Below are 50,778 nucleotides of genomic sequence, written 5' to 3'. Positions count from 1 at the left end.
AACCAGGTCGACAGCGACTTCATGCCGTTCCGCTCGATGTTGGCGCCGTCCCACACTGCAAATGCAATCGGCACCGACATGCCGGCCTTGAACTGGACGTCGTTTGCATCGCCGGTCTCCAACGTCCGCTTCACGACGACCCGCCATGTGGGTCCCGTATATCCTCCACCCTTGACGGACCCGGACGGCTCCCAGACTCCATTCCCGATGACATCCTGATGAGCTTGTGTCGTGAGGGTACTGAAGCCGTTGGCGCTCAAATCTTCGACCGAACTCACGCGAAGTGTCGGGTCGGACATAATGTTGCCCGACCAGATGCCGGAGTTGAACGGTCCGAGGCTTCGGCCGATACGATCCGGATAGGTGACGCCTCCCGCAGGTTCTTCAAAGTAATAGTCCCAGAAAATGCCGGGATATTGATCGTCGACATCCCAGATTCCGGCACTGTCCTTGCCGATGTCCTTCTGCCATTCGGCGTTCCATCGCCAGATGTTGGTCGTCCCGCCGGACTGTCCCATGCATTGGAACGGTGGAGCCCCGGCCGTGTTCACCGGAAACATCACCGCAACCTGGTCACGGAAGTCTTGCGGGCCGATCGCCGTGTCATTCTTGGTCTGATCGATCCATTCCAACCGCAGCCCTATGTCCTTGCCGTTGGTCATCGCCTTGACGAACACCGACTTCACCGAGATATTGGGGTGCATCGGAGTCGTGATGAGCTGACCGCTCAACGGAACGACCACGCCCGGAACGCTTTCCCAAATCGGGTTGGCGCCGTCCATCGGAATTGGACCCTTGACCGTCTTCGCCGGTATCGTCACCGGTTGACTGACGGCCAATGGTACTCGCCCCAACGTCAGCATCAGGCCGACAGTGAGGGCGGAGAGAAGAATGGCAAACACCAATTTCTTGTTGGTCGTCTGCGCTACCCTCATAGTGCTACTCCCTCCTCTGAAATAGTGTAAGACTGTGTCCGCTCAGGAACCGTTGCCCAATTCACTCACGCCGTTCCGGAAGGTCCCCCTTCCTCATTCTCTTTATCTTTGTCTTTCTCTTTCACATCCATAAACGACTGCGCCCCGACCTCGTTCAGCAACATGGACAATTCATTGCCTTGATCCTGTGCACCACATTCATACGTCTGCCCTTCGGGAGAGCTGAACGTCGCCGGACGATAGTCGGTTTCCGTATAGGGCTGAGGGCTCACCCCCAAGAAGGCCGTTTCAAACTCCATCCACTCGGCCGTCATATCGGCCACCAATTTGAAGAGACCGGAGTCCGCTTTCTTGGTCAACATCCGGCAGAACAGCGGTACCCATCGACCGATGTGATTTCTGACGAACTTCTTCTGGGCATCGACCACGATCTGCGTCTTCTCCGGTCCATCGTGGCACAGCGAATAGGATTCCTTGTAGGCGAGAAAGTGCATAAACTCGAATTCGACGCTGAGATGATCAAGTCGCTCATGAATGTCTTTCGACAATTCGACTCCGAAGGCTTTGTAAAACCCGGAGATATCGCCCATGACGTGGGATTGCGCGAACACGTGGTCGTTTCCGAACAGCGTTTCATAGGGAGGACAATCCAGCGTGATCACGTTGCTGAACACGCGGCGATGCTCGGACTGAAGATCGCTGAGCTGCCAATTGACGCACTCGGAAGAGATCAAATTCTCCATCAAAGCCACGTGCTTTCTGAGCGCAAGGAGTTTTGTCTTGGCCCGATCGTTACCATCGGCTCCAAGGGCGATCTCCAATGCATCAAGCGCGGCTCGGCCGTCCTCCACAAATTCACCGCACCGGAGGTAATCCAGAAATTCCTCATCCTCGGGATACAGGAGGCTCCAAGAAATCAGCAAATAGATCTTGCTGCGATTGAGCGCCCGTTCGACGGCTGGAGAATCCTTGATACTCGAAGGCCCCGACAGTGTGGCGGTTGCAGATGCAGAGACGCTGTGCATCGGCTGTTGACCCGTCATAGAGACCACCTCCCCACCACTTCGTTCACTCCACCACCCGCGCTACCAAGGCCAAGTGGTAGGACCTGGTATGTATATGAAAAGGACGGTGTGAAGTCAAGGGTGAACTGGCTCGATCATGCGATCGGCGCTTTTCCGCCCGGCACGGATTCAAGAGCTGTGTGGTCATTGATCGTTCCCCTCACATTGCCTTGACGGCACCACGCGGATGGCGACATGGTCGTTGACCGTCTTGCAGACCATTTCACACATGCCACAACCGACACAGGCTTCCTTCACCACGGACAGACGCATTGACCCAAAGTCCATCACCAAAGCATCCGTCGGACACTTGGACACGCAGGCATGACAGCCTTGCCCGGCCGTGCAGAGCCGCTGGGAAATCGTCGCGATTCCCATGCGTACTTGGTGGATCCCCTCGACCGGAAGGAGGGCATCCGTTCCACAGGCCGCAACGCACGGAAAGTCCACGCATAACAGACAGGGCGACTGGTCGGCGAAGAGTACGGGTGTGCCGTCCTGGAGATGGAGTGCGATCGCGCCGGGCGGGCAGGCCTCGACGCAGTCGTTGCACTTCGTGCAGCGTTCTAGAAAGAGCGCCTCGGTCACCGCGCCGGGAGGCCGTAGCCAATCTACGCGAATCTTCTGGGAAGGAGGTTCCGCTGGAAGGCCTTCAGCCTGCTTGACCAGTTCGTGGGCGGCTCGGACGGTGGAGATGACGGAATCTTTCAGAAAATCTCGCCGGCCATATGAAGGATTGGTTGGCATGGAACTTAACGAAGGATACGGTCAGGTTGAGGTTGAGATGTGACAGCCCTAATACTTATCCTTAGCCTCAACCTTGTTTACATAACTCCGTCCGCCCGCAGCTTATACACCTCAACACAGCGATCACAAGCTCCGAACTCCACATCCCACCCCGGATGATTCTCCCGGATGAAGTCGAGCACGTAAGGTTCGACTTTCGTTCCCATCTCCTCGACCCACGAATAGGTGGGAAACCGACAGAGCGGACAAGGGAAACCCGGCATGAGCATGACTTTGTTTTGGGTCTCCGGGACCTCGCCGCCCTCCACGTCCACCGCCCGATCCATCACACGAAGCGTGTCGGCGGCCATCTCGATCAGCTCTGAATGGGTGAAGTACGAGGTTTGCCAGAGCCCCTCAAACACAGACTTCAATTGAGGAGGCGGAATCTTTCGGTACCAGGACCGGAATTCCTTGAATCGATCCTCCTTGCTCAGCATCGGCTCCTTGCCCGCCGCGACCAGTCGGCTATCCACGCTCAAACTCCAGAGCACACGATAGCGCTGTAAGATCAACGTCTCTTCGCCGGGGTTCTGACCCAGCTTGGTATCCGGATCGTAGCCGAATTGCTGGTCGATCATGTCGGAGATATGCATCAGTTCGTGGCGGCAATAGCGGGTCAACGCGGGATCATAAAAGCGGCGTGGAATCAGCTTGATCCCCACACCCTTCATCCCCTTCTCTTCAAACTGCCTCGCCAACTCTTTTTCGACGGACCCCCATTTGCGTAGAATATCGACGCCTTCCTGGTCTTCTTTCAACACGCCTTTGACCAGGACGATCCCCACCTTTTCCTTTAACAGCGGGTACTCGTTGAATGAATCGCGGACGATATCGGAAAATCCCCAGATGCCGAAGAGGTATTGATAGAGCTTTTTGAACTCGGCCTCCCGATCCTCGAGCATGAATTTTTCGTAAATCGGGTCGGCATACTCATGGAATTCCTTATAGTAGGTGGGATCGCCCTCTCGTTCCGTCTTTTCGACGAACGAATCGATGACTTCCTGAAGCAACGCCGGTTGGAATCTGATTTCCATGAACAACCTTTACTGGCTTAGGGAAACAACAGTGCCCTCGTCCCATGGCGACATGGCCGTGGAACCGGCTTGGCGCTTCGACACTGTCCTTGAACAGGCTCAGCGTCAACCCTAAGCGGCCTTCTCACGGACAGGGCATTCGAAGGGTTGACTTGGCCGCGAGGCATCTCTTACGATCCGAACGACCGCCAGAATTATACTGGCTGATCTGTTGACCAATCAAGGACCAGACCACCTAAGGACACGCGTGCCCATGCCGGAACCTACGATGACTTCGCCGCTCCCCAGTATCTCCTCAGAGACGGTGACTGCCTCGACACCTCCTCTCGACTTCTTGGACTATTGGGGAGCCGACTGCCGGGAAGTGAAAACCTTTCGCGGCCACTCGCATGGAGTCTGGGCCGTCGCCTTTTCACCCGACGGGTCGACGCTCGCCAGCGGCGGCGCCGAACGCCTCGTCCGTATGTGGGACATCGAAACCGGTCGATTACTCCGTTCCCTGCGCGGCCACACTCACGATATTCGCGCCGTTGTCTTCACGCCTGACGGGCAGACCCTCGCCACGGGGAGCGAAGACCGTACAATCCGACTGTGGAACGGCAAAACCGGCGAGCCGATGAAGTTGCTGTTTACACGGTACGACCATAATGTCTGCAGCCTCTCACTCTCGCCGGACGGCCTCATGCTTGCCCGGGGCAGCCATAACAAGGACATCAAGATTTGGGAAGTCACCACCGGCACGGAGCTGATGACGTTGCTTGGGAAAGATGAGTACGACCACCATTGGTCGGTCTGCGTCGCCTTCTCGCCGGATGGCATTCATCTGGCCAGTGGAACCGACATCGGGAAGATCAAAGTGTGGGAAGTCCTTCCAAGCGGCGAGGAAAAGGTGCTGCACGACGGCCATTGGCAGCGAAACCAGGAAGATTCCACCGAGACCCGCGGCTACTACATCGAGGATGACGGCGGGTTCCAAAAGCCGATGGACTACTGGATCGGCGCCATGACCTTTACTCCCGATGCAAAACTGTTGATCACCGGAAGCCGCGATACGACCATCAAGCTCTTTGAGATGCCGACCGTCGTTGAGAAAAAATCCCTCACCGGCCACAAGGGTTGGGTCCGCAGCCTCGCCGTCTCCCCGGACGGAAAAGTCTTGGTCAGCGCGAGCGACGACCAGACCATCAAGTTTTGGGACCTGTCCACCGGGCGAAACTTTAGGACTCTGAAAGGCCATGCCGGAGGAGTCCGCGGCCTAGCCTTTTCTCCCGACGGCAAACGCCTCGCCAGCGCCTCTTGGGATCGGACCGTCAAGCTGTGGGAGGGGGGAGAAAAGAAGGGAGAATGACACTTCATTATTTTCCGGCACTATCACTGTCTTTAGACCGCCAGCTATCCACTTGCGTGGTCTGATTATGGGTTCACACCTTCACGCACTTTTTGGCAGCCCGGTTCATGCTGTTTTACTGCATCCTCCAAAGTTCTTTGCAGATCTCGGGCATAGGTCTCAATCTCATTGATCATATTCGTGGTTAGCTGAGCAGCGCCTTCTACCAGGTTTCTAAACTCGTCCGGCACCTCTATCCGTACACAATCTATCTGCCATTGAATGGCATCGGCATATGTACCTGCGGCTCTTTGGGCTGTATAGACTAGCTTCTCAGCATCTCCAGGTTGACCTGGCCACAGGCATCAGGAAACGTTTGGTTAATCAAGGTGGCGAGAGCAGTAATTATTTTCTTTAGGCGAGGGAAGCTGTCCGAGAGCCATCTCAGCACCTCATCTATTATATACCATCGAGCCGTCTTACAGGACCCAACACAACCCTTTCCTCAACGTCACGTCTCAGAGGCTCATGCTTCTCCGGCTCATCGCAGAGCGCTTGGCTGAACAACCGGGACTCCCATGCCGACGGTCGCTCGATAACCAAGCGCTTCGAACGCCACACGAAGCGGTTTCTGGATAAGACATAGAGCAGTATACCTTTGGCCTTTGCTCTAAGATATTCCAGATTCGTTACCGATTTTCCCTCTCGGGCAATAGAGCCATATCGCCCGCCAATGCACTCCTCACCTCAGCCAAGTCAAAGCACGTCGAGCTCATAAAGATGGAAGGTCCGATTCCTCGTGACATTAGCTGAAACATTCAACATCGAACCATGCGAAAGAGGACTCATCTCAGTTCGGCGCGATTTCATACACCAACATCACCGTTGCCTCAATCTTCAGCTCCCCCGGGGAGATCAGCACGTCGCCTGCGCTCGCCTCCATCGCCATGCGTGCCATAGGCGCGGCAGGCCTGACCATATGACCCCCCTCATTGACTGACAACACCCGCACCAGTTTCACGTGCAGCGCCTCGCTCAGCACCGCTGCTTTCTCACGCGCCTTAGCGGCAGCCTGTTTAAGCGCATGCAGACGCACCGACTGTTCATCGCGCAATCCCCAGTGCAGCCCTTGAAAGTTGTTCGCGCCGGCCTTCAAGACTTCTTCGATCACCATGCCCACTCTGTCGAGGACTCGGATTTCCACCGTCACCATATTGCTGACGATGTAGCCGATAATCTCCGGAGAAGCAGGCGGCGTGTCCATGGGCCGGTTGGGTGAGGGCCGATATTGCGGGGAGACCGTAAAGGACGAGGTTTGGATCCGTTCCTTCTCGATCTGTAAATTCCGGAGCCGATCCATCACCTTGCCCATCGTGTCGCTGTTCCGCTTCTGCGCCTCGGCGAGTGACTTTCCGGCGGTCTCCAAGCCGAACGTGACGAAGGCCGTATCCGGCGCATGTGGCGCCGTCGCGCTTTCGCTGACCGTAAGGACCGGCGTCTCAGGTTTTCCCTCGTCATGCGCCCGCGTCACGGCGGGGAATCCCAACAGCAGCGCCAACAACCAGACGATCCCCATGTGCGTCCTCCTTTGTCGACGGTTCAACTCATCTTGTCATGATCGACGTACATCACAACGTCGCGCGGCAGCTTACCGCCGACGCATCCCTGTCGCAAGAATTGTCTGCTCGCCAACCACTTGACGGGACTGTGAACATACGTCATGTTCTAGCCTCAGAAGGAGTTGTGCCGTGGCAACATCATCAGCCATGCTTCCATTGGGAACCGACGCACCTCCATTTTCATTGCGTGATGTGGTAAGTGGTCAGATCTATTCGCTTGACTCATTTTCCGACAAGACCGCTTTGTTAGTCATGTTCATCTGTCGGCATTGTCCCTATGTGGTTCATATCCAAGAAGAGCTGGCCAGGATCGGGCGCGATTATCAGGACACCGGTTTGGGCATTCTCGCGATAAGCAGCAACGATCCGGTCAACTACCCGGATGATGCGCCGCCAAGACTCAAAGAGATGGCCTTACGCGTGGGCTTCACCTTTCCCTTCTGCCACGATGAGACGCAGGAAGTCGCCAAGGCTTATCTCGCCGCCTGTACTCCCGACTTTTATCTCTTCGATCGGGACCGACGGTTGGTGTATCGAGGACAACTGGATGACAGCCGGCCCGGCAATAGCAAGCCGATAACCGGCCATGATCTCCGCTCCGCGATTCAAGCCGTACTTGCCGGTATGCCGGTCGACGGCAAGCAAAAGCCCAGCATTGGGTGCAGTATCAAGTGGAAGCCGGGCAATGCTCCGTCTTACGCCTGATTGGCTGTCAAAAAACATCCCTGGGCTCTCGCAACGTTGAAACCGAAGTCCCAGGCGAAGCCAATTCCGCATTGGACACTTCCGGCAAAGGTCACGCGAATATGGCCGCTTCCTGATCATAAGTAAGCCAACATTTCCCTGAAATGACTCAACTAGAGAGTTTGGCATGAAAATTCTGGCATTAATATACTTGACTCACTCTCGTAGTTGATGCTACTATGCAGTCACTACGGAGGACGCCATGAGCCAGAAGCTCCCGACCACTCTTCAAGAAGCCATTCAATACTTTGCCGATGAGCAGCGCTGCTTAGACTTCGCTATCGCCATGCGGTGGCCGCACGGTCCGACCTGTCCAGCCTGTCACTCTCAAGAGTATCGCTTCATCAAGACCCGCTCGCTGTGGGTCTGTAAGCGATGCCAGAAGCATTATAGCGTCAAGGTGGGAACTATCTTTGAAGATAGCCATATCAAGCTGGATAAGTGGCTCTGTGCTATGTGGATGATGGTGAATGCGAAGAACGGCATTTCCTCCTATGAAGTCCATCGGGCATTGAAGGTCACTCAAAAAACTGCTTGGTTCATGATGCATCGGATTCGCTTGGCTCTACAGAAGGGTTCGATTGATCGGAAGTTGATGGGAGATGTCGAAGTCGATGAGACTTACATCGGCGGACAAGCTCGCAATATGCACCATGACAAACAGATCAAGATGAAACGGGCGGAAGGGTTCTTCCGAAAGGCTGTCGTCATTGGCATGTTAGAGCGGAAAGGCGAAGTCCGTACCGCTGTCCTGAATCGTGCGTCAACCAAGCTGGTTGAGAAGGCTATTAAAGAAAATGTTGTGCCTGGTAGCAGCCTGTACAGCGACCAGTTTGGGGCCTATGTCAAAGTCGGCAAAGAATACGCCCATCAAGTGATTAATCATGCGGAAACTTACGTGAAAGGCAACGTCCACACCAACAGCATTGAGAACTATTGGAGCTTGCTGAAACGGGGAATAAAAGGAACCTATGTGAGCGTGGAGCCGTTTCACCTGTTCCGGTATCTGGATGAGCAATCCTTCCGGTTCAACACTCGCAAGGACAACGATCAGGGCCGGTTCATGCAAGCACTGTCTCAGATTGCAGGCAAGCGCGTCACTTATGAGCACCTTACTGGTCTTCCAGCCTGATCCTCAGAGCATAAAGCGACAAGGACGAGGCAAACGGAGAACCAGGAGGAATATATGAAATTGGTACTTATCGAATGGGTTGACTCTCATTCAGGGCGTGGTTGGCAGGATATAGAGGCCTTTGAACAGGCCGCTGTTCCCCTGTATTGTCGTTCTGTAGGATGGCTTGTGTCAGACAAGAAGGACTGTAAGGTCTTAGTTCCGCATATCTCAGGGGAGAAAAACGGGAAGACCCTATTGCAAGGCTGTGGAGACCTTGCGATCCCCACAGCTGCAATTGAAAAGATTACCGTCTTACGACGGTAGCTTTTCTACTTCTTCCCCTTTCCCGGTAGCGGCACTCGCTCAACTACCGTTGTATTAGGCCTCCGCTTGGCTTCACTTACAGGGATAAATTCTCCCGTCTTTGCATCTCGACCTTTCAGGGTGCTTTCTCTGTCTTTTGCACTCATGATAACTACCTCATTCATCATTAAAGGTTAGTAAATCAAGGAAACCGTCTGATATACTGTGGCTAGGTGAGCACTAAGCGGGGGGCGCAACCCCCTGGCAAAAGAGAGAAGTCCCCTCCGCTTAATACTCACCTTGACAAGTGGTGGCGGACGAGGGTAAACTACTGCTAGTTGTATGTATAAAGCCATGCCGTCCCTCCAGACGGTGTGGGGATGCGGCGCCAACCGCATCTAAAAAGGACTAACGAGGCCCTGCTATTCCACCGGCAAGTTGAGTAGCGGGGCTTCGTGTTATTGGTTCATCGAATTTGCCTGCTCCACTCCGCTATTATCCTCTAGACTCGCTGTACTGCCATGAAACTGGTTTAAAGCAAAGACGCCTTTCCCTAGGCTTTTAACTTCTGGATTCGGGTCTTTTGCCATGCGGTATGCGCTGCCGAGAATAGTCTGCCTCGTGGAGTGCGATCCTTTGGCTTTCACCTGGGACACTAATTCATCAGTGCTTAACATTCCCGTTTTAGAATCTCGAAGAACGGTCTTTATTAACTCAGGTATTTTATGCTCCGCATGAGTGCCGCCATTACTAGTCTCCGGCGCCACTCTACGACCGCTCAGAATGGTAAGGGCCTTACGCAGAACATTCAGCTCATCATCAATTCTGCTCATTTCTGCTTCTTTTGTTGCTATCTGCGCTTTAATCTCATCAATAGCAGTGCTCATGGCTTACCCTCCGTAACAATTAGACACTAGCCTTTTCCCGAGTGGCGCGTCAAGTCTACAGCGTCGTGCTAATTGGCATGAGCGGCATTGCCAACATCGCCAATCGTCAGACGTTGACATCCATACTTGTGCACAGTATATTACCTGGCCACTCCATATGGTGGATGTAGTTTGTTGAGTTGACTTATACACGATTGGAGTCTATGGTGAATGAGTGGGCAATGATCAGCCAGCCTTCAAATCAAAGACGGAAACACCATTCGACCGCTTTAAGGCCATTGCCTCAGCGGTCTTCCAGACTCCTAAGTCCTCTCTTCCCAAAGTCTCCAAGAAGTCCAAGCGCAAGAAGTAAATAACCCCATGCTCTAGGGAACTGCCTAGTTATCAACAATTTGGATACCCCAGTGAGTTAAGTATATTAATGCCAAAATTCTGGCATTAATATACTTGACACATCATTAACCAATATGCCATTATGGGCTAGCCATTACGGGGAAGCCCATGAGTAAGTTACCCACCACTCTTCAAGAAGCCATCCGCTACTTTGCTGATTCGCAACGTTGCCAAGACCTACTGTCGGCCATACGCTGGCCGCAAGGTCCAGTTTGCCCGAAGTGCAATTCTCTTCGGCAAGGCTATTTGAAATCGCGCAACGTGTACCAGTGCAAGGATTGCCGCAAACAATACACTGCGAAGCTCGGCACGATCTTCGAGGATAGCCCTTTGCCGTTAGACAAGTGGTTCTGTGCGCTCTGGATGCTGACCAGTGCGAAGAATGGCGTCAGCTCGTATGAAGTCCATCGGGCCTTGAAGGTCACTCAAAAGACTGCCTGGTTCATGCTGCATCGCCTGCGCTTGGCCTTACAGAAGGGGTCGATTGATCGAAAGCTGATGGGCGATGTGGAAGTTGATGAGACGTACATCGGGGGCCAAGCTCGCAATATGCACGTGGATAAGCAGATCAAGATGAAGCGAACTGAAGGCTTCTTCAGAAAAGCTGTGGTGATTGGCATGTTAGAGCGAAAAGGCGAAGTCCGAACTGCTGTCTTGAATCGGGCCTCCACGAAGCTGATTGAAAGGGCTGTCAAAGAGAACGTGGTGCCGGGAAGCAGTCTCTACAGCGATCAAGCGCATGCCTATGTGAAGGTCGGCAAAGAATACGCCCATCAAGTCATAAACCATGCGGAAACCTACGTGAAAGGCAACGTCCACACTAACAGTATTGAGAACTATTGGAGCTTACTGAAGCGCGGAATCAAAGGAACTTATGTCAGCGTGGAACCGTTTCACTTGTTCCGGTATTTGGATGAGCAATCCTTTCGGTTCAACACTCGAAAGGACAACGATCAGGGCCGATTTATGCAAGCGCTTTCCCAAATTTCAGGCAAGCGAGTTCAGTATGAACAACTCATTGGTCGTACGACGTGGAACTAGGCCCTTCGGTTATAGACGGCAAAGAAGAGGGAAGCGGATCAGGTAGAGTAGCCTCGTACATTATCTTATGCGAGAGTGAATGAGTTATGCCGTTCTCTTTTAGCCACTCAAAATACCCAGTTGTGTCGTATTGATGGTCTTTCGAGCGCCTGACAAATCCTTCGCACCATCCACGGTTAAAGACTCTAAACTGAATGCGCTTGCATGCCTGTAAAGTTTGAGTGGATAACCTTATTGGCCTGTTAGAATGCCGATTATCTAATAATTTCATGCCTTCTCTCGCTACCAGATCAGCAGCTTGAATCCCAATGTCGTTTCTATTGGTGAATCCAAGTTCGTCTTCCATCAACTTTCGATATTCGAACTTATTCGCCTTGTCATTGATGATGTACTGATATAAAGAAGAGGCGTTGTGTATGACTTCTAAGTTTGAATCGAATTTGAACTTGATGCGATCTTGGGGGATGCAGGCCCCTGAACGTATCGCTAAATGCAGAACTACACTATGGAAGCACAAGTAATAAGGTTCCTCATCTATCAAGGGTCCAATAAGCTCTCGATAGGCAGGGATGTCTATTGCAACTGTAGAGCCAATAAGGCGACTTGCTGCAATCAATTTAGTTAGGTCTGCGTAAAGCTTTAAGTTTTGTTCACGATCAAATTGTTTGAAATCACCTTTCCCAGTCTCACAATCTGACGCATGAAACACCAAGCCTCCCATGCGCCGTTTCCACTTTTCCTCGAAAGCATCCCAATCCGATTTATCACCAAATAAACCACCAACGGCATATACACGCTGTTTTTTTTCATCTGCACTCTCATCTCCGTATGCTGTGTACACTACACCCTCAAACAAATGTATAGGGCGTGAAGACAGAATTGAATAGGATGTACAGGCAGAGCTAGACATAACCCCCTCCTTGTGTTACACAACACGAAGAAGAAGGGCCGCTCTTCCCTGGCCGGAATCGCGGTTCTTAGATCTATGTCAGAGAAACCCGCGCAGGACTCTACCACTCACACCACAAAGACGCAAACGCCCTTTGACCGTTTCAAGGACGCGTTGTCCATCGTCGCTTCCGTCCCGAAGTCCTCTCTCCCGAAAACCACCACGAAGAAGGCGAAGCCCAAAAAGTAAGCGTTCCATATTTGTACACGGGAACATCCTAGTTATCCCCTATCTTGGGGTGTGCTGAGTCTGCTATATTAATGCCAAAATTCTTGCTCCCCATCTTCTGTGGATAACCTTGTGAACAAGTCACTTTATATGGGAAAGACGAGGCGAATGGCGTGCGTATTTATCGAATCGCCCATTTTTTAGGCATCCGCTCTATTTTGGTCGAACCACAATTAATAGTGGACCTAGTCTGATTTCCTTACTTTCTTGCATATTCCTAGGAGGATTTCTTGACCAGGCCTATTGTTTCCGCTGGCACATCGGGCCAATGCTGACTATTCGAATCACTATCCACAGGTTCCACAATTTTCTGGGGATGACAGCTCCCTGCGCCAGGCGCGTCGTTTCTGATCTGTCAAGAGCCTAGAGTAGGAAAGACGGCTCCATCATCGGACGACAAAGATCCCGGGCTAATTCTTGAGGCAGAGCCGAATGGCAGGAGGCAAACATGATCGTGTGTCTCTATGGACTCCGAACGAACCAGCACACGCGCTGCTCAGCGGACGAGAACGGCAGAACAGACCTGCGCAGAAGAGGAACTGCTTACCAGGCATAGGCCTCAGGCGAAACTCCGCCGGGTCCGGGAAAGAGCTCGTTCAGTTGCTTTAGGATGTCGGCACCTAGGGAAACATTCAACGCCGTTATGGCCCCATCCAGTTGTTCCATGGTGCGAGGACCAATAATCGGTGACGTGACGGCTCGTTGGTGCAACAACCAAGCAAGAGCGACATTGGCCGGCTTTTCCCCAATCCGTGCGCACAGCTCCTCGTAGGCTTTCAATTTGGGACGGAATTTGATCACCTCTTGTTTTAACTCTGCGTCCGCGCGGCGGCCGATACTGTCGGGCTGCAGGACACCGGCCAATAGTCCTCGTCCCAGCGGACTCCAGGGGATCAGACCGATACCATAGGCTTCACAGGCAGGAATGACTTCCAGCTCGATCATACGTTCATTGAGGTTATAGAGGCTCTGCTCCGACACCAATCCCAAAAAATGGCGGCTACGCGCGACCTCCTGCGCCTGGGCCAAGTGCCATCCGGCGAAATTGCTGCTCCCCACATACACGACTTTTCCTTCCCGCACGAGCTGCTCCATCGCCTGCCAGATTTCTTCCCACGGCGTTTCCCGATCGACATGGTGCATTTGATACACATCGATCCAGTCGGTCTGTAACCGTCGAAGGCTGTCCTCGCAAGCTCGCTTGATATGGACGGCCGAAAGACGCGACTGATTCGGCCATTCGCCCATGCGACCGTACACCTTCGTCGCGAGTACCACCTTCTCCCGGCGGCCTCCACCTTGTGCGAACCAACGGCCGATGATCTGCTCCGTCCAACCTTCGCCGAGCTTCCAGCCGTACACATTCGCGGTATCGAAGAAGTTGATCCCGAGCTCCAAGGCCCGATCCATCAGCGCATGGCTGTCCGACTCGCTCGTCTGCGGCCCGAAATTCATCGTGCCCAGACAGAGTCGACTGACTTTCACCCCTGACCGGCCGAGATGTCGATATTCCATAACCAGTTCTCAGCCTACGACTCGTGCGGGAAGACCGTAGATGCGGAACGAACACCACACCTATGAATGGACTGATCCTGGTCTAATACCCCCGCCCGGTGCTTCCACCGCGCCCCATTCGATCAAGCGGGAGAGACTCGTAGCGTTGTTTGACGTCCGGATGCTCGTTGAGATAGTGCTTGATCGCCGCATCGTCGGCAAATACCTCGGGACTGCGTTTGCGATATTCGTCGAGCGTCAAATCATGCTTGGCGAGAAGCGCCGTGAGTTTGGCATTGATGTCCGTCCTCATTTCATTCATTTGCTCGGGAGACGGCCGCTGTCCCTCTCCAAAGCCAGCCCCACCCTTGAAATAGTTCGTCATCATTTCGCCGATCTCAATCCGTGCGTTCACGAATTTCTCCACATCTGCCGGTTCCGCGGCATACGTCAGTCCGGTAGATACGACAAGGCTCAGCACAACATGGATGGTTCGGTTCCCAAGATTCATGATTCAGATTCCTCCCTCAATAGAAGATCGCAACATAGCCCCACACGACGATATCTCACCGGTGGCGCGGACTCTGGCCGGTAAGTGGCGGTCGTTCTAGTTTTTCTCCTGCCCGTCACCCTGTGCCGACGGAATTCCATAGCGTTTGCACTTCTCCCACAGAGCCTTTCTCGACAATCCCAAGATTCTCGAGGCGGTCGTTCGGCTTCCCTCCACGCGTTCCAACACGGAGACGATGTAGTCCTTCTCAAAATGTTCTCGTGCTGCGGCCAGCGAAGTCAAAGCGGTATTCCGCGTCTTTTTTCCCCCGGTCAACCCTTCGCTACAGAAACCACAGGACTCCTGTGGAACACCACCCAAATAGGGACAGGTTTGAAATCCGCAAAGATCAGCCGGTTGAACCGCGTCCCGATCCCGTCCCAAGGCCACGGCCCGCTCGACCATGTTCTCCAACTCCCGTACATTCCCCGGAAAAGAATAGCGCAGTAACAATTCCCGTGCCTGCTGGGAAAACCCCCGCAACTGCTTGTTCAGCTTCTGCGCACACGTTTCCAGAACGTGCTCGGCGATGACCATGATATCTTCCTGCCGTTGTCTGAGCGGGGGAACAACGATCGGTACGACGTTGAGCCGGTAGAAAAGGTCTTCGCGAAACCGGCCTTGAACCACCTCCTTGCGGAGGTCTCGCTGCGTGGCGCACACAAGTCGCACATCGGTTTCGATCGGTTCATTGCTTCCGACCCGTTCAAAGGTACGTTCCTGCAGAACACGCAAGAGTTTCACCTGCACCACCGGCGAGATTTCCCCGATTTCATCAAGAAAGAGGGTGCCCTTGTTGGCCATTTCGAACCGCCCCCGACGCTGGCGCAGCGCACCCGTAAACGCCCCCTTTTCATGACCGAACAGTTCCGCTTCCAGCAGCGTCTCCGGCAACGCGGCACAGCTGACTTTGATCAATGGATACCCTTTTCGCGGACTGTTCTGATGCAACGCATTGGCGACGAGTTCTTTGCCGGTTCCGCTCTCCCCGACAATCAGGACGGTGGAATCGGTCTCAGCCACCAGTTTGATTTTGTCCAATACCGCCCGCATCCGACTGTTCGCGCCCAAGATGCCGTTGAAGCAAAACTTGTCTTCAAGCTGGTGTTTGAGGTCTTGATTCTCTCGACGGAGTGCGATCATCCCGCTGATCCGCTCGACGACCAGCAGCAATTCATCCATTTGGAACGGCTTCGTGATGTAATCACACGCTCCCAGTTTCATGGCCCCGACAGCCGTTTCCACCGATCCATGCGCGGTAATCACCAGCACCTCGGTTTGGGGCTCCTTCTCTTTGGCCGTCTGGAGCACGGTCAGTCCGTCCACGCCCGGTAACCGCAGATCGGTGATGACCACATCGAATGTCTTTTCTCGAATCGCTTCAATCCCCTCCGTGCCGGTCGGCACCGCGCGCACCTCGCAGCCGACTGCTTCCAAGGCGTCCAACATGGAGAGACGCATCAAAGGCTCATCATCGACCAGCAGAACGGTCAACCCTTTCATGCTCCCTTCTCCGCCAAGAGGCGTTCTCGCGACACGGGAAGGCACAGCGTGAAGGTCGTGCCTTTTCCGACTTCACTGTCGACCAAAATTTTTCCGCCGTGACGCTCCACGATGCCAAGATTGACCGAGAGCCCCAACCCCGTCCCCTCTCCCTCTCCTTTGGTCGTAAAGAAAGGATCGAAGACCCGCGGAAGGACCGAGGCCGGAATCCCGGATCCCGTATCTTTCACCTCGACCCGGCAGACCCCCTCGGCAGCGGATGTCCTGATCGTCAGCACTCCACCGCTTTTCATGGCCTGCACGGCGTTCAAGATCAGATTCATCAAGACCTGTTCGATCATGTGCCGATCAACCATCACATTGGGCAACCCCGCGGCTGGAAATGTTTCCAAGCGAATCTTATTGGGCACGAAAAGATGAGTGGTCAATCCCAGTACCTGGTCGACGATTCGATTGATATCGGCGGGGCTGAAGGCCGGTTCATGCTGCTGTGAAAAGTCGAGCAACTGCCGGACGATCTTCTGGACACGCCGAACACCGTGTTCCATGGAAGCCCAGTATTCTTCCTGGCGTGCCGAAGACAGCGGCCCTTTTCGAAGGTTGTAGAGACAGTTGAGGATCCCGCCCAGCGGATTGTTGATTTCATGGGCCACTCCGGCCGCCAGCTGGCCGATAGACGCCAGTTTTTCCGCATTGCGAATCTGCCGCTCCAGCTTCTTGGTCTCCGTCATATCGCGGGCAATGCCAAGCACTCCGAGGATCTCTCCATCGGCCCCTTGAAGCGGAGACACGCTGACCATGACGGCGCGCACGTCGCCCAATCGCGTCACAACCTCGACCTCGTACACCTGCTTGGCTCCGATATCCAAGGTGCTCTTGAGACGCCGTCCACGATGGCGCCGTGACAAAAGGGAGAGATACGGCCGCCCGATCAAATCATCCTTACGATACCCCCAGGCGTTGACCTTGCTGTTGACATAGGTGAACTGTTGGTCCAGATCCAATGTATAAATGACGTCGTTGGCGTTCTCGAGCAGATTTTCCAAGTATTGCTTGGTCTCCTCGATTTCCCTGGTACGTTCCCGAACTTTCAGCTCGAGATCCTCGCGGTATGATTCCAATTGGCGCTCGAGTTTCTTCCGATCGGTAATATCGCGAAGCTGCACCATGACGTGCAGTTGTTCGGTCCCGCCGACGCGGATCAAGTCCATTTCCACCGGAATCTCACGGCCATCGGCATGGTACACGGTCATTTCTTGAGTGGCGACCTGCCGATGCTCCGCCGAGACCACGTACAACCACGTTGTGAAAATCTGGCGGTGCGCGTCCGGGACGAGGTCAAGAAAGTTTTTCCCGACGATCTCCGGCTCGGCATAGCCCAGTACGTGTTGTTCCCGTTCATTCACGGCCACGACGGCCCCGGTTGGACTCACCATAAACACCGAATCGGCCACGAAGTCGAACAACGCCTTGTAGCGGGCTTGAGAAACCGTGAGCTGCAGCGTTCGTTCCGACACCGCCTGTTCCAACCCGACGGTGTACCGCTGTACCTCCTGCTCCAACCGACGCCGTTCGGTCACGTCTCGGACAAAGGCACGGGAATGAATCAGTCCGCCTCGTTCTTGATCAAACAGCGCGGTCCCGTGAACCTCCACATCCATCAATCGACCATCTTTGGCCAAGAGCGCGGTTTCCATCGAGCTCTGCCCGTGCGAGACCAGCCGTTCCAGAAAGTGCAATACGTTCAATGCCTGTCCGTCGCGAACCAAATCCCACAGTTTCATGCCGAGCATCTCGTCGAGGGTATAGCCGAGTTTGTCGAGACCGGTTTTGTTGACGTGCACCAGTCGACCGCTCCGATCGAGCTGGCAAATCATCTCAGGAGCATGTTCGATCAAATCTCGATATTTTTCCTCCAGTTGCCGTACCTCGGTCATCCGCCGTTCCAGCTGTCCAAACGAACGTTGCAGATTCGATGCCATTTGATTGAAGGCATGCGCCAATCCCTCTATTTCATCGCCTGTCTTGAATTCCACCCGCTGTTCCAAACGACCGCTCCCAATCTGCTGCACACCCTCGTGCAACAGTCGAATCGGCCGTGCAATCCGGCGAGCCACGACGACTCCGATGCCCCCGAGCCCCAACAGCATGACCGAACCGAACAACACCATCTTGGTCATCAGTTCGCCCAACGGAGCAAACGTTTCCGCGGCATCCTGACGTACCAGGGCAACCCACCGTTTCCCTCCCAGACTACCCGCCGCAAGCTGATCGGCGAATCTCACCGGGGCAAACCCGACCAGCGCCTGTTTGTTTCCGTGCGAGTCGTCCGTGGCCATCGCCCATCCCGGTTTCGGAGTCCCCAGCGTACCGATCAATTCGGCATCGATGGAATGGGCCTCCGGTGCAAGGACCGGACAAATCACCACGCTCCCGTCCGAGGCGAACAACATGGCATGGCCCGTTGCGCCGAACGAACCCTCGGCGATGGACTGGAACAATGTGTCACGCCGAAGCAGGATCGTCACGGCTCCGATCACAGTCCGCCGCTGATCGTCCAGGATCGGGGCCGCCACGACGACCACATGAGTTCCAAACGCCGGATCGAAGGAAATGTCGCTCACGTAAGGCCGCTGACCGCCTTTCAGGACGGCCTGCCACCAGGCGGTTTTGGCATAGGAATATTCGACTTGGGGAATCGAGCTGACCACCAACGCCCCCTGTCCATCAGTTACCAAGATGCCGACGTAGTCCGACTTTCGAATTTCGTGCCATCGGATCAAATAGTTCGTGACGATGCGGTTGACGAAGAGAGGAAATTCGCTTCGCTTATCGCGCTGTCCCCATCGCTGTTGCCAATCCTTGATAATGTCCGAAATACTCTGCGGGTCTTTGCCCTCGTATGTTCGATTGGCCTCGGAGACGGCGGTACGAAGGAAGGGCGCAGTCGCGAGTTGTTGGGCCTCGTTCATGCCGCGCGTAATGTGCATCTCGATTCGACGGGCGGCCTCGACGGCCACTTCTTTGAAATTCGTCCCCGTCGACTCCCGCAAGGCGCGTCGTTCTTCGACATAGATGAGGGCGAGCAGAAGGGCCAGCGGCAGGAGACCGACCATCACGATCGCCGCGATGATCTTCTGCTGGAGACTGTGAGACCGGCTCCAGAGTGTCATGGCTATACCACAGAGACGCGGAAATTATACTTCCGCGCGAGAACACGTTCGCGTTGGAAGTCGACGTTCGGGATGCACCCGTCTCACCACGCACCGCCCACAGTACGGAACAGACGGACGATGCGATCTTCTATTCCACCATTCGCTTCAGCTGCGTTTCAAGAGTCGACCCGGGGCTCCCGGCCACAACAATAAGAGAGGGCTGGCAACGAAGACCGATGAATAGGTGCCGAAAATGACACCCCAGAGGAGCGCAAGTGAAAAATCGTGCAACACTTCTCCTCCCGCCAGGGTCAAGGGGATCAGGACGAGCACGACGGTCAGGCTGGTGACGATCGTCCGGCTCAACACCTGGTTAATGGCGGCGTTGATCGTCCCTTCCTCGCTCTCCCGACGACGCAATTTCAAATTTTCTCTGATCCGATCGAATACCACGACCGTATCGGTCAAGGAATATCCTGCCAACGTCAAAAGCGCCGTCACGATCAGGAGCGTGATCTCCTTATCCAAAATATAGAAGGCTCCGACCACGGCCAAGACATCGTGAAACGTGGCCAGGGCGGCGGCGACGCCGAACCGGAGTTCGAATCGTGCCGCGATGTAGAGGATAATCCCGATAAATGAGATGACGATGGCAACCAGTGCATCCTCCTGAAGCTTCTTCCCGATGGTCGGTCCGATCTCCGTGGTGGAGTCGACCACGAATTTATTGGCGGGGAACTCCTTGGCGAAGACCCCTACCACGCGTTCCGCGATCTTCTCTTCGATCGTCGTGGAGGCCTTCACCCGGATGAGGAGTTTGTTGTCCTGTCCGAATTCCTGTAGTTCCGCATCACTCAAGCCGTTCGTCTCCAAGGCCTTACGGGCTTCATCGATCCGAACCGGCTGCTCGAACTTGAGCTGGACAGCCGTCCCTCCGGCAAAATCAATACCCAGATTGGCGGTACCCCGCGCGATCTGGACAAGTGCGATGAGTCCGAGCAAGACCATCACACCGGAAAAGAGAAACGCGAACTTGCGCTTGCCCATGAAGTCAATGTTGGTCTTGCCAAGAATCTCTAACATGCGCGCTCCCTTGTGATAACCCTGAGCCTGCTCCTGAAGGCTGATCGCCGACGACTTCATGGTTAGATACTCAACGCCTCCACTTTTTGCCGATGATACAACAGATCGAAGATCACTTTGGTCCCGACCAACGCCGTGAACAGGTTGATGGCAATACCCAGACACAACGTCACGGCAAACCCCTTGATCGGTCCGGTCCCGAAAAGAAACAGCGCCACCCCCGTAATCAGCGTCGTCACGTGAGAATCGATGATCGTCAATAACGCCTTGTCATACCCTGCATCGATGGCGGATCGAGGCGCCTTTCCGCCGCGCAGCTCTTCGCGGATGCGCTCGAAAATCAAGACGTTGGAATCGACCCCCATTCCGATCGTCAGCACGATACCCGCGATTCCCGGCAAGGTCAACGTGGCGGTCAAGGCCGACAACGCGCCCATCAGACACACTAGATTGAGCATCAAGGCAAAGTCCGCGATCAGCCCGGACAGACGGTAATACACGATCATGAATATCACCACCATTGCCCCGGCGAACAGAGTGGCCCTGATGCCCTTGTCGATGGAGTCTTGGCCGAGGGACGGACCGACCGTAAGATCCTGCACGATCTTCAGCGGCGCCGGGAGAGCACCGGCCCGCAGCACGATCGCCAAATCATTGGCCTCCTGCGTGGTGAACGTTCCGGTAATCTGCGCGCGCCCGCCTGAAATACGTTCTTGAATGACCGGGGCCGAGTAGATGGTGTTGTCAAGCACGACGGCCATACGCTTCTTGACGTTCTCGCCCGTAATCCGGTCGAATTCCTGCCCCCCTTTGGAATCAAAGGTAATCGAGACGTACGGATCGTTGAATTGGCCGATGGCGACCCGCGCGTCACTCAGCACATCACCGGTCAACATGACTCGCTTCTTGACGACATAAGGAACGCGAAACTCCACACCCGTGTCCTTATCGACCATTCGTTCGAATAAAATCTGGTCTCCTTCAGGCAGTTTGCCGGCAAACTGCTGGACCACCTCGGCTTCTTTGTCTTTTGGAATTCGCACGGGGAGATCCAGGTGGAGGTCTTCATCCAACATTTTGAACTCCAGCAGCGCCGTTTCCTTGATCAGGTCCTTGGCACGTTTCGGATCCTTGACACCGGGCAGCTGCACGACGATTTGCTTCAACCCTTGGCGTTGAACGATCGGCTCCGCGACGCCGAATTGATCGATCCGGTTCCGGATGGTTTCCAGCGCCTGATTGATCGCGGAATCCTTGATTCGCTTGGTCTCCGACTCACGCAGCTCCCACACCACCGCATTCGTCGACCCCGCCGACTCCTTCTCGACAAAAAGGGGAAAGGTATCGATCAGCTTTTGAGCCGGATCTTTGGCATCCGCATTTTGCAGCTGCATGATGATTTGATCGTGCCCGCTTCGCTTGACGAAGTCGACGGCGATCTTTTTCTCGGCGATGAGGTCTTGCAGCGCGGTGGCTGAACGGTCAACCGCAATCTCCACGGCACGGTCTTCATCCACCTCCAAGACCATATGGATACCGCCTTGCAAGTCCAACCCCAGCGTAATTCCCTTGTTCGGAAGCACGCCCTTCATCCAGCCGGGCAACGCTTGATACAGCGGCTGATAGGACGGGAGAAAAGCCACTACCGAGGCCGCGATGACCAGCGTCAATAACCAGAGCCGCCCGCTTATCTTTTTCATGTCGTCTGTGACCCCTTATCCCGCGTGAGCTACGCGTCTTTGTCCTTGTCTTCCTCTTCGCCGCGCACCCGCGCGATATTCTCGCGCTGCATTTTGATCTTGGTATTGTCGGCGATCTGCAGTGTCACGGTTTCTTTTCCCAAATTGGTGATGGTGCCCCAAATTCCTGATGTCGTGATCACCTTGTCGCCCTTCTTCAAGGCCTCCAACAAAGCCTGCTGTTGTTTTTGTTTCTTCTGTTGGGGCCGGATCAGAAGAAAATAGAAAATGACGAAGATCAAGAGGAACGGGATCAACGAGAGGATTCCGCCCGCCCCTCCACTGGCGGGTGATCCGCCTCCGCCAGTCCCCTCGGCCCATGCGATCGATTCCATCAACATCGAACAAATCCCTTCTTCTATATGTGACTGTTCCCAAACAATTCTCCGTGCGGGTCTTCACACCCCGCTAAACCGGCCATCACCGCTTGTCGATGATGCGTGCGATAAAACGCCTCCCGAAACTCAGGAAACGTTCCCTGTGCCAACGCTTCTCGTATCCGACGCATGAAATCGGAAAAATACCATAGGTTATGAATGGTATTGAGCCGCGATCCCAACATTTCCTTGACCATGAACAAGTGATGCAAATAAGCACGTGAGTATCGACGACATACCGGACATGCACAATCGGGATCAATCGGCCGTTCATCTTGAGCATACTGTGCCTGCTTGATGATCATCCGACCGGTGGTCGTGAAGAGAGAGCCTGTTCTGCCGTGGCGCGAAGGCACAACACAATCGAAGAGATCGATTCCCCGAGCGACCCCTTCCAGCAGATCCTCCGGATGTCCGACCCCCATAAGATACCGGGGCTTTTTCTCCGGCAACTCCGGAACCGTCACGTCAAGCATCGCATACATCTCGGTCTTGCCTTCTCCGACCGACAATCCGCCGATTGCATAGCCGTCGAACCCGAGTCTCACTAACGCCTTCGCCGACTCGACGCGCAAGTCCGCTTCCAAGCCCCCCTGGACGATGCCAAACACAGCCTGATCCGTTCTTCGACGCTGCGCTTGGCAACGTTCCGCCCACAATGTGGTGCGATGCACGCTGGCTTGGACGGTCTGACGATCGGCAGGCAATGCCACACACTGATCGAGCGTCATGATGATATCGGCACCTAAGGCCTCCTCGATTTCGATCGCTTTTTCCGGCGTAACGACGTGCGTCGATCCATCGATGTGGGATTGAAACGTGACGCCTTCGTCGGTGACCTTGCTCAATTTCGCTAAACTGAAGATCTGAAATCCGCCGCTGTCGGTAAGGATCGCTCCCGGCCAGCCGGTAAAGGCATGAAGCCCCCCCATGTCGCCCACGATCTTGTGACCAGGGCGCAAATATAGATGATAGGCATTATTAAGGATGAGTCGAAATCCCAGATTCTGCAGGTCCTCCGGTTCGAGCCCTTTGACCGGTCCCAACGAGCCTACCGGCATGAAGGCCGGTGTCTCGATTTCTGCATGGCCGGTCGTGAGGAGACCGATACGGCCTTTGGAGTGTCGGTCCGATTGTAGGGCTTGGTATTGCATCAGCATCGTTGGCATCGACTCGTCACATGTGCTCAGGCGCCGAGAGACCGAGGACATCGAGTCCGTTTCTGAGAACTTGTTGGACTGCTCCCATCAAGACCAGTCTCGCCGCGGTCCGCTTCGGCGTAAGTACGTCGGTGGATGCCGACTCATCGAGTCCTGAATCGGTTTCAGGAGGCAAAATTCGGTGTTTGTTGTAGAACGTATGGAGCAGCGCTGCCAATTGCTGGAGATAATACGTCACACGATGCGGTTCAAAGGCCAGGGCACTCGCCTGAATGACTTCGGGGTAGGAGGACAGCTTCTTGATCAGTCCCAATTCATCGGGATCCGTCAACACCGCGAGGTCCGTCTCCTCTGCAGACGGCCGGGCGATCCCTCTGGCGGAGGCCACGCGCCACAGGCTGCAAATTCTCGCATGGGCATATTGAACGTAGTAGACCGGATTGTCGGCGGACCGTTGCTTCGCCAACTCCAGATCGAACTCCAGATGCGTCTTGGGATCCCGCATGAGGAAATAGAACTTGGCCGCATCGGCTCCAACCTCTTCGATGACTTCCCGCATGGTAATGAATTCCCCGGTCCGCTTGGACATCTTCACTTCGACTCCGTCCCGCAGCAGCTTGACCAACTGGACGAGCACGACTCGCAAACGATCTTTGGGATGCCCATAGGCCTGCATAACGGCTTCCATGCGCGGGATATACCCATGGTGGTCGGCACCGAAAACATCAATCAGCAGATCGTAGCCACGCCTCAGCTTGTCGTGATGGTAGGCGATATCGGACGCGAGATACGTATATTCCCCGTCCTGTTTCTGAACGACACGGTCTTTTTCATCGCCATACAGGGACGCACGGAACCACCAGGCACCGTCCTGTTGAAACAGGAGTTCACGGGCTTTCAATTCATCCAGGGCACGTTCGATGGCTTTAGATTCAAGAAGCGACGCTTCGCTGAACCAAGATTGGATCTCAATGCCAAATAACTGAAGGTCATCACGGATCTGTCCCAACAGTTTCTGGTAGGCAAGAGAGCGGCAGCGAGTCTCAAGGTCGGCAGAAGTCAGTTCACTGGGAACGCCGTCGAGTTGCTCCTTGATCTCTCGTGCTACCGACGTAATGTACGAGCCATGATAGCCATCCTCGGGAAACTGGACGGTCCGCCCTGACAACTCTTGGTAACGAGCATATACGGACGCGCCCAACAATTTCATCTGGCGGCCCGCGTCGTTGATATAATATTCGCCCACGGCATCGTATCCGACTGCATTTAGCAACCGAACAACTGCCTGCCCAACCGCCGCCCCCCTGCCATGACCGACATGCAAGGGACCGGTCGGATTGGCGCTCACATACTCCACCAATACTTGCCGGCCGGCCCCGCCAGCTGCCCGACCATAACGAGCCCCTTGTGATTCGATTTCACGGAGAACCTCCTGCCAAAGAGCCGGTTTTACCGTAAGATTCAAAAAACCGGGACGGACGATCTCAATACGATCAAACAGCTGTTCGTTCTGGGATAGGTTTTCCACGATGATTTGCGCGATATCGTGAGGGGCCTTGTGTTCAGAGGAGGCCAAGGACATCGCGACCGTGGAAGCGAGGTCTCCCCATTCGGGTCGTTTGGGTGCATCAAGGCTCAGTGTGGGCCACGCGGTCGTCTTCAACTGCCCTTTTTCCCTCGCTCCGTTGAGGGCACCGAGTAGGGCCGTTGTTACCCTCTCTTGTACGAGTCCTTGAGACACAATAATTTTCCTAAGTCCTTACCAAAGAAAGGAAATTAACGGGCCACTGTATCATTACGTGGTCGTCGGAGACAAGGCGGTTTCCGTGGAGTTATGAGGGTTTGCGTTATTGGGTCGTCTACATAATATACGCCGCGCCGCTTCCCAAACTTGGTCCACCGGTACATGAAGACAAGGTTTCTCCGCACACGATTTGACCGTTTCCCAGGACTTACAACCACAAGGCATCCCTCGCACAATCGATACGTGGCGACCGTATGGGCCCCACCGCTGATGATCTGTAGGGCCAAATATGGCTATGGTCCGCACACCCAACAAAGCCGCCAAATGGGTCACGCCCGAATCATGCCCGACATAGAAGGTTGCCCATGCCAGGATCCCTGCAACTAGAGAAAGATCGAGGTCCTTGAGAACAAGCGGTGGCTTTTCCAAAAAACATCGTACCTTGTTCACGGCATCCCGATCGGCCGGTCCCTCCAAGACCAGCGGGCACATCCCTTCTTGCTGCAACCGTTCAATCAACGACGCCATCCGTCTTGCCTCAAGGCATTTGTGAACGCTTCCGCTCCCCGGATGCACCAGAGCGAATGGTCGATCGTGTGAGACTTCCAGAGCGTCAAGATAGCCTTTAGCTCGCTCCACGAGATGAGAGGGAAGCCGTATCGACTGCTCCGATGAAATACCTTGCGCCGTCTCACCCAGCGTCTCAAGAAAACGATCGCATTGGTGCCTTACTCGTAAGCTCGGCGAGGATGGAGACTGAATGTGAACGCGAACCACTCCCCACTTCCGGCACTGAGCAGCAAGAATGCCGTCTGTGTCTTCGGTCCAGGCCACGACCAGATCACATCGCTTCAACCATGATTGTAATTCCTTGGGAAGGGAGGAGGTATCTGAAAAGAGTCCCAGACTTGCCTGACCTTCCAATGGGACCCCGTTGTCAATCAATCCACACTCCACCAGCAGCCGACTCACGGCGATGGACGCGATAAGCACGATCGCATGTCGAGAAAACTTTTCCCTCAGAGCCCTTATCGCCGGAATAGCCAGCAGGACATCCCCTAGCGCGCCGGGATGAAGAATAAGGACGGTCCGTTTCGCGGATCCTTCCGACACGCTAACGCCCTGAACCCGGACCGGCATCATGTACCGATCGCGCCTTTTCTAGATCGGATGGCGTATTAATATTGAACATGGAACGTCCGTCCGGGTCGAACGCACTGATCTCATCTTCCGCAACGATGCGCGAGCATAGAGCGGGATGAGAGACCATGTTGTGGATCTTTCGATTATGGAGCTTGATCATCTCTTCGATAACCGGCATGCACGCCCGGCTATAAACCGCATGCGTAGGCTGCAGACGAGTCGCCCACCGACCGATCACGATATCACCCTGGTCTTTCAGGCCAACCATGTATCTAATGACATCCGAGTTTAAGAAGGGCATATCACAGGCCGTGAGAAAGATATGGTGAGTCCGAGCCCATTGAAGACCTGTATATAACCCGCCAAGGCTCCCGCAACTCGGAATAAGATCGCGCGTCACCGGTATTTCTAGATCTAGTGGAGGGCTGTCTTGAGCGATGACAACGCAGACCTGTTCAAAGAGATCACAAAGAACAGCACAACTGCTCTCAAAGAGAGTTCGCTGGCCGACAAGCATAAATCGCTTGTCCTCTCCCATCCTTCTACTCTTTCCACCGGCCAGCAGTATGCCTGTCACATCGGTGATCATAAATACCTGAAGCTGTTTGAAAAAAGAGAGGGGGTGGGACTACCCACCCCCTCTCTTTCTTCCCACGCCGAACGTTTCGTTATGAAATGTTACAATGTCTTACCCTTTTTCCGGTTAGCACGGCGAGTCAGAACCCATCCTTCCAGCAACACCACACCCACCGCGATCACTGCCGGATAGATATAGGTTTCCTGAGGGATGGGTGGGTTCATGAATGTATAATAGAACGCCGACACTGCCATCTTGCGTCCGGCATCACCATTATGGCCGTCCCATGCAAAAAACACGGTCGGAATATATTGCCCCACTTCAAAGAAAGTATCCTCGTCGTAATCTTGGTCTTTCTTATTTCCTAACGGGCGCTGAATCATGACATACCAGCGACCGTTCTTCCACTCGCCCTTCACAAGCTTCATCGCCTCTTCATAGTTATCCCGCTCTTCAAAATCCTTATCCCAACCTGTTCCCTTGAAGGCGCGAAGCGACCCATCGGCTTCCCATTTGACGATATCAACGGGGAACTGCTCGTTAGTCCCGAACAGGTACCGAGGCTTGATCGGAGCAGGTAATTCTTTCCACTTTACTGCCGTTTCAATGGCAATCGCGTCATTATACACGGCGTAGTTGTTTTGCTTGGCGGCGATGGAGCCTTCTTCACCGGTCTTAGGCTCCTGTTCCTGGACGTCGATATTCACCTGAGTCGGAGCCCAAGGTAGTTTCCCTTCGGCCACACTCTTGGTTCGATCATCCCATTCGAGAAGATAAACGATGTATTTGTCGTTATAGAGAGAACGAACCCAGATATCATCAATCCGATTCACGAAATTTCTCGGCTTATGGGTGATCTGTCCACCCATAGCCACATACCGCTTAGGAGCCTTTTGCCAAGCTTCATGCTCGATCTCGGTCGGAATCTCTCCCTCCACAGGATCAGACGGAATAACAAAGTTGATTTTTGGTTTATCGGTCAGTGGATCAATTGGAAGCGGATTGCCGAGTGCATCTCTCTCGCACAGCGAATTGACAAAATTCGCGATATCCCACCGTTCATCTACGGTTGTATTATCCGCGAACGAAGGCATCGGCGTACCATTGACACCGGTCGAAAACGTCCGGAAGATATTGGTCACGTTGTAGGGATCCTGACGACTCCCTCTAAAGTTCCAGCACTTATGCCAGTTGGCCGGCTGAATCGAGAAACCCCAGTCATCTTTCAGGTTAAACGCGTTCCCATCGCCACGCCCTTCCATCCCGTGACACTCAACGCACTTCTTTTCGACGATCAACTCCGAGCCTCGCTTCTTACTCTCGTCACTGGCAGGCTTGGGTTTCAGATCCGCTAATTGCAGGACGGTTTGTGTCTCCGACTGTTTATCCGTAAACTTCCGGTCTTTAACGAGCTGCGTAGTCACAAAGGCCAGTACTTGTAACCGTTGTTCTTCGGTCAAGATGCCTTCCCACGGGGGCATGGCAGAACCCGGCAATCCATGGGTCACCGTCTCAAATAGGTCGTTTTGGCCGGGGACGGGCTTTTTCGCATCAAACAGCGGCAGCTCACCGCTCGCGGTGTGGCGGATCTTAAACGTCCCTTGATTGAAATTGCGCGGACGTGGCCACAGTCGATCGGCACCTGGTCCGTCACCGGCGCCATCGACTCCATGACACCATACACACTTAGTGAAATAAACCCGCTTCCCTGCTTCGATCATTTCTGCGGAGGGTTCAGGGGCAAGATCGCCCTTTTTAAATCCTTCAGGCAGCCCTTGAGCAGAAACAGACGAATATCCTGCCCCCGACACCAGAACCACTCCGAAGGCAGCAGCCGCGATGATTCCGGCCTTCTGAGTCATGCTGTCTATCATGTTGAGCCTCATCTTCTTCATTTACATTATGTTTGGTTTGGCCTTTGGGGTATCCAGCGACTAATCCCAAGTCCGTGGATAGTAACCAGTGTGCCAATATTCAAACAAAATAACTTTCCAAATTTCATCGACAGTCAGGTGTTGTTCCCATGGCGGCATGACGGAGGCCCAAGGAAACCCTTCGTTAGGCAACCCAATTCCCCCCTTGGCCACGCGCCAGAAGATGAAGGTTTCCTGCAGCTGGGCGATCGTACCTGGATCGGTAAAATTCGCGGGAATTGGATTGAAGGCAAAAGCGTGGAGCCCTCGGCCGTTTAAGTTGTCACCATGGCAAAAATGACAGTTTTGAAAGAAGATTTCGCCGCCCTCGCGGACGTACTTCAGATACCCTTGATTCTTGTCATCCCACGGATTGGCGTTAGGCTTCATTAGACGCCCCATGCCCTGCTCGACGATATTGGCGTTGGAGAACTCTTGATCGTACTTCCCCTCAGGATTGACCCGATATGGATTCTGCGAAGTCTGCAGGGTATAGGTTTTACCATGGACCTTTGTACTGGCAGGCGGCGCAGGATGGACGGTTCTGAGCTCGATTGGCTCTTCCGATTTCGGCATCATGGCATTATAGGAAAACCCGCCGACAAGGATGGGAATGAGCACAAGATACGCATAGCGGAGAAGCCTATTCATCCCAGTCTGCGCATCGAGCACATTCATAATGGGCTGCTTGAATTTGTTCCAATCCTCTTCATTGGCGGATACCCACATGAACACCGTCACGAGCCCCACCGTCCCATACATCGCTCGTACGCTGAAAGGAATCGGCGGATAGACACGATATTTCAGATAAAGCATCAAGAAGACCCAGAACCCGATCCCTTGCCAGAAGCGCGGGATGGCCATGCCCATGGCACTCATTATATAGCTCAAGCCGGTAAAACCGATCACGTAGCATGCCACTTCGAGCAGCAGCTGGATCGGCATATATCCCTCAACCAATCTCACAGTGGTGGATGGAACAATGTCGAAGATCATCCCACCCAGCAGGAGCAGCCCCGCTACACCAACCAAGGCACCGAGCGACATCAACGCTTTCATCGGTAAACTCCCTTTACTCTCCGCATAAGAGACAACCGGGCGCTATGAAATCTTCGGCGGCGGCGCCCCGGTTTTTACTTGTGATAAATAATCGACGATTTTTTTCAATGCACCAGCGCTCAACTTTTGGCCGAAGACCTTCGGCATGGTGTTGTCTGGAAATGGCTTCACGACAAAGGCGCTTGGATCGACGATGGACTCCATAATGTATTCAGTCGCAGACTTGGCAGTGCCCTTATACGTAGGATCTTTGATGCGTTGGGGAGCCGTGGTTCCTTCCTCCAGCTTTGGACCAATTGTGCCCATAGCACCTGGAATACCTGGGATCGTATGGCACGACACACATTGAGCCTTTGCAAAGATCTGATCAACCGGCTCCGATCCGTCAGCCATCAGAGACGTAGCGCCAGCGGCCTTCTCCTCTTGCTGCTTCGGACGATCCGCTTCCGGGATAAACTTTTCGTAGGATTTAACAATCTCTTCGAAGGACGGCGGCTCTACCCCCTCGCGGAGATACATCCATGTATCAACGGCCGCAAGTTCCGGAAGACTTAGAGAGATCGGCGGCTTATGAATGGCCGGCATGGGGCTTTCCTTATCGTTGGTACCCTTCACTCCATACCCAGCCACGACATAACAACTAGGACATGCATGCGACTCTGCAATGTATTCCTGTACGTTTTCAGCGGTACCTGAACCAGGGAACGCTTCCTTGACGGAGTACTCACGCTTTGACGGATCACCTTTGGAATATTTCGGATCTTCTAAACGTTCCTTCCGAGTGGGAAGACCCAACAAATTCGGCGCACGCTCACCGAGCATGCCCGCATGGAAGGCATGACAGAGCGGACATTGTCCCTTCCCGATCGCGCCCTGCTCCTTATTTTTTCCGACACCGCCGAAGATAATCTTCTCACCTTCGTCGGCCAACTGCTGGGGCGTCATGGAGTCCCAGGTCTTCTTTTCTTCTACCGGCGGAAATCCACCTTCAACTTGAGGGAGCCAGTTTCCATAGCCCGACAGAAATGCAGCTACAAAAAACATGAACCCGCCAATCCGAAGCAAGGCGCTCAAGTTGGTGAAGTACAACGCCATAACGAAGGTGGTCACGGTGATCATCACCAGGGACACGGGTAAAAGCCGATTCTCGCCATAAAAATTGTTCTTATAATTGGCGATCGCCATGAACAAAAGAAAACAAGAGACCAGCCCGATGAAGGTCTTAAAAACAGCCCGTTTCTTTGCGACGGGGTCACTGATGGACATCTGGAAGTACACTATCAGCCCCGCGATGATAGCTAGAGCCATCCAGCCCATTGAGAGTGCTTCCGAAATAAGATTACCCAAGGTCGTAACCTCCTACAGCTCAACGAGGAGCGGTAAATAAATCCCTCTCCGCCGTTGAACTGCCTATCAAAAAGACACTGATTAGTGACTGGCAGCCGGCTGCGGGACACTACCCGGGATTCCCGCTTTTGCCTCGACCGGAACCTTCTTCGCGGTCAAGCTGCCTAACCAGAAGACAAAGAGAATCGTGATCCAGAAAAACAAGACATTAAATGAAATCATGTTGGCGGCAAATCCCACCGTATGGGTATAAGCCCAGGGAGAGTTATCCCTCATAATTTCATTCACATGCCAGAACAGTCGAACCGATGAGCGGATATAGCCCATCAACCCCATCATCCAGGTGAATGCCGTCGCCAACATGATGAGCGCGTATTGAGACCGAGCAGAGATCTTACCCCACTCAATCGGTCCCATTTGTTTCGCGCCCTTCATCATGAAGCTGTTCAGGGCAAACATGAAGAAGAGACAGGACAACGTAGTCGCGACCTGAGGAACAGACAAACCGACGCGTACGTTGGCAGGAATGTAGTATCCATATACCGCAAGGAAAATAATATTGAAGTAGGCGCAGGCGAAGAATACCCCCATGAAGATGTTCCCGAACTTCGCCCACGATACGGTTGACACTTTATTGCCCCGCATATACCAGACGAAACTCAGCACGGTGGTCGTGATAATAACGTTGATGCCACCGTTCTTAGCAGACATAACCCCGTAGTTACCCAGGACCGGGTGCTGCTGGCCTCCCATGGCCTTTAGCTCAGCTGGCGTCATGACCATGGTGTGCGGCGTGATGAAGACCATGTAACCGCAGGCCAACAAGAACACAAGGTACTTAATGTATCGCTGATATTTCTCAGCACCGCGCATGCGCCCCATGGCTTGCCAGAGATAATAGTTGGTGCTGAGGAAGAGAATTCCGATCATCGTCGCTTGAATGATGAATAGCCACGCGAGCAGGCCTCCCATCAATGTAATGCCCATCTGTTGCCGATAGGCATATACCTCCCGCATCAGCCAGTATCCAGCAAATGGCAGCGGAATCAAGAAGGCCACGCCGAGCGCCATGGCGATATAACCCATCCAGTCATAGTGAGCGCGATCCTCGTCTGTCTTTGCCGCCAAAAATTTATAGGCGGCATACGCAGCGACCACACCACCGCCAAAGGCCATGTTTCCGAGGATTCTGTGAAGATTGAGGGGATTCCACAAAGCCGTATGAATCACGTGCCAAATATTCCCAAGATATCGCCCCTGCTCATCGACACCGGCAGGCGACATCATGAAGCCGATCCAGGAATTCGCCAAGAACATGAGCAAGGTCCCGATGATATTCAAGATCACCGACATGCTCAAATGGATCCACTTCAGGAATCCCTCCTTCATCTTGTCCCAGCCATAGTAATAGATGTAGAGGGTTCCGCTCTCAGCCACAAACATCAAGGCATAGATATGCATGACCGGGCGGAATATGCTGGACAAATACGAGAAGAACGCTGGATACAAGGTCAGGAAGGTAAAGATCAGGATACCGCCAAGAATTGCCGTAAGAGAGTACGCCGTCAGACTGATCTTAATAAAGTCATACGCCAACTGATCATAGCGCTTGGCGAGCGCCTTGTCCTTGGTCACCACCCCCATAAACTCGATAATCATGCAAAAGATCGGCACGGCCAGCACGAAACTACCGTAATAAAGGTGCTGCTGGTTCGCAAACCAGAGGAGAACGCGGCTCTCAAAATTGTACCTCGGATAGTCCTTAGGACCATCAGTCGTTTTGGGGGCAGGAGCACCGACTACAATACCCTCGGTCTTGTAGTAGACATCCCGACCCTTTTCAACCTTATCCCCATCCTTCTTTGCCGCATCGCCGGCAGGAGCCTCTTCACCGATGGCCGGCGAAGGCAGAGCCACGACGATCGGAAGCAGAAGGAGGCCAACCATCATGCAGAGCGCCATGATTGAAAAGACGCGCTTGCCGGCTAAAAGGCCCATGGAATACCTCCTTAATACACTCTCGTTAGATTAATGATGCACGAATTATCTAAACTCTCAATTACCGATTACTTTCTCCGGCACCGATTACTGTTTCCCGACATCTAATTTCGGAATAGGTACCAAAAGTCCAATCCCTGCATATCCATGAGGTAGTGATCAACCAGAATAAAATAGCCGACTGTAATAATCAGAGAAACGACCACCGCAATGACAGGGTTATTCAGCGCGCTCATTTCTTTCCTCTCCTCCGCCGACCAAGTTCATCAACTGACTAGCCTGCACAACCGCACCATACAACTGATGCGATCACCTTCAACAGGGGCACTGAATGCCAGCAAACCAGTAGAAAAACCATAGCCCAACGGCACAAGTAATGTAGAAAATCATTTTACCGACTTTTATCTTAATGTCGCTGTCTTGGGTAGCTGTGGCCATTGTTGTATTACTCCGATAAGATAGATGTTGGTGGGGATTTCAGAATTACTGCACTTCCTTGACAGGCACCCGGCCCTGTGTTATCAGAATTTTGCCGCTTGTGAGCGAAGCAATGGGAGAAACCGTGACGAAAAACTCAAAAGTGTTTGACATTATAGTTTTGGCCGGTATGGTTGTCAACATCATTTTGGCCGTGTTTTTGATTCTCTACTACTTCGACTTTCTATAGTATTTATCGGGCTTTCCGCTCTCCTTCTTCCTTCGTTCCGATCTTCGAAATCGCACAGCGGAATCCGATCGTTTCATCTCGAAAGTCAGACATCATTTTGCTTCGGCTGGTAATCCGAACATCCCCTCCGGTCGTCGTATAACTTCCGCCACGAAGAACCCGGTACGTGCCATACTCAGGACTCGGCGGGTTCTGTTCGGGCGAGATCTTGTAATACGTTTCGTCGTACCAATCAGCTACCCACTCGATGACGTTACCTGCCCCATCCATCACCCCATACGGGCTCTTGTCGGCCAGAAAACTTCCCACCGGCGCAGACACCTCGTACCCATCCGGCACTCTGGCCCAATTGGCACCATTTGCCTGCTCTTTATTACCCCATGGCCAGAGTCTTCCGTCACTGCCCCGCATCGCCTTTTCCCACTCCGCCTCCGTGGGAAGACGTTTTCCTTTCCACCGGCAATATTCCGCCGCATCATCCCACGATACATAGACGACCGGCTGATTGATTCCCTTCATTCTACCGCTGCTCTTGGCATACCGTGCAGGGAGTCCTGGTTTCCGATGACCGGTTGTCTGAACAAACTGCTGATACTGGTGATTCGTCACTTCATACCGATCGATGGAAAATTCATCTAGATAGACGGTTCGCTGTGGACGCTCATCGAACCCGCCACCGTTCGTCCCACGAATGAATGGGCCCGCTGGAATTGTTACCATCTCATCTTGAATAGGCAGCTCCCCTGAAACGTTCTCCGATGCCGACTCCATTTCAGAACCGGCGTTTGTCGGCGGCTGTTCATAAGGCGTTAGGGTGGTGCCCCGCATAATTGCAACGATGGGCATGGCCGCACAGGCCAGCACTACAAGTAGAAAGACCAGTTTGAACTTTGAGTCGAGCATGCCGTCCTATGACTCAACCTCCTCCGGGTTGATCAAGATCGCTTGCACAGCGAATGCCGATCGTCACATCTGTCCGCCAATGCTTGGCTGCAAACCGCTTCGATAGCCTAGCATGGTGTTCGGTTTCCCTCCATGAGCCGCCGCGTACGACTTTGAGGTCAGCGTTCTCCGGCCCCTTGGGATCACGAAATGGTGATTTTTTGTAGTAGTGTTCGTCGTAAGAATCCTCAACCCACTCAGCCACATTGCCCGTCATGTCATAGAGGCCATATGGACTTCGCCCCGCATCGAACGACCCCGGTGGAGCCAAATATTTATACCCATCTTCACTACCGTCGACGTTCGCTGCACTGGGGACAAACTTGTCCCCCCACGGGTATCTCCTCTTGCTCTCGCCACGCCCGGCTTTTTCCCACTCCGCTTCCGTTGGAAGTCGTTTACCGGCCCACTTACAGTACGCTGCCGCTTCGTCCCACGAAACGCTCATGGCCGCGAATTCCGGCTTCAGAATCTTCGACTGATCGTCGTCGAAGACCTCAATCCTGGGCGCACCACGCTTGGTCATCTTGGCGAACCGCATATATTCACCTTGGGTGACTTCTTTTTGATCGAGATAGAACCCCTTCAAATAAACTTGATGTTCAGGGGCCTCATCCGGATCACCGTCATTGCTTCCCATCGTAAAAGGTCCCTCTGGAATCTGTACCATCTCACGACCTTCGTCGCCTATTTTCGTCTTGTACATCGAGTAGTCCTGGGCCGGCAGGCTGTTCGCCGTCGGCCGAGCTTCCGACTTTACCGAGGCGGCGAGCTGTTTCATTTGCTTCGCCTTATAGGACTCATAGGCCAGCAGGCCGATCATGAGAAAAAACGACGCAAACACAAAAATAATGGACCCGACCAACACGCCCTTGTTTTCCACGGATACCTCTTTAATCGAGAATGTCTACCGATCTAGGAGGGCGACGTCCCGACCCTGTTCCGACGCCGCCTTTTTGGCAGCACGCACATCGAGCAACATTGAAATCTGAACGCCGAGAAAACCGCCCATCGCCGCACCCGCTCCCGCACCGACCCAGATCCGCTCCCCACCGGCCATCAACCAAGCCAAGGCACCACCCGATAGGGTCCCAACAAGGATACTGATGAGAAACCTGCGGCCGCCAAGACAGCCGATCACAACACCAAGGGCGAGTCCAACGGAGGTGGCAAGCGGCATTAATCCACCGCCCATAGTGAGCCCGATCAGCGTACCGACCGTACCCATCACGGCTATCCCTAGCGCAATGTCAAACACCTTGTTCCCCGCCATGACACGATCCTTCGTGGACCAGGAGTACATCTCTACTTTGCCGGAACAGCAACGATCGGACCAAAATCGACTTCAACGCCAGGAGCCGCGATAATGGAGATGCCCCATGCCTTGTCAGCCGGCTCATGCTTATGAATCCGCTTGAAATCCTCGTACACATTCACCCGCTCCTCAAACCATTGCCCGATCTCTTTCGTTCCGGACTGAACGACGATCTCTGATCCGCTGAACATACCGCCTTCCGTTAAGGTCCCCTCCGGCTTTGATTCACTCCAGACATATTTCGTGAACACCGGAATAAAAAGAAGATCGGTATCCAGAGACGCGTAGACGGCGGCGAGTGGTTCAGTACCGGTCGCAGCTTTATTCAGACGCCACCGCCAAGTCAAAATAGGATGGGTTTTGGGATCCCAATCAATTTTCTTTTTCTTGATCCGCTGGCCAGCATCTTTCGCCGACAGGAAGTTCACGCCGTCTTCCGACCGCACCTTGTAGGCTTCACGACCTTTCGATTGACTCCGCTGGTTTTCATGATCCCACAGAGAAGGGAAGCCATCCGCCTCCTTCGCTTGAAAATCCTCCAGCACGAGTGGCGGCCCTTGGGCGATAACGGGAGATTGCCAGACACAAACACTCACCAGAACACTGAGCACGGCTGCGGCGTACATTGGCCCACGGCACTCCATGGATTTCATTCCCTTTCTATGTTTCTTGCGAGGGCACCGGCGAAAGCAAGGGCGCCTGTTTCTCCTGGAATTCCTCACCCATCACCGGCTGCTGTCCCCGCTCACACATCCAGAACAATGCAAGGACGGCCGCCCAAAATACCACCATGTTCAACGTCACCATTTTCGTCGCGTATTGAAGATCCGGAGTGAAGGCCCAGGGCGAGACATCGGCCATTAACTCACTGACATGCCATGACAAGCGCCCTGACGAGCGAATGTAGCCCATCAAGCCCATCACCCAACTGAAGGCCGCCGCCAACCCAAACAATCCGACCATGCCGCGCAGCGGAATTTTTCCCCACTGAATCGGGCCATGCACCACGGCTCGCCTGAGCATCACGCGGTTCATCACCACACCTACGACGATGACGGTCAGTGTCGTGAACGCTTGGGGAGCCGACAGGCCGACACGAATCTTCGCCGGCAAGTAGAACCCATAAACGGACAACCAGATGATGTTCAACGCCCCAACCAGATACAACACCGTAATCACGATGTTCCCGGTCTTGGCCCACGAGATAGTCATGGTTCGATTGGCTCGTCGGTAGTACAGAAAGCTGAGGGCGGTCACGAGAATCAGGATATTCACGGCCCCGTTTTTGGCCGACATCACGCCATAGTTGCCGATCACGGGATGCTGAGCGCCTCCCATCGCCTTGACCTCACTGGCAGTCATCAGAAGCGTATGAGGCGTCAGCCAAATGAAGAGCGCCAGCATCAATACACCCAACAAGACTTGGTAGTAGGATTGATACCGCTCACCGCCTTTGATGCGTGCCATGCTCTGCCAGAGGTAATAGTTGATGCCCAGGAACAAGACGCCGATCAAGAGCGCCTGGACCACAAACAGCCACGTGAGCAAGCCACCCATCATGGTTACGCCCATCGTCTGGCGAAACACGAACACCGATTTCATCAGCCAGTAGCCGGCAATCGGCATCGGGATGAGCGCGCAGACCGTCACAAACAGAAAAACATAGCCGACCCAATCGAAATAGGCCCGTTCCTCGTCAGTCTTACTCGTGAAAAATCGATAACAGGCATAGGCCAGCACCACCGCCCCACCGGACATAATGTCCGCGAGGAAGCGATGGACGTTCAGCGGATTCCACAGCGCGGAATGCAATAGATGCCAGGCATTTCCCAGGAATCGACCCTGTGCATCCACCCCGGCCGGCGACATCATGAAAGCCGACCAGGCGTTCGCCATCATCAACAGCGCGGTTCCCACAATGTTGGTCAGAATGCCGATCGCGGCGTGGATCCACTTCATGCCTCGATCCGTCATCCGATTCCACCCATAGTAGTAGATGATCAATAGCAGTGTTTCCCCAACGAACACCGCGGCGTACGCCGGCATGAATCCCTTGAACGTGCCGCCCATGTACTTCATAAAACTCGGATAGAGCGTGATGAACATCGTGAGCATCAGACTCCCGATGAGTGCGGTGATCGACAGGGCCAAGACCGCCACTTTCGCAAGATCTCTCGCCAAGCCGTCGTAACGAAGGGCCAAAGCGGGCTTCTTGGTGGTCAGTCCAAGAAATTCGAGCAACGCACAAAACAATGGGAGGGCAAGCACGAATCCGCCGAAATAGGTATGTTGCTGTGTGACAAACCACACCAGCAGCCGACTATCCAATGAGCCGATTCGCGGATAGACCGTATCATGCGGAGCGGGAGCTGGCGGTCCCTGCGGAGTTCCCTCGGTGCCGAAATACACATCGGTTGAGGATTCCGCGAAAGACAGAACAGGTCCGTTCCACGAGGAAGATACAAACAGGACCACGAGAGTCACCAACGCGATCACCACACTGACGAAGACACGTCTCACCCACGATGCTCGCCTCATACACCTACCTCTTGGTTCCACCCTTGCCAAAGGCTAATACTCCTCCGGTATTGTCCGTGGCTTGTACCGATTTCCCAAGAATCCCCATCACGAAAGGACAGCGCAGCATCCCGCTCGACAGTTGTGGCCCTTGCTCATCCTCGACATGACGCCGCGTGCCTAGATAATATCCATACACCGCCATCATGGCCGCCACCATCGTTCCCATCACAGCCGCTGAAGCCACTGTAATCGTCGGCTGGCGGACGACAAACAAAAGCACGCCCATCGCCACGAGATAATATGTCGACGCAAAGGCCATCCCGGGCCACCACCAATACTTCAGCAGTTCACCGGGCGCAGTCCGACGGAGCGAGTGCAGCCAGGCGCTGGTCGGGTAGAGTCCGCCCAAATATGAACAAAGCGCGAGACCTCCCCCCAGAATCGTCACGGTCAGTAGTTGAGCCAGAGCGGCGCCTTGCTCGTTCGCAATCGCCATCCCGGACAGCGATGCTCCAGCCCCAACGCCCAAACCGGTCAACACCCACGGTCCTAGTTGCCAAGCTCGCTGTTGGACCAGCACACGCAGCTGTTCACCATTCGGAAACGTCGGAAACGGTCTGCCCGACACCGAAAGCTTGCGTACATGGCCGATCTCAAACGCATCCCGTGCGACGGAGGTAGAGGAGATGATGATCGCCATCATGGCCGGTCCGTCGGGATGCTGAAGATAACTGTAGTGCATGATCCATAACAGCGTGAGGACCAACAGAGACAGTTGCATGCCGTACACGGCTCCGATCCAGCCGGTGAGCCAGCCAAGGAGACGCAGGCCGTCTTGCCGGACAACGGTGGACCAGGATGTCGCACGACCCACCCGATAGGACAAGAGCGCGGTAACCATGGCCGTCAGACTGCTGACTGCGAGCAAGACCAAGGGATCGGCGATCGGCACCAGATGCTTCGCCAGCCGATACACCCCAAAGGCGATCAGTCCAGGCACGAACATGACGATCCGCTTTTGTCGGCGCACGGCATCTTCCGTCGCTGCCAAGCTCAAGCTGGGAATCACACGCAATGCCATTCGATGCATCATAAATAAACTTGTCAAGCGCGAGAGGTGAGGCGTGAAACGCGGATCGTCCTTGTCGTCTCACTTTTCACGTTTACCTTCAGGTTTTTTGAGCTGCCATCCCAAAGTACTTCGCTTTGATTTCTTCCATCAGCGACACGGTGATACGAGGCAACCCACGATCCGCCGCCGTGCGTTCGAGTTCAATCCGTGCCATGGCGCGAACCGGCGCCGGTACCCGTTCCAGCCGCCGCTCCGCCTCGGAATCCCATTCGATACGCTCCCCGGTTCGGGAACGAATCAACGTCTCGTAGGTGACGACCCGCTGTCCTTGTCGGCGGAGACCCTCCTCGACTTCTTTTCGAACCAGCACCGCCACATAGGGCGGCATGCGATCCAATCGGTTCAATGCCTCATCGGTCCATAGCAAACGATCGACGAGGCCATGTGTCTCCCCTTCCGGCACATCGACACCGACTTTCAACCCACAGCCACGACATTCGGAACGGATGAACCACTGCAACGGACCGGTCTCACTACCACGCTCCTCAATCCCCTCGGTATGCATCCAGCGACCACAGCCACAGGTCAACATCGCAAGAGCTCAACCAATCTTTCCCGGGTACAAGATATACAACATCGTGTAGGTGAAACTTCCCGTGACGAACAACACACAGTAAATGACCATCGTGAACCGGCCGAGCGCCCGATGCCGCTTCGCCCCGTCAGGCCAAATCCGTTGAATCGTCATCTCGATCGCAAACACGAACGCCACGAGGGCGAGAAATATCACATACACTTCCAGCTTCCGCATCGAAAATCCTGCCGTGGCTACCCGCGAAAAAAAGATCCCGAGGACTACCACGGCGATTCCGATAAAGATGAGGCTGATCTTCTTCCACGTCGTGAGCAGCCGTGATTCCCGCAACGATCGCACTCCGTCGATAAACTGCTGTGAGCGAAATCCCAACACGATCATATACACGGCCATGATCAGGCCGATAATGACGAGAATGATGTGGAGCGTCAGCACGGGAATGAAGACGTAATCATAGAGCGATTGTGAGCCACCGAACCCTTCCTTCCCTTCGACGGCCAAGACGCCCAGCTGCCGGAATAGATAGTAGGCGATAAAGAAGCTGAGCATGGACATCATGCCGCCCAACATCAGCCAATGGTGCGCATCGGCCTTTCGTTTGCGCGCTTGAAGCCATCCCACGATGAAGAGAGCGGTAAAAAGCGTCGCCATCATCTGACTGAGATCCGCTCCAGTCGTGGCATGGGTGCCAAAGAACCCCGGTTCCCGCAACCAATCCATCACAAGATCCCACTAGTCGTGCCCATTAAATCATCACACCTGCTCTCCAGTCATTTCAGACAACGCTGACCTTCTACGCGACGGGTGCCTATGAACTGTTTACGGTTTCAGGCCTTGCACCACGGCCGTCTTCTCCAGCTCCACCACAGAAACAAACCCGGCGGCGTGGAGCCATTGCATAGCTTCGCTGGCATGAAAGCAGCTGCCCTGCTGGGTATTGACGAGGATGTGGACGGCAAACGCCGTCGTCCACGCCGGGCCGGTTCCGGATTCATCGAGAAACCGATCCTTGATCACCAACCGCCCGTCCGATGCCAGTGAGCCAAAGACTTTGTTGACCAGCTGCTGATTCATCTGGAACGTTTGATAGTGCAGGATATCGGACATCAAGACCACGTCGTACGGCCCCCCAAGTTGGTCGCGATTGAAATCACCCGGCAGCAAGGCAATCCGCGAGTCCAGCCCCGCATTCTTTACCGTTTTTTCCGTCAACTTCAGCGTCGCTGGAAGGTCGAAGACCGTCGCGCGTAGATCCGGAAACACCTGACAGAAGGCAATGGCGTTGGTCCCAGCGCCTCCACCGAGATCCAACATCCGCTCGCGGCCACCGAGCTCCAGCCGCTTGGCCAAGTCAGGGCCGCTTTGCTGGCCAATCCGATTGAGCACTGTAAGCACGTTGCTTCCTAATTCAGGATCGGTCTCGAAGACATGTCGATCCACCGTCCGTCGCCCCGTTCGAATCGTCTCTTCTAACTTACCCCAGTTGTTCCATTCCGCATCGTGCAGGAGAAGCAGATGGCCGACGTACTGAGGCGAATGCCGGGCAAGGTGCTTCAGCGACGTCGACGAGTTGCCATACAAGTCGCCTTCCTTCGTCAACAACTTCATGGCGACGAGGGCGTTCAGGAGGAGGGCAAAGGTGTGAGGATCGGCATGAAGCCGACCGGCGATGTCTTGGGCTGATTTCGGCCGTTCGTCGATCGCGGAGAACACGTCCAGCTTCACGGCCGTCAATAGGATTTTGGTCTCCCAGTAATAGCCCAACTGAAAGACTTCCGCGAGTGAGAGCTCTCGTGACACACCACTCCCTTAAGCAGATAGCGTTGAAACATAAGATCTTACCTAGATCGTAAAGTAAAAGACAAGGCGGCACATTCGCTGTCGTCAGACGAAAAGGCCGCTCCAAAAGCGCCTAGGAACCAACCAAGTGATCGGCCCCGGCAAACTTGGACCAGGCCTGTTCAAAGGAAACTCAACCACCTTTCGTTTACGCTTCTTCGAGCTGGATCGTTTCTACATGCACCCTGGCGACTCCTTGTCCGACAAATCCGAGTCGTTCGGCTGCTCCCCGACTGAGGTCGATGATCCGCTTCTCTGAATCAGGGTTGTGCCGACTGGAGAAAGGACCTCGGTCATTCACTCTGACGATGATCGACTTTCCATTCTCGAGATCGTCACCTGCACATGGATCGGAAGCGGCAGATATTTATGGGCCGCCGTCAATGCACCGGGGTTGAATACTTCGCCGTTGGCCGTCATGTGGCCTCCCGGCTGGCGCCTGGTTTCCTCCCCATACCACGATGCCAAGCCCGTCTCTTCGTACGTCTGTGCGCTGGCCATGCTCATCGGCACATAATGCCGACCGTTGACGGTGTACGGAGCGGTTTTGACCCGTCCGAGACGAATCGCCTCTTTGACCGGAAGCCCATCGATCGTCTGGATGTCGTCCCGGACCAATGGATACTCCAGTGGAGCCCGGACCACCTCAAAGGTGAACTTCCCGATGTGATAGACAAGTTTCGTAGTCTCTTTGGTCAATTCATACGTACCGTTCACCACCCATATCGTGCCTTTGACCGTCTTCTTGGCGACACGATAGCTGGTCTTGATGACCGAGAAGGTGGTCTTGATGGCTGAGAAGGTCCCTTCAATCACTGAACAGGACGCAAGCATCAGATGGATAGGGAGGAGGAGCAGCAATAGAAGGACTCTCTTCGTCCGGACGTGCGCGCGAACACCTCCTAAGATTGAAGCATGAAGCTTCATGGGCCTCCTCCTTTGTCGGGCCAATTCACGTCGCTTTCCTTCATCCCTGCGTAACAAACACCATGTAACACATCGCGCAGAGTCGGGCGGAGGAGAACATTCTCGAAAATGTGATCAGGCTGAGGATTGACTGAGGTCAGGGTTAGACGCGCAGCACATCGATTCGCGACTAAAACGACTATGGACACAACGAAACGATATTGTCAGCCAGGCAAGGTAATACATGGGGTGTGAAAGGGCTGGAAACACGAAGGGCAGCGGAACCCCGCTGCCCTTCAACCACACGACTACAGAACAAGAGAACAAGGCTTACTTGATTTCAGCCTTAAGGTTGGCGGTCCCACCATCGGCTACATCCACTTCGAACTCGATTTTCTTGGCCTTGCCTGCAAATGGATGCCAGGCCACGACCTTATGCTTGCCGGCCGGCACATCCTTGATCTCGAAGGACCCATCGTCCTTCGCGACGGCAAAATGCGCATTCGACACGGGCAGGAAGAACGATTGCATGAATTCATGCTGATCGCACTGTAACCGGAAGTATCCTTCCTTTTCAGCACCGCCTCGGAACGTCACCGGCTTATCCAGCTTGTCACCCTTCTTCGCCAGACCGATGTTGAAACCTGTGGCCGAGCTCGTGCCCTTCACCGTGAAGCTATGCGGGTTGTGCAGCACTCCGGCGACCGACTTGGGATCTTCCGGATCTGCATCAGTGTTCTCAACCTTAAAGGGCCGAGTATTGACGACGATCCCGCTGAACGGCTGAAAATCACAAAACTCCGCCACGACTTCCGTCCCGGCATACCCGTCCATCCAGGCCTTATCTTCGATGTCCACCACGGCCACGACTGCTCCCTTCAACCCGCCGTCCTTGCTCACTTCGATCTGCTTCAAGAACCGCTTGTCGCCATCGACCTTGCCCTTATCCTTCTCGGCAATCTTGGGGCAGAACTTTGGATTGGGGAACTTTGAAAAGAGGAACTCCTTCTGCTCCGGCTTACCGGCATAGGTTACCTTCCCGGAGATTGTTCCTCCCGCATACGAGGTGAGAGGCGCCGCGACCAACGCGACGGCTGCTACACCAAACATCATTGTTAACGCACTCTTCATTGGACTGCCTCCTTGTAATTGACCAACATCCTGCCTACTGACGACCTATCCCTCTGGTTTCTATGGATCCAGGATCATCCGATCACAGTCTTACACGCACCATGGCGAGGTGGGCTAGGACCTTGTATGTATATGAAATCTTACCGCCCGCTGTCAATGTCTAACAAGAGGGCCTTTTCAACGTTTCTACGGTAGCTATTTTATCTCCGTCCTGGTACAGTGGGCGAGGTTTCAGGCCGATCTTAATTCAACCAGCATTGCCTAAGTAAGTACCACCGCATGTCCCTCCTGCATCAGCACACTCAATGACAGCATCAGCCGAATCTGCCATCAGCCTTAGACGCTCGTATCCCATCTATGTGACGGTAATGCTCTTCAGCCTTATCGCTGGGAGCGGGTTGATCGCTGTTCCGTTGTTTGGCTTCATCTACGGCTACACCTGGCTGGATTGGACCATGTTTGTAGTCTTGTACATGGTCACCGGACTCGGCATCACAGTCGGCTACCATCGACTTATTTCTCACCGGAGTTTCATGTGCCCCGACTGGGTCAAGGCCGTACTCTTGATCGCCGGAGGATGGGCGCTTCAGAATTCCGCGCTCAAATGGGGAGCCGATCATATTCGCCATCATGCAGCCTGCGACCAAGAGGCTGATCCCTACAATGCCAAACTGGGGTTTTGGCATAGCCACTGCGGATGGCTCTTCGCCGACCAGCGCTATTCGGATGAGAAATATGCGACCAGGCTCCGTCAAGACCCGGTCGTGATGTGGCAACATCGCTATTACACACCCATCTTCTTATCTGGCTTGGCCCTTCCGTTCGTAGTGGGCTTTCTCTACGGTGGTTGGCACGCCGGAATCAGCTGTTTAATGCTCGCAGGGGTCGGCCGGACCTTTGCCGTCCTCAACTCCACCTTCTGTATTAATTCAGTCTGCCATCTCTGGGGAAACCAACCGCATAGCCAAGCGGATTCCAGTCGAGACAGCTGGTTTGTCTCGCTCCTAACGTTCGGGGAGGGGTATCACAACTATCACCATACCCACCAAAGCGACTATCGCAACGGCCCCCGCTGGTACAATTTCGATCCTTCAAAATGGCTGATTTATACGTTGTCGTTGCTGGGATTGGCGTGGTCACTCCGCACCGCAAATGCGAGCGATTCCAAACACTCTACTCTGTCGGTACCCTTCTAGCACGAGTACGGAACTGGGACCGGCGAGGTAGCCTGCCTACTCAGTATTTTCGCAAGGACACAGGTTGGAGATTCCATAGCGCTTCGCGAGCGGCCGCCCATAATGTATCGAGCATGGCGGTAAGGTCCGGCGCCGTGCGGGCCAGGATCTTGACGACAAGCCCCGGAACGGGCGGCGTAGACACACCTCCCAATACTTCCCCTGGTTGCCCATCCAAGCTTGCGGCAATTTTCGACTCCAGCTTGCTCCAGACCTCTGATGTCATGGCATCGTTCACAACATAGAATGACGCCACATAGTTCCAGTCTTCCGCTAGACCAACACGCCCTAAATCCGTCGTGGAATCAAGAACGTATCGTTCCAGCAAGGAGCTGCCGGATGCGGTCGTGATGCGAATTTCGTTTTCGAGATCGGTGAATGCCCAACGTTCTTCTCGAGCGATGCGTCCAGATGCGACGGCATCCCACAACAAGAGCGTCGCCCCGGGTGCAAGCGTAGCCTGGAGTGTCTGCCGAAATCGCGAACCGGCAAAGGGGATCGTATGTTCAGGGAACCATTCGAGCACCGCGCCCGGTCCGATCACGATCTTGACATGCTGTTCCGAAATCAAACCTTCCGTCCGATAGATCCGATTAGCAGAAGGAGCAGAGATGAGGACATGCGCGTCCTGCTCCACATTCATGTCGATGGAGAGATGGTCCCCCCCAACCAGTCCACCGGATGGGTTGATCAGCAACGTGTATGCAGCCCCCGTATCATCGAGGTAGATGGGGGGAAGAAGTTTCCAAGGCGTTGTAAAATAGGAGTGCGAGATGATAGTGCGGTCATCGCGCTTCGCGTAATGGAGGTTGAGCTCGCCGACCCGTCCGACTGATTCCGTCGCAAACCGTCCCGGGGCATTTTTCTTCCGAGAAGGCTTGTTTCTCACTGACGATTGTCTTCCATGAGACGCGCCGGTTCTCCGAGGCGCACTGTTCCGTTGCTCTTCTCGAATTGCCATGATCACGAACGTCCGGCCCGTTGCGGGATACGCTGCTCGACCCAGGCCACGACCGTATCCAGTCCCTCCCCTGAAAGAATGTTGGTGAACGCGAAAGGAAGATCACCCCGCATCTTGCGGGTATCCCGATCCATGACGGAGAGATCCGCACGTACATGGGGCGCTAAGTCCATCTTATTGATGACGAGGAAATCGGATCGCGTGATCCCGGGACCTCCCTTCCGTGGGATCTTGTCGCCTCCCGACACATCGATGACATAAATGACATGGTCCACCAGTTCGGGGCTGAAGGTCGCCGCCAGATTGTCGCCGCCGCTTTCTAGAAAAATCAGTTCGACGTCAGGATGCCGGCGCAGCAAATCGTCAATGGCTTCCTGGTTATGCGAGGCGTCTTCCCGAATCGCCGTGTGCGGACACCCGCCTGTTTCCACACCGAGAATCCGGTCAACCGGTAACGCAGCACGTTTGGTCAGAATTTCCGCGTCGATCTTGGTGAAAATATCGTTCGTCACCGCGGCAAGGCTGTAGCGATCGCGCAACCGCTGACAGAGCGCCTCGACGAGCGCCGTCTTCCCCGATCCAACGGGGCCGCCGATCCCCATGACCGGGATGCCTTGTTTGCGTGCTTGAGTGGGAGTCCAGTTATGACTGTGTTCACGATTCAGGTCATGCATGATGATTGCCGCGAACGGGGAGCTACCACCCGAGAGGACAGGCCCACCGTTCAGTTCCTTTCTTGTGCTTCACGATGCGGGCTCCCTCACGAGTTAAGACCGAAAGAGTCTCCATTCCAGAGAGCCATGACGCATTGCATAAATATCTTGGATCGGTGACCACGAACTCATCATGGTCTTGAGGTCCACCTCCCGACTGATCCGTTCAATCAAGGGAAGCCATTCACCCAGTATCCGCTGCCCCTCATGCTGGCCGATGGGACTGAGCCGCATCGCCGCAGAGATGAAGCCGACGGCGGTTTGGTACAAGAAGGCCGCCGCCGTCTCTTCCGGGCTCCACCCACACGCGCCCAGGGTAAGTCCGAACGTCACCGCCAGGTGGCCCGGGGCTCGATCAGCGTCCACTTCATCACGATACTCACTCAAAACTGGTTTGGCCCGTATTTGATCCGCCGCCACTCTGATCACCTGCCGCCCCATCTGGCGGCTCGCCAGTCGTGATTCACGAGCTAGCTTTGTTGCCTCCAGCTCACGATCGACTTGAAGGACGTCCTCCACTGATCCGGATGATCCTGCTCGACTGGCGAGCTTTGTGGCTAGAGCCTCTCGACGGCTCATGCCACCTCGCAACAGGTCTTCAATATATCGAGCCAGCTGATCGGACGTCTTCACGGCGCCGCCTTGGATCGCCGCTTCCAATCCCGACGAAAACGCGTATCCGCCGGACGGAAAAAACGTATCGACAAACCGCAACCCTTCAAGCAATGCGGGGGTATTCATCGGGCGTATAGGGCGTATAGAGTAATGAAACCCATCACTCGACTGTCACGATCTCCCATGATCGACCGTTGGACCTGTCCCGTTGGTTAGAACAAGAAATATCGCTGTGCCATCGGGAGCACTGCGGCTGGTTCACAGGTCAGCCGCACACCGTCCGCCGTCACCACGTAGGTTTCAGGATCAACCTCGATGTTCGGCAGATAATCGTTCAGCTTGAGATCTCGTTTTTTCACGCTGCGGCAGCTCTTCACCGCTGCGACACGCTTCTGCAGCCCAAGCTTCTTCGGGACACCTCGATCCAGCCCTGCCTGCGACAAGAACGTCAGACTGGTGCTGGACAACGCCCTTCCAAAGGCACCAAACATGGGTCGGCTGATGATCGGTTCCGGCGTAGGGATCGATGCGTTGGGATCACCCATCTGAGCTTGAGCGATAAATCCACCCTTTAACACCATCTCCGGCTTGACCCCGAAAAATGCCGGCTTCCAGAGTACCAGATCGGCGAACTTTCCAACCTCCACGGATCCGACCTCGTGCGCGATCCCATGAGTGATGGCTGGGTTGATTGTGTACTTGGCCACGTACCGTTTGGCGCGGAAGTTGTCATTCTGGATCGACTCCTTCCCTCCACTCGGTGACAGATGGCCCCGCTGGACCTTCATTTTGTGGGCGTTTTGCCAGGTCCGGATGATGACTTCTCCGATACGGCCCATGGCTTGCGAGTCGGACGACATGATGCTGATGGCGCCCAGATCGTGGAGAATGTCTTCCGCCGCGATGGTTTCCCGCCGGATGCGGGACTCCGCGAACGCCACATCTTCCGGAATTCGTGGGTTCAAATGATGGCACACCATCAACATGTCGAGATGCTCATCCATCGTGTTGGCCGTAAAGGGCATCGTGGGGTTGGTCGACGAAGGCAGCACGTTCGGCTCACCACACACCTTGATGATATCCGGTGCATGTCCACCGCCCGCTCCTTCTGTATGGAAGGAGTGAATCGTTCTCCCCTTGAAGGCCTTGATCGTGTCCTCCACAAAACCCGCCTCATTCAGCGTATCGGTATGGATGGCGACCTGTACATCATAACGCTCCGCTACACTCAAACAGGTATCGATCGCGGCCGGCGTCGTCCCCCAATCTTCATGCAGTTTGAGGCCGATGGCGCCCGCTTCGACCTGCTCGTTCAACCCCTCCGGATGGGACGAATTGCCTTTGCCCAGAAATCCTAGGTTCATAGGGATCCCGTCCGAGGCTTCGAGCATGCGAAGGATATTCCACGGTCCCGGTGTGCAAGTTGTGGCGTTGGTCCCAGTCGCCGGACCGGTGCCGCCGCCGATCATGGTCGTAATGCCGGCAGACAAGGCATCCCAATATTGTTGCGGGCAAATGAAGTGGATGTGGGTATCGATGCCGCCTGCCGTCACGATATGGCCTTCACCGGCGATGACTTCTGTTCCGGCCCCGATCTCCATGCCCTTGGTCACGTTCGGCATCAGATCCGAATTTCCCGCCTTCCCAATACCGGCGATTCGTCCATCCTTGATCCCTATATCCGCTTTCACGATCCCGGTGTAATCCAGTATGAGGGCATTCGTGATCACGGTGTCGAGCGCGCCATTCGCGCTTGTCGCTCTTGGCGATTGGCCCATTCCATCCCGAATCACCTTACCGCCTCCGAACACGGCCTCTTCTCCATAGGCGGTGAAATCCTTCTCGACTTCGATAATCAATTCCGTATCAGCCAGCCGGACACGATCGCCCGTGGTCGGACCGTATAGTGCGGCATACTGCTTTCGTGGAATTTTCACCGTGCCCCTCCTTTTCCAGAGAATCCGCGATCACCCACGAGCGACAGCGCTCGAGTCTTGATCTGTGCATCGTCCAGCGATCCTTCGGTCAATCCGTTGATGCCATAGGCGACTCGCTTCCCGGCCAGAGCTACGACCGTCACTCGTTTTTCTTCTCCCGGCTCGAACCTAACCGCCGTGCCGGCGGGAATGCAGAGGCGGAACCCGAAGGCCTGCTCACGATCGAACTTGAGCGCGTGATTGGACTCGAAGAAGTGGCAATGGGAACCGACTTGAATGGGTCGATCAGCTGCATTCTTGACGATCAATTCCTTTGTCTCGCGGCCCTTGAAGGCCTCTACATCGCCGGCACCGGCCAACACCTCACCCGGGACGACCGGCTTGGCCAACTCAGCTCTGATCGTGGTCGCAAGTGATCCCCTCCTTGTCTTCGGCGACTTCTGACGGGTCTTCGCCGGACTGCGCTTTGTCTTCCTCGCCATAGTTCCCCTCCTACCTGGGATACAGATGGATGATGTGCGTCGCTTTCACGCTTAGCGAATGGGATTGTGGACGGTCACCAGCTTGGTCCCATCCGGAAACGTCCCTTCAACCTGAAACTCATGAATCATCTCCGGAACGCCGGGCATGACGTCCTTACGCGTCAGCAGCGTGGTGCCGTAGGTCATTAGTTCAGAGACGGACTTTCCGTCACGAATACCTTCCAAAACGGCGGCGGTAAGGAAGGCGACCGCCTCGGGGTGATTCAGCTTCAGGCCACGCTTCTTGCGATCAGCCGCCAGCTGTCCAGCAACATAAATCAACAGTTTTTCCTGTTCGCGCGGGGTCAAATGCATGAGTCCTCCTCCCTAAGGCTGTGGGTCCGCCACTCCGTGTGTGCAAACGCGTGCGGTGAGGGTATTGGTCCTTAGTGTTGCCCGAAGGTTTCTACTGCAGATTCCTGATGCATGTCTAGATCGTTGATAAACGGCCGACTCCATCGAGGTAAACCCGAATCACGAGCAGGAAGGAATAACCGCTTGCCTTGCCTTACACGGTGAGGTGTTGGCGCACCATGTCGG

At 54.5% G+C, this 50,778-nt stretch carries 44 protein-coding genes and 2 pseudogenes; 7 read left to right on the top strand and 39 right to left on the bottom strand.

The annotated features are described in order from the left end of the window. The 4 genes from A4E19_15350 to A4E19_15335 all read right to left on the bottom strand — a co-directional run. Positions 1–935: hypothetical protein (locus A4E19_15350; GenBank protein ID OQW36536.1), on the bottom strand; the 935-nt coding region annotated here is incomplete at its 3' end. A 65-nt stretch (positions 936–1,000) separates the two neighbouring features. After that, a complete protein-coding gene (locus tag A4E19_15345; GenBank protein OQW36535.1) occupies positions 1,001–1,978 on the bottom strand; it encodes a hypothetical protein in 978 nt (325 codons plus the stop codon). 165 nt (positions 1,979–2,143) lie between these two features. Further along, positions 2,144–2,746, bottom strand: coding sequence for a hypothetical protein (locus A4E19_15340; GenBank protein ID OQW36534.1), 603 nt, complete (start codon positions 2,744–2,746; stop codon positions 2,144–2,146). Positions 2,747–2,823: 77 nt separating this feature from the next. Continuing rightward, on the bottom strand, positions 2,824–3,822 hold the full coding sequence (locus A4E19_15335) for a hypothetical protein (protein OQW36533.1): 999 nt from the start codon (positions 3,820–3,822) through the stop codon (positions 2,824–2,826). A 253-nt stretch (positions 3,823–4,075) separates the two neighbouring features. Between A4E19_15335 and A4E19_15330 the strand changes: the two genes are divergently transcribed. Further along, a complete protein-coding gene (locus A4E19_15330) occupies positions 4,076–5,170 on the top strand; it encodes a hypothetical protein (protein ID OQW36532.1) in 1,095 nt (364 codons plus the stop codon). Positions 5,171–5,999: 829 nt separating this feature from the next. Here the strand turns inward: A4E19_15330 and A4E19_15325 are convergent. Continuing rightward, a complete protein-coding gene (locus tag A4E19_15325; protein OQW36531.1) occupies positions 6,000–6,725 on the bottom strand; it encodes a hypothetical protein in 726 nt (241 codons plus the stop codon). Between the two features lie 190 nt (positions 6,726–6,915). Here A4E19_15325 and A4E19_15320 point away from each other — a divergent pair, with 190 nt between their 5' ends. The 3 genes from A4E19_15320 (at position 6,916) to A4E19_15310 (ending at position 8,950) form a co-directional block, all read left to right on the top strand. Then, complete coding sequence (locus A4E19_15320; GenBank protein ID OQW36530.1) at positions 6,916–7,473, top strand: alkyl hydroperoxide reductase; 558 nt, start codon at positions 6,916–6,918, stop codon at positions 7,471–7,473. Positions 7,474–7,714: 241 nt separating this feature from the next. Further along, positions 7,715–8,644, top strand: coding sequence for a hypothetical protein (locus A4E19_15315; GenBank protein OQW36529.1), 930 nt, complete (start codon positions 7,715–7,717; stop codon positions 8,642–8,644). Between the two features lie 54 nt (positions 8,645–8,698). Next, complete coding sequence (locus tag A4E19_15310; GenBank protein OQW36528.1) at positions 8,699–8,950, top strand: hypothetical protein; 252 nt, start codon at positions 8,699–8,701, stop codon at positions 8,948–8,950. A gap of 437 nt (positions 8,951–9,387) precedes the next feature. Here the strand turns inward: A4E19_15310 and A4E19_15305 are convergent, their stop codons facing one another. Then, positions 9,388–9,816: a hypothetical protein gene (locus A4E19_15305; GenBank protein ID OQW36527.1), complete on the bottom strand. Its 429-nt coding sequence runs from the start codon at positions 9,814–9,816 to the stop codon at positions 9,388–9,390. Between the two features lie 501 nt (positions 9,817–10,317). Between A4E19_15305 and A4E19_15300 the strand changes: the two genes are divergently transcribed. Beyond that, entirely contained in the window at positions 10,318–11,250 is a 933-nt protein-coding gene (locus A4E19_15300; protein OQW36526.1) for a hypothetical protein, read from the top strand. Here A4E19_15300 and A4E19_15295 read toward each other — a convergent pair. Further along, complete coding sequence (locus tag A4E19_15295) at positions 11,225–12,160, bottom strand: hypothetical protein (GenBank protein ID OQW36525.1); 936 nt, start codon at positions 12,158–12,160, stop codon at positions 11,225–11,227. The genes A4E19_15300 and A4E19_15295 overlap by 26 nt on opposite strands. 12 nt (positions 12,161–12,172) lie before the next feature. Here A4E19_15295 and A4E19_15290 point away from each other — a divergent pair, with 12 nt between their 5' ends. Beyond that, a complete protein-coding gene (locus A4E19_15290) occupies positions 12,173–12,388 on the top strand; it encodes a hypothetical protein (protein ID OQW36524.1) in 216 nt (71 codons plus the stop codon). 582 nt (positions 12,389–12,970) lie between these two features. Here A4E19_15290 and A4E19_15285 read toward each other — a convergent pair. The 26 genes and pseudogenes from A4E19_15285 to A4E19_15160 all read right to left on the bottom strand — a co-directional run bounded on the left by A4E19_15285 (position 12,971) and on the right by A4E19_15160 (position 44,256). Beyond that, entirely contained in the window at positions 12,971–13,942 is a 972-nt protein-coding gene (locus A4E19_15285; protein ID OQW36523.1) for an oxidoreductase, read from the bottom strand. Between the two features lie 82 nt (positions 13,943–14,024). Continuing rightward, on the bottom strand, positions 14,025–14,432 hold the full coding sequence (locus A4E19_15280) for a hypothetical protein (GenBank protein OQW36522.1): 408 nt from the start codon (positions 14,430–14,432) through the stop codon (positions 14,025–14,027). A 96-nt stretch (positions 14,433–14,528) separates the two neighbouring features. Beyond that, entirely contained in the window at positions 14,529–15,974 is a 1,446-nt protein-coding gene (locus tag A4E19_15275; protein OQW36521.1) for a Fis family transcriptional regulator, read from the bottom strand. Further along, complete coding sequence (locus tag A4E19_15270) at positions 15,971–19,147, bottom strand: PAS domain-containing sensor histidine kinase (protein ID OQW36520.1); 3,177 nt, start codon at positions 19,145–19,147, stop codon at positions 15,971–15,973. The genes A4E19_15275 and A4E19_15270 overlap by 4 nt, the downstream gene beginning before the upstream one ends. A gap of 147 nt (positions 19,148–19,294) precedes the next feature. Continuing rightward, the gene (locus A4E19_15265; protein ID OQW36539.1) at positions 19,295–20,212 is read right to left on the bottom strand and encodes a preprotein translocase subunit SecF; all 918 of its coding nucleotides are present in this window, start codon (positions 20,210–20,212) and stop codon (positions 19,295–19,297) included. A gap of 62 nt (positions 20,213–20,274) precedes the next feature. After that, positions 20,275–21,912 carry a preprotein translocase subunit SecD gene (locus tag A4E19_15260; protein OQW36519.1) on the bottom strand — a complete coding sequence of 546 codons (1,638 nt, stop codon included), beginning with the start codon at positions 21,910–21,912 and terminating at the stop codon, positions 20,275–20,277. A gap of 29 nt (positions 21,913–21,941) precedes the next feature. Further along, positions 21,942–22,286, bottom strand: coding sequence for a preprotein translocase (locus tag A4E19_15255; protein ID OQW36538.1), 345 nt, complete (start codon positions 22,284–22,286; stop codon positions 21,942–21,944). A gap of 110 nt (positions 22,287–22,396) precedes the next feature. Then, positions 22,397–23,488, bottom strand: a pseudogene (locus tag A4E19_15250) (tRNA guanosine(34) transglycosylase Tgt). 16 nt (positions 23,489–23,504) lie between these two features. After that, complete coding sequence (locus A4E19_15245) at positions 23,505–25,229, bottom strand: arginine--tRNA ligase (protein ID OQW36518.1); 1,725 nt, start codon at positions 25,227–25,229, stop codon at positions 23,505–23,507. Between the two features lie 54 nt (positions 25,230–25,283). Next, complete coding sequence (locus A4E19_15240; GenBank protein ID OQW36517.1) at positions 25,284–26,345, bottom strand: hypothetical protein; 1,062 nt, start codon at positions 26,343–26,345, stop codon at positions 25,284–25,286. Between the two features lies 1 nt (position 26,346). Beyond that, entirely contained in the window at positions 26,347–26,913 is a 567-nt protein-coding gene (locus tag A4E19_15235) for a hypothetical protein (GenBank protein ID OQW36516.1), read from the bottom strand. A gap of 140 nt (positions 26,914–27,053) precedes the next feature. Further along, positions 27,054–28,847, bottom strand: coding sequence for a hypothetical protein (locus A4E19_15230; GenBank protein OQW36515.1), 1,794 nt, complete (start codon positions 28,845–28,847; stop codon positions 27,054–27,056). Positions 28,848–28,886: 39 nt separating this feature from the next. Then, entirely contained in the window at positions 28,887–29,924 is a 1,038-nt protein-coding gene (locus A4E19_15225; GenBank protein ID OQW36514.1) for a hypothetical protein, read from the bottom strand. Positions 29,925–29,966: 42 nt separating this feature from the next. Next, positions 29,967–31,241 (bottom strand): nitric oxide reductase, encoded by a 1,275-nt coding sequence (locus A4E19_15220; protein OQW36513.1) that lies wholly within the window; start codon positions 31,239–31,241, stop codon positions 29,967–29,969. 111 nt (positions 31,242–31,352) lie between these two features. Continuing rightward, positions 31,353–33,269, bottom strand: coding sequence for a hypothetical protein (locus A4E19_15215; GenBank protein OQW36512.1), 1,917 nt, complete (start codon positions 33,267–33,269; stop codon positions 31,353–31,355). A 670-nt stretch (positions 33,270–33,939) separates the two neighbouring features. Then, positions 33,940–34,839 carry a hypothetical protein gene (locus tag A4E19_15210; protein ID OQW36511.1) on the bottom strand — a complete coding sequence of 300 codons (900 nt, stop codon included), beginning with the start codon at positions 34,837–34,839 and terminating at the stop codon, positions 33,940–33,942. 13 nt (positions 34,840–34,852) lie between these two features. Further along, positions 34,853–35,761, bottom strand: coding sequence for a hypothetical protein (locus tag A4E19_15205; GenBank protein OQW36510.1), 909 nt, complete (start codon positions 35,759–35,761; stop codon positions 34,853–34,855). Between the two features lie 24 nt (positions 35,762–35,785). Further along, a complete protein-coding gene (locus A4E19_15200; GenBank protein OQW36509.1) occupies positions 35,786–36,151 on the bottom strand; it encodes a hypothetical protein in 366 nt (121 codons plus the stop codon). 32 nt (positions 36,152–36,183) lie between these two features. Continuing rightward, positions 36,184–36,819: a hypothetical protein gene (locus A4E19_15195; GenBank protein OQW36508.1), complete on the bottom strand. Its 636-nt coding sequence runs from the start codon at positions 36,817–36,819 to the stop codon at positions 36,184–36,186. 34 nt (positions 36,820–36,853) lie between these two features. Further along, positions 36,854–38,731 (bottom strand): hypothetical protein, encoded by a 1,878-nt coding sequence (locus tag A4E19_15190; protein ID OQW36507.1) that lies wholly within the window; start codon positions 38,729–38,731, stop codon positions 36,854–36,856. A 4-nt stretch (positions 38,732–38,735) separates the two neighbouring features. Next, a complete protein-coding gene (locus tag A4E19_15185; GenBank protein ID OQW36506.1) occupies positions 38,736–39,794 on the bottom strand; it encodes a hypothetical protein in 1,059 nt (352 codons plus the stop codon). 88 nt (positions 39,795–39,882) lie between these two features. Continuing rightward, the gene (locus tag A4E19_15180) at positions 39,883–40,377 is read right to left on the bottom strand and encodes a hypothetical protein (protein ID OQW36505.1); all 495 of its coding nucleotides are present in this window, start codon (positions 40,375–40,377) and stop codon (positions 39,883–39,885) included. A 9-nt stretch (positions 40,378–40,386) separates the two neighbouring features. Beyond that, positions 40,387–41,100, bottom strand: a complete 714-nt coding sequence (locus A4E19_15175) for a hypothetical protein (protein ID OQW36504.1) — start codon at positions 41,098–41,100, stop codon at positions 40,387–40,389. Between the two features lie 99 nt (positions 41,101–41,199). Next, positions 41,200–42,180 carry a hypothetical protein gene (locus A4E19_15170; protein ID OQW36503.1) on the bottom strand — a complete coding sequence of 327 codons (981 nt, stop codon included), beginning with the start codon at positions 42,178–42,180 and terminating at the stop codon, positions 41,200–41,202. Between the two features lie 187 nt (positions 42,181–42,367). Next, positions 42,368–43,053 (bottom strand): annotated as a pseudogene (locus A4E19_15165) (hypothetical protein). Between the two features lie 402 nt (positions 43,054–43,455). Beyond that, on the bottom strand, positions 43,456–44,256 hold the full coding sequence (locus A4E19_15160; protein ID OQW36502.1) for a hypothetical protein: 801 nt from the start codon (positions 44,254–44,256) through the stop codon (positions 43,456–43,458). Between the two features lie 305 nt (positions 44,257–44,561). Between A4E19_15160 and A4E19_15155 the strand changes: the two genes are divergently transcribed. After that, on the top strand, positions 44,562–45,452 hold the full coding sequence (locus tag A4E19_15155; GenBank protein OQW36501.1) for a hypothetical protein: 891 nt from the start codon (positions 44,562–44,564) through the stop codon (positions 45,450–45,452). A gap of 40 nt (positions 45,453–45,492) precedes the next feature. Here the strand turns inward: A4E19_15155 and A4E19_15150 are convergent, their stop codons facing one another. From A4E19_15150 to A4E19_15125, 6 genes are all read right to left on the bottom strand, one after another. After that, positions 45,493–46,452 carry a hypothetical protein gene (locus tag A4E19_15150; GenBank protein OQW36500.1) on the bottom strand — a complete coding sequence of 320 codons (960 nt, stop codon included), beginning with the start codon at positions 46,450–46,452 and terminating at the stop codon, positions 45,493–45,495. 2 nt (positions 46,453–46,454) lie between these two features. Then, a complete protein-coding gene (locus tag A4E19_15145) occupies positions 46,455–47,126 on the bottom strand; it encodes an urease accessory protein UreG (GenBank protein OQW36499.1) in 672 nt (223 codons plus the stop codon). Between the two features lie 93 nt (positions 47,127–47,219). Beyond that, positions 47,220–47,906 carry a hypothetical protein gene (locus A4E19_15140; protein OQW36498.1) on the bottom strand — a complete coding sequence of 229 codons (687 nt, stop codon included), beginning with the start codon at positions 47,904–47,906 and terminating at the stop codon, positions 47,220–47,222. A gap of 86 nt (positions 47,907–47,992) precedes the next feature. Continuing rightward, positions 47,993–49,717, bottom strand: a complete 1,725-nt coding sequence (gene ureC, locus A4E19_15135; protein ID OQW36497.1) for an urease subunit alpha — start codon at positions 49,715–49,717, stop codon at positions 47,993–47,995. Continuing rightward, a complete protein-coding gene (locus A4E19_15130; GenBank protein ID OQW36537.1) occupies positions 49,714–50,106 on the bottom strand; it encodes a Urease subunit beta in 393 nt (130 codons plus the stop codon). Before A4E19_15130 ends, ureC begins: the two co-directional genes overlap by 4 nt. A 144-nt stretch (positions 50,107–50,250) precedes the next feature. Continuing rightward, positions 50,251–50,553, bottom strand: coding sequence for an urease subunit gamma (locus A4E19_15125; protein ID OQW36496.1), 303 nt, complete (start codon positions 50,551–50,553; stop codon positions 50,251–50,253). Between the last annotated feature and the right edge of the window lie 225 nt (positions 50,554–50,778).

Origin of the sequence: Nitrospira sp. SG-bin1, assembly GCA_002083365.1 — a bacterium.
Lineage (GTDB): Bacteria > Nitrospirota > Nitrospiria > Nitrospirales > Nitrospiraceae > Nitrospira_D.
Note: the sequence above shows the minus strand (reverse complement) of the source record. Positions and strands in the feature narration are given on the sequence as shown.

Coding starts and splice junctions, on each gene's coding strand:
- A4E19_15345 (OQW36535.1), bottom strand. CDS start 1,978: ATGACGGGTCAACAGCCGATGCACAGCGTCTCTGCATCTGCAACCGCC.
- A4E19_15340 (OQW36534.1), bottom strand. CDS start 2,746: ATGCCAACCAATCCTTCATATGGCCGGCGAGATTTTCTGAAAGATTCC.
- A4E19_15335 (OQW36533.1), bottom strand. CDS start 3,822: ATGGAAATCAGATTCCAACCGGCGTTGCTTCAGGAAGTCATCGATTCG.
- A4E19_15330 (OQW36532.1), top strand. CDS start 4,076: ATGCCGGAACCTACGATGACTTCGCCGCTCCCCAGTATCTCCTCAGAG.
- A4E19_15325 (OQW36531.1), bottom strand. CDS start 6,725: ATGGGGATCGTCTGGTTGTTGGCGCTGCTGTTGGGATTCCCCGCCGTG.
- A4E19_15320 (OQW36530.1), top strand. CDS start 6,916: ATGCTTCCATTGGGAACCGACGCACCTCCATTTTCATTGCGTGATGTG.
- A4E19_15315 (OQW36529.1), top strand. CDS start 7,715: ATGAGCCAGAAGCTCCCGACCACTCTTCAAGAAGCCATTCAATACTTT.
- A4E19_15310 (OQW36528.1), top strand. CDS start 8,699: ATGAAATTGGTACTTATCGAATGGGTTGACTCTCATTCAGGGCGTGGT.
- A4E19_15305 (OQW36527.1), bottom strand. CDS start 9,816: ATGAGCACTGCTATTGATGAGATTAAAGCGCAGATAGCAACAAAAGAA.
- A4E19_15300 (OQW36526.1), top strand. CDS start 10,318: ATGAGTAAGTTACCCACCACTCTTCAAGAAGCCATCCGCTACTTTGCT.
- A4E19_15295 (OQW36525.1), bottom strand. CDS start 12,160: ATGTCTAGCTCTGCCTGTACATCCTATTCAATTCTGTCTTCACGCCCT.
- A4E19_15285 (OQW36523.1), bottom strand. CDS start 13,942: ATGGAATATCGACATCTCGGCCGGTCAGGGGTGAAAGTCAGTCGACTC.
- A4E19_15280 (OQW36522.1), bottom strand. CDS start 14,432: ATGAATCTTGGGAACCGAACCATCCATGTTGTGCTGAGCCTTGTCGTA.
- A4E19_15275 (OQW36521.1), bottom strand. CDS start 15,974: ATGAAAGGGTTGACCGTTCTGCTGGTCGATGATGAGCCTTTGATGCGT.
- A4E19_15270 (OQW36520.1), bottom strand. CDS start 19,147: ATGACACTCTGGAGCCGGTCTCACAGTCTCCAGCAGAAGATCATCGCG.
- A4E19_15265 (OQW36539.1), bottom strand. CDS start 20,212: ATGTTAGAGATTCTTGGCAAGACCAACATTGACTTCATGGGCAAGCGC.
- A4E19_15260 (OQW36519.1), bottom strand. CDS start 21,912: ATGAAAAAGATAAGCGGGCGGCTCTGGTTATTGACGCTGGTCATCGCG.
- A4E19_15255 (OQW36538.1), bottom strand. CDS start 22,286: ATGGAATCGATCGCATGGGCCGAGGGGACTGGCGGAGGCGGATCACCC.
- A4E19_15235 (OQW36516.1), bottom strand. CDS start 26,913: ATGGGAGAGGACAAGCGATTTATGCTTGTCGGCCAGCGAACTCTCTTT.
- A4E19_15230 (OQW36515.1), bottom strand. CDS start 28,847: ATGAAGAAGATGAGGCTCAACATGATAGACAGCATGACTCAGAAGGCC.
- A4E19_15225 (OQW36514.1), bottom strand. CDS start 29,924: ATGAAAGCGTTGATGTCGCTCGGTGCCTTGGTTGGTGTAGCGGGGCTG.
- A4E19_15220 (OQW36513.1), bottom strand. CDS start 31,241: ATGGGCTGGATGGCTCTAGCTATCATCGCGGGGCTGATAGTGTACTTC.
- A4E19_15215 (OQW36512.1), bottom strand. CDS start 33,269: ATGGGCCTTTTAGCCGGCAAGCGCGTCTTTTCAATCATGGCGCTCTGC.
- A4E19_15210 (OQW36511.1), bottom strand. CDS start 34,839: ATGCTCGACTCAAAGTTCAAACTGGTCTTTCTACTTGTAGTGCTGGCC.
- A4E19_15200 (OQW36509.1), bottom strand. CDS start 36,151: ATGGCGGGGAACAAGGTGTTTGACATTGCGCTAGGGATAGCCGTGATG.
- A4E19_15195 (OQW36508.1), bottom strand. CDS start 36,819: ATGTACGCCGCAGCCGTGCTCAGTGTTCTGGTGAGTGTTTGTGTCTGG.
- A4E19_15190 (OQW36507.1), bottom strand. CDS start 38,731: ATGAGGCGAGCATCGTGGGTGAGACGTGTCTTCGTCAGTGTGGTGATC.
- A4E19_15185 (OQW36506.1), bottom strand. CDS start 39,794: ATGGCATTGCGTGTGATTCCCAGCTTGAGCTTGGCAGCGACGGAAGAT.
- A4E19_15180 (OQW36505.1), bottom strand. CDS start 40,377: ATGTTGACCTGTGGCTGTGGTCGCTGGATGCATACCGAGGGGATTGAG.
- A4E19_15175 (OQW36504.1), bottom strand. CDS start 41,100: ATGGATTGGTTGCGGGAACCGGGGTTCTTTGGCACCCATGCCACGACT.
- A4E19_15160 (OQW36502.1), bottom strand. CDS start 44,256: ATGAAGAGTGCGTTAACAATGATGTTTGGTGTAGCAGCCGTCGCGTTG.
- A4E19_15155 (OQW36501.1), top strand. CDS start 44,562: ATGACAGCATCAGCCGAATCTGCCATCAGCCTTAGACGCTCGTATCCC.
- A4E19_15150 (OQW36500.1), bottom strand. CDS start 46,452: ATGGCAATTCGAGAAGAGCAACGGAACAGTGCGCCTCGGAGAACCGGC.
- A4E19_15145 (OQW36499.1), bottom strand. CDS start 47,126: ATGCATGACCTGAATCGTGAACACAGTCATAACTGGACTCCCACTCAA.
- A4E19_15140 (OQW36498.1), bottom strand. CDS start 47,906: ATGAATACCCCCGCATTGCTTGAAGGGTTGCGGTTTGTCGATACGTTT.
- A4E19_15125 (OQW36496.1), bottom strand. CDS start 50,553: ATGCATTTGACCCCGCGCGAACAGGAAAAACTGTTGATTTATGTTGCT.